Below are 50800 nucleotides of genomic sequence, written 5' to 3' on the forward strand. Positions count from 1 at the left end.
TCTAAGAACAATGTTTAATAACGATTCTACTGATAAGAAGACAGAAGGAAGACAAGAATGAAGACAAATAACTAGTCAACTAGTCAACTTCAAAACAAGTCAACCGAACGAAACATTAGGTGGTTATTGCGTCGGGGTTCCACCTCTTCCCATTCCGAACAGAGAAGTTAAGCCCGTCTGCGCCGATGGTACTGCAATGCAATGCGGGAGAGTAGGTCGCCGCCTTCTTTTACTTTAGAGAGCTTTGAAGAGAAATCTTCGAAGCTCTCTTTTTTTGTTCCTTTTTTGTTGCCCCACTCTCAACAACATACCTCTTCCCAGCCCTTTTCCTCACTCCTCTCCGAACAATCGCTCATCGTCCGTAGGAAAGTAATGCTGATAGAGCGTAATTACCGAGATACGTAGGATGCGCATCAAGGGTGTTTAACACCTTTGCCCAAGAGTGTTTAACACCCTTATTCAAGAGTGTTTAACACCCTTATTCAAGAGTGTTTAACACCCTTATCCAAGAGTGTTTAACACCCTTACCCAAGAGTGCTTAACACCCTTATCCGAGTCGTAGGACTTATGGGGTACGGGTGTACGACCCGTGGGGCACGGAAGTATAACCCGTGCCTCACGAAAGTACATTTCGTCAATGTTAACAACTCGTGCCTTACCCTGATAATTTTACGCCAATAAGACTTTATGAAAGCACCAAGAAGAAGCACTTCCAAGACAGGCTAAAAATTGTTCGCGAATAATTTTTGAGTGTCTTGTGTTATTTGTTTAATAGCGAACTCAAGATTACTGGATGTGATAGATGCGTAGTGGGGGAGGATAAGATGATTTTAGTTGTATTAGACAAGAGTATCTGATGATTGGTGTTGATGGTTAGCACTAGTTGAGTTAAGGATCGATACAAGTGGTGCTGTCGAAGCTATGTGTAATAGAAGTTTATCTTTAAATAAAGTTTATCAGTCGTTTAAATTTCTTTGTTGGTCTTTTTTGTTAGCTGGTTTGTACTGTAAGCCTTTTATTATTGCCGTATTATTTGTATATTTGTATGTTTTTTTAATGATAGTATTTCTAATTCTCATATTTTATTTACATGTCTTTGCAATTTTTATGTGGTAATAATGAAGAAGATGGATGCTTGTATTTTTTAATGCTAAATGGAAAATAAGATAGTTAATGTCTATGTTTAAAAACTTAAAACTCTGTGTCTTTATATTTTTCTTACCTATAGTGTGCTACGCACAGGTTTTTAGTGAGAAAATAGATTTATCTAATATTTCGAATTTTAAAGGTGTATATAAGCAAGGAGATATTATCTTGGAGGTTTCTAATTCAAATGGGATGCCTTATAGTCCAGTATTTTTAGGAGATAAAGATGATAGATTCTTTAGGTTTCAATCTACTGACGAGTTGCACATCTCAGGGAATAATATCCGACTGAAAGAGGTAGTTTTTACTTGTCAGAAAAAGCATTTTGATTTAAAGATTATAAAGCCTTTTAATAAAGTACTCAAGAATAAAGATAATGTGGAAAACAAGAATATTAAATACTCATTTTATCGTTTAGATGAATCTTCACTCTGCTCAAAGCTTATTTTAGCTTCTGTTACTACTCGAGATGTTTATATTAAATCTATCAAGATAGTCTATGAGTATTTGCCTTTAACGATAAGTATTTCTGAAGCTAAACGTGCCACCCTTTATTATAGTGATAAGTCTCTAGTTGTTCCTGCTGGTATTGTTGCTTGGACTTACAAGATAGTTAATAATAGCTTAGAGAAAAGTCATCGGTATAATAGAAATGACATCATTCCCAATGGGACGGCTGTTGTTTTGGAAGCAAATAAGGGTACTTATGAGTTTGTAGTGACAGCTAAGACTGGAGTAAAAGATAAAGATAATGTATTAAAAGGAAGCGACCAAGAAGAGGAAACAAAGGGTGGTCAAATCTACTATGCATTCCGCGGTGGTATTAATGGTGTTGGCTTTTATTGGATGAATGAAGATGGACATTCTTTCAAGAATGGAGCATATAAAGCTTATATTGCCTATAATCCACCAGCAACTTCTGCGTCTGCAAAGCCATTCTTTGCTTTTAATACAGCAACAAACATTCATTCCTTGTCAATCAGTGATAGACGAGGTGAGGATGAATCGATTTATAATCTTGCGGGTCAACGTGTATCTAAAGATTATAAAGGTATCATTATAATGAATGGAAAAAAATATTTAAAGAAATAACAATAACCTAAATATACCGACATGAAAAGCTATGTCCAACCAATCATTAGAGTAAATGAATGTTTATTAGAAAAGGTATTTCTTAGTGGATCACCTCAAAGAGGTATCCTAGGAAAAGCAAATACGACAGGAGGGACAACTCCTCAATTATCAAAGCGGTCTTACTTTGAAGAAGTAGAGGAGTCGAATCTTTGTAGAAAAGAGGATGAATAAAGTTCATTATAAGGTTGTTCTTCCTTACTTTTTATAAGGAAAGAATTTAAAAGTAAGCTCCTTCGGAATCTTTACCCATTTGTTGTCAACAACGATTTTCATCACACTTCCCTCTAAGCGTGTAAGCGTGTAATTCCCGTCTGTATTACGTTTCAATTCAGCTTTTAAGTCTTCGCTTCCGTAATCGTTGATGATGGTAAGTATCGCTTTCTTGCCTTTGAAGGTTGCATCAGAAATAATCCATTTACGGGTATCACGTTTAGCACCGAAGTAACCGGGAACTTTTCCGAATATCTCCTGGCGCGGTACAATGATGTTGTTATCGTAGAAGTTGATATCTAACCAAACCTGATATTCATTGTTTACTAAATGAGCTTTGAAGATACTATCTTTCCCCTCTTTCTTTTGACACTCAATCTTCTTCGTTTCACCTATTACGTTTTGAGCATTCATGTTAAGCCCTAGGGACAACAAAGCTAATATCGCAATTGCAATTCTATGTTCCATTATTCTAAATGTTTGATATATGCAAAGTTAATTAAAATAGCGATTAATTTATCAATAGAGGACAAAAATGTAAGAGCTAAAGTTGTGTTTTATATGTTTTTGTATTACCTTTGTATGCGATATATATCAAATTTTTAAAAGGAAAGATGTTGTTTCCGGATTATATTTTCGAAACTAGTTGGGAGGTATGTAACAAGGTCGGAGGTATCTATACTGTACTTTCCACTCGCGCAAAGACATTACAGGACAGGATAAAGGATCATGTGATATTCCTTGGTCCAGATTGTTGGTATGATTCTCAATCTCCTTATTTTAAGCAAGATGATAGCCTTTTTGCCGATTGGCAGCAAAAGGCATTGGCTGATGGTTTAAAGGTTAAGGTTGGTCGTTGGGATATTCCTGGTGAGCCAATCGCTATGCTTGTTGATTTTCAGTCATGCTTTGAGCATAAGGAAGAATTGTATGGTAAGCTATGGGAGTATTATCGTGTTGATAGTCTTCATGCATACGGAGATTATGACGATTCTGCAATGTTTGCTTACGCTACGGCTCTTGTTGTAGAGAGTTTCTATAAGTTCTATCTTAGTGAGAAAGATAAGGTGATCTTCCATGCTAACGAGTGGCAAACGGGTTTTGCTGCGCTCGTTCTTCAACATCGTATGCCCCAGATTGCTTCCATCTTTACGACTCATGCCACTTGTATTGGTCGTAGTATTGCAGGCAATAATAAGCCGCTATATGAATATTTGTGGGCTTATAATGGCGATCAGATGGCTTCGGAGCTGAATGTGGAAAGTAAGCATTCTATTGAAAAGCAGACTGCCCATTATGTTGATTGCTTTACCACGGTGAGCGATATAACAGCTACGGAATGTAAGGAATTGCTTGAGAAGCCTGTAGATGCAGTTCTTCCCAACGGCTTTGAGAATGATTTTGTTCCTAAGGGTGCGACCTTCACAAAGAAGCGTAAGGCGGCTCGTAAGCGTTTATTAGATGTAGCAAATGCTCTTACTGGTTCTGATTTTAGCGATGATACATTGATCGTTTCAACCAGTGGGCGTTATGAATTCCGTAATAAGGGAATTGATGTGTTCATTGAAGCGATGAATAGATTGCGCTTTGATGAGAATCTAAAGAAAGAGGTTGTAGCCTTTATAGAAGTGCCTGGATGGGTGAATAGTCCGCGTCAAGACCTTATTGAGCGTCTGAAGAGTGGAGAGAGCTTTGATACTCCCCTTGATATGCCACTCTTGACGCACTGGCTCAACGAACAGGAGCATGATAATGTGATGAATATGGCACAGTCGCTTGGTATTTGTAATGCAAAGGCTGACAAGGTGAAACTCATCTTTGTGCCTTGTTATCTAACAGGTGATGATGGTGTCCTTAATATGAGCTATTACGACCTTGTGTTAGGGAATGATCTCTGTGTCTATCCTTCTTATTATGAGCCTTGGGGCTACACTCCATTGGAAGCGGTTGCTTTTAAGGTACCTTGTATTACAACTGACCTTGCAGGCTTTGGCTTGTGGGCAAATACAGAGAAGGGCGCATATAGCGAAATAGAAGATGGAGTGAAAGTGTTGCACCGCACCGATTATAATTATTCGGAAGTGGCCGATGGTATTAAGGATACAGTTGTTCGCTACTCGAACTTTAATAATTCAATCGTAAATAAATGTCGCCGTAATGCGGAGAAACTCTCACATAAAGCCTTATGGAGTGAGTTCATTCGCTATTATGAGCAGGCATACGACATAGCTCTACGTAAAGCAACAGAACGTAATAAGCGATGATTGCTTTGATAACGATAAACGATAAATAGTCAAAAACTAAATGAATTTATGAAAATTAAGTCAGATTATTCCAACGAGCCTCAGTGGAAAGAGGTGACTGTGAAATCAACCTTGCCAAAAGAATTGGCATGTCTTGATGAGATTGCTCACAACATGTGGTGGGCATGGAATTACGAAGCACGTAACATGTTCAAGGCACTTGACGAGACTCTTTATGAGGAAGTGGGACATAACCCTGTTCAGCTCCTTGAGCGTCTTAGCTACGACCGCAAGGAAGCTATCGTAAAGGACAAGAAACTGATGAAGCAGGTAAGTGATGTTTATAAGAAGTTCCGTACTTATATGGACGTTAAGCCAAATAAGAAGCGTGCTTCTGTTGCTTACTTCTGTATGGAGTTTGGTCTTAATCAGGCATTGAAGATTTATTCTGGTGGTCTTGGTATGTTGGCTGGTGACTATCTAAAGGAGGCATCTGACTCAAATGTAGACCTCTGTGCAGTTGGTTTCCTTTATCGTTTTGGTTATTTCACGCAGAGTCTATCTATGGACGGACAGCAGATTGCTAAATACAACGCACAGAATTTCAACTCGCTTCCTATTGAGCGTGAGCTTGATGAGAACGGTAATCAGGTTGTTGTTGACGTACCTTATCGTAACTATCAGGTACACGCACTTGTATGGCGTGTGAATGTTGGTCGTATTAAGCTTTACTTGCTCGATACAGACAACGATATGAATTCAGAGTTCGATCGTCCTATCACTCACTCTCTCTATGGTGGTGACTGGGAGAACCGTTTGAAGCAGGAGATTCTGCTTGGTATCGGTGGTATCCTTACTTTGAAGAAACTCGGAATCAAGAAAGATATCTATCACTGCAATGAAGGTCACGCAGCACTCTGCAACCTCCAGCGTCTTTGCGACTATATCGATGGTGGTTTGACATTCAATCAGGCAATGGAACTTGTACGTGCGTCTTCACTTTATACCGTTCACACTCCTGTGCCAGCAGGTCACGACTACTTCGACGAGGAGCTATTCGGCAAGTATATGGGTGATTATCCTGCAAAGCTTGGTATCTCTTGGGATGAGTTCATCGGTATGGGTCGCACCAATCCGGATGATCACGGCGAGCGTTTCTGTATGAGTACCTTTGCTTGTAACACTTGTCAGGAAATCAATGGTGTGTCAAAACTTCACGGTTGGGTAAGCCAGAAGATGTTTGCACCATTGTGGAAGGGTTACTTCCCAGAGGAGAACGCTGTAGGTTATGTTACCAATGGTGTACACCTCCCAACATGGACTGCTACAGAGTGGCGTAAGGTTTATGACAAGTACTTCGATAAGAGCTTCATGAGCGATCAGAGTAACGAGTCAATCTGGCACGCAATCTATAATGTTCCAGATGCAGAGATCTGGGAGACACGTATGGCATTAAAGCAGAAGCTCATCAAATACATCCGTGATAAGTTCACTAAGCAGTGGCTCCGCAATCAGGGTGACCCAGCTAAGGTGGTTTCAATCCTTGAGCGCATCAACCCTAATGCATTGATGATTGGTTTCTGCCGTCGCTTCGCTACTTACAAGCGTGCACACCTGCTCTTTACTGACCTTGAGCGTTTGGAGAAGATCGTTAATAACCCAGAGCGTCCGGTTCTGTTCTTCTTCTCAGGTAAGGCTCACCCAGCTGATGGCGCAGGTCAGGGATTGATCAAGCGTATCTTTGAAATCTCTCGTATGCCACAGTTCCTCGGCAAGATTATCTTCCTTGAGGACTACGATATGCAGTTGGCTCGTCGTCTCGTATCTGGCGTTGATATCTGGATGAACACACCAACTCGTCCACTCGAGGCAAGTGGTACATCTGGTGAGAAGGCAGAGATGAACGGTGTTGTTAACCTCTCAGTACTCGATGGCTGGTGGGTTGAAGGCTACCGTGAGGGTGCAGGATGGGCATTGCCGGAGAAGCGCACCTATCAGAACCAAGCTTATCAAGATCAGCTTGATGCAGCTACAATCTATAGTTTGCTTGAGAATGAGATTGCACCGCTCTATTTCAACAAAGATAAGAAGAAGGGTTATTCAGAGGATTGGGTAAAGGTTGTAAAGAACTCTATTGCAACTATCGCTCCTCACTACACAATGAAGCGTCAGTTGGATGACTACTACGATAAGTTCTACGAGCATCAGGCTAAGCGTTCACACGAATTGCAGAAGAACGATTATCATCTCGCTAAGGAGATTGCTCTTTGGAAAGAGTCGGTTGCCGAGCGTTGGGATAGCATCTATGTCGTTTCAAAGAATGAGGAGGCATTGCAAGATATAGCAACAGGTCATAAGATAAAGGTAACTTACACCCTTGACGAACAAGGTTTGCAAGATGCTATCGGCTTGGAGCTTGTATTCTTGAAGCATGCACCAGTTGACGATGTAAATATCCATAAGGTAATCCCATTCAAGCTCGTGAAGACAGAGGGTAACCATTATACCTTTGAAGCATCTTTCGATGCAACCGAGGCAGGTGCTTACAAATATGCAGTCCGCATGTTCCCTAAGAACAGTCTCTTGCCTCACCGTCAGGACTTCGCTTATGTGAAGTGGATTGGCTAAGACAAATAAAGCATATACATAATAAGAAAGCCATTCTCAATCGAGTGTTGAGAATGGCTTTTTATTGATACTGGATAGCCTGCGAAAGAGAGAAAGATATTCTCTTCCATGTTATGCACAATTAATTTGGCTCAAGCTATATTTCCTGTTTCTTCGTGGCTCGTCTTATTGAGTTGAATGAGTCCCCATATACAGCCAAGTGCAGCAATAGCCGAAACAGCTATTAGAAAATAGATTAACTCCATAACTTCTACTTTTTGTTTGCTAATAAAAACATAATGAATCCGAAGAGTGCTGTGAGAATAACAGCTATGAGTCCGACGATTAAAAGATACGCCTTCTCTATCTGCATTCCCATGAAACCCGAAAGGATGATACCACCAAAGATTAGCTTTGATAAGTCGAGGCTATATCTACTTGCTTCTAAGTAGAGCTTTGACAGCGTCTCTTTTCTGAAATATCTTCTATTCTTCTTCATGCTGCAAATATAGCAATTATATTTATAAAAACATCCCTTTGCTCCTTTTCTTTTGCACTGACGCTATGCCTTTCTGAATAACTTGCAACGGCGAGAACCAATGTTAACGATCTTCCCTCCAGACTCTAGTTTGGTAAGGAGCCTATAAGATGTAGATTTCGAGAGATCTAAGCTCCGTCGGAATTGCTCTGATGTAAAGACATGCCCATTAGTGAGTAAATTCTCTACAGCGGCATCAATCTCATCACTTTTTGGTACAGCCGTCATACCATATTCATCGGTTATATTCCTTATCTCAATCCCACCAAGATCACGTAGAAATTCAGCGTCAGGGCGGAACTTAATTTTTCGTATCGCAGCATTGCGCAATCGTGGTCTGTTTGTTCGAGAGTCTCTATAGATATCACCTTTCAACGCAAGTGAGAAGTAGCCAATTCCTGGTAGATGAACGCGATTCCCCATCTTCAGTTCGGCTATTATCTCCGACTTCAAGGCAATAATCGTCGCAAGAATATCGCCTGTTGTGAGCGATGTAGCCTGCTCAATGCTCTTACTCATTCGCCTTAAACCAGCCGTTTGCCTCTCCACGGTAATAACCTTCAACTCGGCATTCTTAGGTAATCCGCCTGTCGCTCTCATTAGTTTGTAATCAATTGCCATAATATTTCCTTTCTTTTTATATACGGTTAGCGCGGAATAAATCTAGTGTTCCAGATTTCTTTCTAACGTGTTCCTTGATTATTCTATCCGCGAGTTTTATCTTTTTAGTCAGCATTCCGCTTTAGTTTCATCACGATGAAACGAGTGTCTCATCATGATGAAACGAGTGTCTCATCGTGATGAAACCTGTGTCTCTTCATGATGAAACAAACTTTAGACCCGTACAAAGATAATACAAATCCTGCTTCTTTGCAAGTCGGAACCATACTTAAAAAGATATTAGCCCTATGAGATTCTTTCTTTTTCACATATTTCAAAGTATTCTTATTGAGCTTACATTGATTCATCGTAAATGCCTTTAAGCGAGAAACTGGACATGCTTTACAACCAATACAGACACAGAAAACGGGCAAAAGGGAGGTGAGATCACTCTCGTCCTTTTGCCCGTTAGCTTATAAACGATACTTATTTCAGAGCGATTACTTCGCTGGTGTCATCACCACTTCGGCGTGGTTACCAGCTGCAACGAGGCTCTTCAAGTAAGCTGCAATCTTAGCTGGTGTGAGCGACTCGACTGCTGCCTTATAGCCAGAGTGGAGGTCTACGCCAGTTGAGATATACTCGTCAATAACGTCCATCCAGTAGCTGTTGTTCTTCGCTGATAGCTCTGCTTGCTTCAACATGAAGTCCTTTACTTTCTGAACCTTATCTGCGTCCATCTTCATCGTGTTATCCTTCATGCCCTCAGCTAAGAGCTTCAAGGCAAGGTCGGACTTGTTAGGATCCATTGGGCAATATGCCTGGATGAGAGCAACGGCTTTATCGCCACGACGCTGCAATTCGCCACCTGCTCCAACAGAGTAAGCCGCACTAGCATCCTCACGAATGTTCTTTAGATAGACCATAGACAATACTTGCGCAGCAGCATCGGTCAACACTTTATTCTCAACGTTGTAAGCAGCAGGTGCGTGCCACAACTCGAAGGCAATAGCCTTTGGTGTTTCCGACTTACGAGTGAACTTATTAACGACATTGCCCTTCACAAATCCTGGTATATCTCGCCAGTTCTCCGCCTTGCCCTTAGGCAGACATGCGATATACTTCTCGATCAATGGGCGTAAAGAAGCCTCATCGAAGTTACCAACGAAGTAGTAGACAAACTGCCCAGGATTAGCAAAACGCTCCTTCCAAATCTGAAGAATACGGTCGTAGCTAATGCCCTTCAGCGTATTCAATGACAATGGTGCGAAACGTGCCTCATGACCATAAATGGTTGTTGTAACCGAGTCAGAATATACGCTCTCGGGAGAGAGATCCTTATTCTTCAGTGCTAGTTCCAACTGCGACATCATCGCCTTATAAGACGCCTCGTCCTTAGCAACCTTCGTGAAGTTGAGGTAAAGTAACTGAAGCATGGTCTCAACATCCTTAGGGACACATGAGCCGGAGAGTGTTTGATAATAGTTGCCTAAACCACAAGCAACAGATGCCTGCTTACCAGCGAGTGCCTTCTGCAACTCCTGGTTAGAGAAGTTACCGAGTCCGCTGTAAGCTATGACATTATTAAATAGCTGCAAGTTGCTGTAGTCAGGCTTACCATAGAGTCCCTTACCGCCCTTTGCGACAGCCTGGAACTGTATCTCGTTATCCTTAAAGTTCGTCTTCTTCAAGATGACACGTGCGCCATTGCTCAATGTCAGCTCCTTGTATCCGAGTGTCTTGTTCTCCTTCTCACTGACAATCTTACCAGCCTTTGGCAATGCCTTCTCATCGAGTAAAGGCTCTTGTTTCACATTGTCAACATAAGCCTTGATCTGCTCACCACGCACGTTAGCGATAGTTTGCGCCATCTGCGCCTTCGTTGGGTAAACCTTGTTAGCCTTCTCTTGTGCGAAGATCTGAATTACTAAGTTGCTATCCTTATCCGTAATGAGATCCTTTGCAAACTCATTAATGACATTGACGTTCAAAGCAGGCATTTCGACGAGTTGTTTCATAATCTGATACTCGTCTTCCTTGCTTGGGATAGGTTCGTTTGATAGGTAATGGTCGCGCAACTCATCGCCATACTGATCGTTCTTTATCTTATTGCGATTGACATAAGCCGACTCTAATTGAGACAAGAACTCGTCCTTTGCACGCATAAATTCAGTCGCTGTGAAGCCGTGCTGGTGTACACGCTGTGCCTCTCTATACAATGCGGCAAGCGTCTCAAGATCCTTACCATCCTTTGCATTAGCCTCCATGCTAAAGGCGTCTTTCGTTCTTGAAAGCATGTAGGTACCATCGCCTGCATACGCTCCAGTAAATGGACAATCTGGCTTCTGGGCTAGTTCTGCCAAACGCTGGTTCAGCATCATACTGATAATACGCTTAGCATAAGAATCGATGAAATAGCTCTGATCGGTCTTTGCCTCGTCTGGGAAAGCGTCATGCTTCATATAAAGAGCCACGTCACTGAATGGCAATTCCTTGTCTTTACCAAAGATGTAAAGGGCTTGGGCATTATCAGGAACAGGCTCTGCAATAACCTGAGCGGCATTAGCAGGAACGACTACTCCATTCCAGAGTTGCTTGATCTGATTCTCGATGTGGTCTACATCAACATCGCCCACAACGATGATACACTGGTTATCTGGGCGATACCACTTCTTGTAATAATCGCGCAGTGCTTGATAAGGGAACTTATCTACAATCTCCATCAAACCGATTGGCAGACGCTTACCATACTTAGAGTTAGGATAGAACTCTGGTAACACCTTGTCAAGGATACGCATTTGGGCAGACTGACCTAATTGCCACTCTTGATGGATAACGCCACGCTCCTTGTCAATCTCCTTATCGGCTAATGTCAATCCATTAGACCAGTCTTTGAGGATGAGTAAACAAGAGTCGAGAGCAGTCTGGCGTGTTGTTGGCACATCGCAAACACGATAGACTGTCTGGTCAATGCTCGTGTAAGCGTTTAAGTTACTGCCAAACTCTACGCCCAAAGAACGGGTGAACTCCAGCAGAGTAGAGTCAGGGAAATGCTCAGAACCATTAAACGCCATGTGCTCCAGGAAGTGAGCCAAACCACGCTGATTCTCGTTCTCTTGAATAGAACCAACACGCTGTGCAATGTAGAAATTGGCTACATGCTCAGGCCAATCATTGTGGAGGATGTAGTAAGTCAAGCCATTGCTAAGCTTACCTTGCCTTACATTCTTATTCACAGGAATAGGTCCCATCTGCTGTGCAGAGACCATACCAGTGATGAAAAGTAAGGCGATTAAGAATAAATGTTTGAGTTTCATCTTAAACGTTGTTTAATTATTTAATATCAGATATTACCTCGCAAAGGTACATAAAATATTGTATCTCTATTGCCTTTTATCGTTTTTTATAGTTAACGTAAGCGATAAGAGGATTCAAAAGTGTTAAAATTAAAATCGTATGCTATTTGTCTTATATTCGTTGGCTTACGTATTCTGTGGGGCAGAGAATCCTTCAGCCACATAGAATAATTATGTGAATTAAATTATTCAAAACAAATAATTTGACTTGCATAATTAGTGCTTAATGCTTATCTTTGTGCTATCTTAAGACAGAGAAAATATGACAATAGACATTAATCCTTTCATTGTTAGTGGTCAAATCCCAGCTCAATACTTTTGCGATCGGCAGAAAGAAGCAAAGCTATTACACGACTATTTGTGCAATCAACAGAACGTTATATTATCAGCAGAACGCCGAATGGGAAAAACGAAGTTAGTAGACTTTGTATTTGACAAAGCTGACATTGATAACGAGTACACCACTATTTTTGTAGATATACTTGAGACAGGTACCCTTAATGAGTTTGTTTACACTTTCGGCAATACCATCTTTCGTCGCATAGCTTCACGTAGTGAGAAGATGATGCGACTATTCTCAATGACATTAAAATCGCTCAGTGCAAGTTTTGGTTACGACCCTATACAAGGAACCCCTACCTTTGATATCAAACTAGGGGACATAGTTCAGCCTGATTACACGCTATCGGAGATATTCGAGTTCATTAATAAATCTGATCGAAGATGCCTTATTGTTATTGATGAGTTTCAGCAAATAACCCATTATCCAGAAAAGAACTTCGAAGCAACCCTACGTACACATATACAAAAGACAAGCAATGCCAATTTCGTATTCGCAGGGAGTCAACGGCGTATAATGGACGAAATGTTCGGTTCTAAAGGACGCCCATTTTATAATAGTGCTAGGCTTATTGAGTTGAATGCAATCCCTTTAGACATATATACAGAGTTTGCACAAAAGAACTTTCATGAGGCAGAGAAAGACGTAACAACGGCTGCTATTAAAGTTGTATATAATATGATGAAGGGTGTGACACTCTATAATCAACAAATTATGAATGATGCCTTTGCCTGTACACCCAAGCATGGTATCTGCGATGAAGAAATGACAAACTTGTTAATAAACAGACTCCTTAAACAAAATGATTACCGGTTTAGAGAGATTCTACAAATGCTTAGTGAGCAACAAAAGGCAACTCTCTTTGCTATACACGAGGATTCTCCTGCCTCAAAGATAACATCTGCTAATTTCACAAAAAAGCATCGGCTCAAATCTCCAAGTTCCACACAAGCGGCTCTCAATAAGCTTCTTGACATAGATTTGGTTACACGACAAGATGGTTGTTATAGTCTCTCTGACCCTCTGATGAATCTTTGGTTAACCCGCAGAGACAGACTTTGATGTTCATTCGGACAAAGGATCTGCTTGGTGCTCTTCATCGTATTTGATATTGCGAGGATGGTGCTCAAGTATCTCCTGACGTAAGGTTGTGGTGTCAATGTGCGTGTATATCTCCGTCGTACCGATGCTCTCATGTCCTAACATGGCTTGAATAGCACGCAAATCAGCTCCACCTTCAAGCAAAGAGGTGGCGAAGGAGTGGCGAAGGGTGTGCGGAGAGATTGTCTTCTTTATGCCCGCTTCTACAGCATAACGCTTTATCATGATAAGAATCATGGTGCGGGTAAGATGATGCCCACGCCTATTCAGGAATACATAATCCTCTTCGCCCGGTTTTATATCCATCTTGTTACGGTCATCAAACCAATAACTCAATTCCTCTAAGGCTCTAGGAGAGATGGGGACAAGGCGTTCCTTTGACCCTTTTCCTAATACTCTGATATATTGCTCTTCGATGTATAGATTAGACAAAGTAAGGTGAGTAAGTTCGGAAACACGTAAGCCACACGAGAAGAGTACCTCAATAATAGCACGGTTACGATGCCCTTCCCACTTAGAAAGGTCGATGGCTTGTTCGAGGAGATCGACTTCTGCAGTGGAGAGAACTTCGGGTAAGTGGTTAGGTTGTTTCGGAGATTCTAATAGCTCGGTAGGATCTACCTCCAAGTAACCATCCAATACAAGGAAACGATAGAACTGGCGCACACCGCTAAGGATACGCGCTAAAGAACGAGGTCCGATACCGAGGTCGGATATTGAGGCTGCAAAGAACTCTAAGTCTTCAAGTTTTACCTTCAACACATCTATCTTCTCTACCGCAAGATAGCGTAAGAGCTTATCCAAATCACGCATATAAGCATCCAAAGTGTTGGCAGAATGCCCCTTTTCTAACTTCAGATAACGGCGATAACGACTGACAATATCATTTGAATTCTTGTCTGTTTCCATTTAAATTCTTATTTTTGCATACAGCTTATCGTATGCAAAGATAATGTAGAAAAACGATATTTAAGTAGGAAAGAGAGATGAAAGTAATTATTATCAATGGACCGAATCTGAACTTACTCGGCGTTCGTGAACCTGGAATTTATGGCAAGGAGTCAATGGAGACATATTTCCAACAGCTCCGTAAGGATTATCCGAATGTCGAAATTGAGTATTATCAAAGCAATATAGAAGGCGAACTAATCAATAAGTTACAGGAAGTAGGGTTCGCTTATGATGGTATTATCCTCAATGCCGGAGCCTATACGCACACAAGCATAGCTTTATTGGATTGCATTCGCTCAATACAAACTCCCGTCATCGAAGTACATATCAGCAACGTCAATGACCGTGAGGAGTTCCGTCGTCATTCAATGATAGCCCCAGCTTGTAAAGGTTCTATTCAAGGGTTCGGCATGAATAGCTATCGACTGGCTATAGAAGCATTATTCTTTTAAAACCTGATTATAAAAGAATCTTTATTAACATAACAATATTTTACATCATGAGGTATCTTTTTTTTGAAGTATTAGTTTTATTCGTTTTTGGTTCAAGCATTTCTGTGCATGCACAAAGACCTATTATTAGGCGTAACACCCAAGCCTTTGTCAATGCTATAAAAAAAATAGAAAGTAAAAGTAGCGATGCTTTATTTTATAGAAATGCAATCCAAGATGCTTTTTACACATTCATAACAAGGAAAGATTTAACTGATAAGGCAAAGAAACAAGCTGAAAATATAAAAGATTATAGCATTAAATATATTGATAGCTATGCTCATGGCGGAGATTATAGCCAAGTATTAGACATTGCAATGGAAGAATACTCTTCTGTGTTATCTTCTTTTAAAAAAATAGCAGATGAGGATCTAAAACAGCAAGCGGAATATGAAGTAGAAAAGAAAAGGATATATCAAAATACTCATCCTTTTGATAATAAGAATTATAGTTCGTATACGCATATTATAACTGCTCCTACATATCGTTGTAACAATATCCCAGACCTCAAAATAACAAAAATAGCATACTCTTCAGATAGTACACGAATAGAACTACTTTTAACACATCCTTTAGAAGAAGGTTGGGCAGGTATTGAAAGAACCACTTATCTTTATGATTCAATTCATAAAAAGAAGTATTATTTATTAAAGGCTGAGAATATCTCTATAATGCCCAATATTACACAATTACATCATCGGGGAGAGCAATTAAAATTTGCACTAATATTCCCAGGTATCCCACGTAATGTTACTTATGTTGATTTAATAGAAGGAAAGGATAGCCCATGGAAGTTTTATAAAATAAAACTCAGATAGTATCTTTTCTATCATGGAAAAAAAACATATTCCCTTATCAGTAAAGGAAACATATTCCTTGACTCAAACAGGAGAAGCGTCGGATCTTTGTGAAGTCTATCTCTCGGCGCATATTGACCCCGAAAGTGATTACCTCTATCGGCTTTATCGTGCGACAAACATCCACACTATTCATGGTCGAATGGCTAGTGGACATCTGCAAGGACGCTTATTGAAGATGCTTGTACAAATGATTCGCCCTAAAAACATCCTTGAGGTGGGAACCTTCAGTGGCTACTCTGCTATCTGTATGGCGGAAGGATTGGAAGAAGGTGGCAAAGTGTATACGTTCGAGATAAACGACGAGATGGAGGACTTCACACGTCCATGGATAGAACAATCACCCGTTGCTAACAAGATTGACTTTCGTATCGGAGATGCTGCAAAAGAAGCTCCTAAACTCGGGATAACGTTTGATATGGCATTTGTTGATGGTGATAAGCGTACATACGCAGAGGTGTATGAGAAACTACTACCTATTATCCGCCCTGGTGGATACATCCTTGCCGATAACACGCTATGGGACTGGCACGTCATTGATCCAGCTTATGACCACGACCACCAAACCATTGGTATTCGACAATTCAATGATCTTATCGCCAAAGATGAGCGTGTAGAGAAGGTTATTCTGCCCTTACGAGACGGACTAACACTGATTAGGAAGAAATAAGTTTGTTGATTCTTCAAACTTTCAGTATCTTTGCATGACGTAGAAATCATTATCAACAAGAATATGCAAGAAACAAGACAAAACCGTATATCACGCCTCCTTCAAAAGGAATTGGCAAGTATATTCCAGACACAGACACGCATGATGCATGGTGTATTGGTGAGTGTTACACGCGTGAAAGTAAGTCCAGACCTTAGTATCTGTACTGCTTACCTCAGTATCTTCCCATCTGAAAAGGGAGACGAACTACTAAAGAACATCAATGCTAATGAGAAGACAATCCGTTACGAATTAGGTCAGCGCGTACATAATCAACTGCGCATTATACCAGAGTTACGCTTCTTCATCGATGACTCACTCGACTATATAGAGCGCATTGACGAATTACTTAAGAAGTAAGAATCCCGCAATCACTAGCATATAACATTCTGTACACAACATTCGAAGACATGAATTTTCCCTTTTACATAGCCCGCCGTTACCTCTTCTCAAAGAAGAGTACACATGCAATAAACGTCATCAGTCTTATCTCCGTACTCGGTGTGGCTGTGGCAACAATGGCTTTAGTGGTTGTGTTAAGTGGGTTCAATGGATTCTCCGACTTAGTAGCTTCGTTCTTTACTAACTTTGATCCGCAACTGAAGATAGAAGCAACGAAAGGGAAAGTAATGCCTGCCGATGATCCATTACTTGTAAAGGTTAAACACCTCCCAGGCGTTGAGGTAGCTACCGAATGTGTACAGGATCAAGCACTGGCTGTCTATCACGACAAACAGGCTATGGTAACAGTGAAAGGTGTGGAAGACAACTTTGATTCGCTCACACATATAAGTAATATCCTCTATGGCGACGGCGATTTCACACTGCATGTAGCCAATCTACAATATGGTGTAATTGGTATAAGACTGGCACAAGACCTTGGTACAGGGGTGACATGGCAGGATTATTTGCAGATATATGCGCCTCAAAGGGAGGGACAATATGATGCTTCTAACCCGACAGATGCCTTTGTGAAGGACTCACTAGTGTCTCCGGGAGCATTATTCCAAGTAAAGCAAAGCAAGTATGATCAAGGTTATGTCATTACATCAATAGACTTTGCTCGCCGCATATTTAACCGTCAAGGAGAGATTACATCACTAGAGTTACGCATGAAACCGGGCGTGGATATTGACAATGCGAAGGAAGAGATACAAGCAATGTTAGGCGATAAATATAAGGTACTCGACCGCTATGAGCAGCAAGCTGACACGTTTAATATCATGCGTATAGAGAAGCTCTTTGCTTATGTCTTCCTCACGTTTATCCTTATGGTTGCCTGCTTTAATATTATAGGTTCGCTCTCCATGCTCATTATTGACAAGAAGAATGACGTTATCACCCTGCGCAACCTCGGTGCTACTGATGGGCAGATACGCCGCATCTTTCTCTTTGAAGGACGTATGATATCGGCAGCAGGAGCTGTGATTGGTATCGTACTCGGTCTCATCCTATGCTGGTTGCAACAAACTTATGGGCTTGTTCAGCTTGGCGACCAGGCTGGCAACTTCGTTGTCAACGCCTATCCTATCAGCGTACATCCCGAAGACATTCTCCTTATCTTCCTCACGGTTATCCTTGTTGGCTGGCTTTCTGTATGGTATCCCGTGCGTTATATGAGCCGTAAACTGACGAAAGAATGAGATAGAAAAAACGATCTAATACCAGCACACAAGCCCTGCACTTCTAGCATAAAACACGAATAGTGAATCATCACACTTACGAATAACTAAACATCTAAACAATATGACTGAGAACCTAAATGACAAGATCATTATCTACCAAAGTGAAGATGGTAAGACCCAACTTGATGTGAAGTTGGAAGGAGAGACCGTGTGGCTTAGTACGAGACAGATGGCTGAACTCTTCGACAAAGAGGAGTCTAACATTCGTAGACATGTAAATAACGTATTCAAAGAAGCCGAATTAAAGAGAGAATAACGTGCATTTTTTGCACGTTAATGGCGTTAAGAAACCTGTCCCTTATTACACTCTTGACGTTATCATCTCCGTTGGCTATCGTGTACATAGTCAACGAGGCGTGCGCTTTCGCCAATGGGCTAACAGCGTTCTCAAGCAATATCTTGTAAAAGGTTATGCCATTAATGAGAACATTCGCAAGCAGCAGATTGCCGAATTAAGGTAGCTGGTGCAGGTCGTTGGTAGAACCATTCAGCAACAGCCAGCGAAGTCTACTGACGAAAGCAATGCCCTCTTTGACGTGGTTGTAGATTACACCTATGCGCTCGATACTCTCGATGATTACGATTATCAACGACTACATATTGCACGAATAACTAAGGAAGAACCCTTCCATGCCACATACGAGAATGCAATGCACGAAATCGACCTCCTCCGTCAGAAGTTCGGCGGTTCGGTACTTTTCGGCAACGAGAAAGACGAATCATTCAAGAGTTCCATTGGACAAATCTATCAGACATTTGGCGGCGCAGAACTCTATCCGAGCGTAGAAGAAAAGGCTGCCATGTTGCTCTATCTTGTCACCAAGAACCATTCATTCAGCGATGGTAACAAGCGTATAGCCGCCACTCTCTTCCTCTGGTTCATGAATAAAAACGGCATCCTCTATCGTCCCGATGGCACCAAACGCATAGCTGATAACACGCTCGTTGCCCTTACGCTGATGATTGCAGAGAGCAAGACGGAAGAGAAAGACATAATGGTAAAAGTGGTGGTAAACCTTATCAATCAAGCGAACTGATAAATCCATAAACATAATTATAAACTAAAACAAAAGAGTATGAAAAAGATTCTATTATCCTTAACGCTACTCATGCTATCCGTAGCTATGTATGCACAAAATGAAGTAACCAAGTTCTTAGGTATCCCTATTGATGGGACTAAGGCTGATATGATTCAAAAGATCAAAGCAAAGGGATTTAGTTACAACGCCCAAGAAGATTGCCTTGAAGGAATATTTAATGGAGAAAATGTATATATCTCTATACTGACAAACAAAAGCAAAGTGTGGAGGATTGCCGTAACTGATAAAACTGGTCGTGATGAAGGACAGATAAAAATAAGATTCAACAAGTTATGTCAACAATTTGATGATAATCCTAAGTACTATTCATTAAAAGGAACACAAAAGCTATCTGATAATGACGATATCTCATACGGAATGATTGCACACCATAAACAATTTGAGGCTGTCTACTACCAACTACCACATGAAGGAGCACTGAATAGAACAGTCTGGTTTACCATAGGAGGAGTATATGGTAAATATCATATATCCATATTCTATGAAAATAACAAGAACGAGGCTCATGGCGAAGACTTATAACCTTAACAGAACTTCATTTATCAAGTTAAGCAGATAAGTAACGACAAAACTACCAACATACGACTCCCGAACCTTTCTCATAGGTTTGGGAGTCTTTTTTATTATGTTCCGACTTGCAAGGATGCAGGATTTGTATTATCTTTGTATGGGAGTAACGTCTGTCTCATCATGAAGAGACACAGGTTTCATCACGATGAGACACTCGTTTCATCATGAAGAGACACTCGTTTCATCACGATGAGAATGATATGAGGTAGTGCTAAACGAATTGCAGATACTATAGAAAGGAACATTATAACATGTTATAACTATTAGCAGGACAGGTGTTGTATCGTTCGATCGTGTCCCTAAACGGAACTATGTAAGGGTGCTATTTATTAGAATTAACGAACTTAACCAATCGAATTAATTATATTGTAAAGAAAAGAAGATAATGAGTAATGTGATAAGTTTACGGTTAGGTATTACCAGTATTGGCGACCTGCTGATACGCAAAAGGATATCCACAGTATTTGATAAGCATGCACATGAGGATGTGAATTTGACAATTCCTAACTACCAACGTCCCTATAAGTGGACGGCAAAGAATGCGATTCAATTATTGGACGACATCATAGAAGCAAAGCAAGAGAGCAAGGAGGTTTATCGTGTCGGGACGCTTATTCTGCATCATGACTTTAGTAAGCAGTGCTATAATATAGTTGACGGACAGCAGCGAGTCATTACCTTTACTTTGCTATTAAAGGCTCTTGGTGTGAAGAATATCACTTTCTTACAAGAGAAACTAACCGATAATCCTTATACAAGGGAGAATATCGCAAGTAATTACAGAGCTTTTGAACGTCGTTTATATGCTATGGCTGAATTGCGTACAAAGGCTAAAGGTACGGAAGAGGAACTATATGATGATCGTGTAATAAAGGAGCTTAGAGAGTTTATAGAAATGCGTTGCGAACTAATAGTAGTTGTCACAAATGATATCTCAGAAGCCTTCCAATTCTTCGATTCACAGAATGCTCGTGGTAAGAAACTATACCCACATGACCTACTGAAAGCCTATCATTTGCGTGAAATGGATAATGTGAGTGAGACGGAGACAGAGGCTATTGTGAGACGATGGGAGGATGTTAGTCAGAGTACATTAGCAAGTCTTTTTGGTGATTATCTCTATCGGTTGCGTGAGTGGGTATGTGATAATCGACCTGTGGAGTTAGATGAACACAACATCGATAAGTTCAAAGGTATTAGCAAGAAGGACAACTTGCCGTATGCTCAATATTATAAAGGTGCATACGCTTATGCCGACATGTTCAATCGCTCAGCGGTGCCTTTTGTATCGGGAATGGCCGATATGCGCCCCTTTCAGATAGTTGCTCCTATTATTGCAGGGAAGCCTTTCTTTGATTATACAAACCATTATTTCAATATCTTGAAGGACATTCAAAATAATGATAAGTATGTTGGCTACTTCATTAATGGCAATCAGATTGTAGAGACATTAGACCTAAGAAAATATAAGAACGGTGTTGGTAATAGAATAACACGTCTGCTCTTTGATCTTGCAGCATTGCTCTATGTTGATTGTTTCTGCCCTGATCTTCCATCAAGAACGGATCTTGATCTCTTCGAACAGTTCATCGTCATGGACTTTATATGGGCATATTCTTTACGTGCACAGTATTATAATTTAGGGTGGTTATCAGCACAGAATTATGTCATGGGAACGAGTTATTGCATTAATGCTTTCAATCTTTATAAGAAGATATCAGAGTCTTCTTCACCTTCAGCATTGCTTAGTGAACTGGCAGATTGTATACATCCATTAACTGAAGACAGGGTTAAAGCCAGTAAAGAAGGGATAGAAGAACAAGACCAGAAAGCTGTTTATCAAAACTTCCTACATTACTTTATTGAGAACAAATACTACATTAAATAGATTATGAACACACATCAGAACTTTCCCTTAGAAGAGCTTTCTATACAAGACTTATTTAATCAAGAGGGAAACACGAAATACGAGATTCCAATCTATCAACGTAATTATGCGTGGGAGAACGAAGAGATAACTGCATTGGTCAATGACGTGTGGGATGCTTATTGTCAGTCGAAAGGAACTTATTTTATTGGAACACTTGTCACTTACGACAGAGGTGATAATCGGTATGAGGTAATCGATGGTCAGCAGCGTTTAACGACACTTTATCTGATCTTAAAGAGCCTTGATTGCGAAGTAAAAAGTAAGTTAACTTATCGTTCAAGGAAGCGTTCTAACGATACAATTAATAAACTTCCTATACAAGAGAAAGATAATCCAGACTTAGGTATTCTACGTGGTTTTAAGGTGATAGAGAATGCTATCAATGAGATTGTTGGTACAGAGAATAAGGAGAACTTTACTAAGTATTTGCTCGCACAAGTGCATATCATCCATTATAGAGTGCCACGAGATGTGAACCTAAATCACTATTTCGAGGTAATGAATTCACGTGGAGAACAACTGGAGAAACATGAGATTGTCAAGTCGAAACTCATAGCACTCTTGGATGAAGATGAGCGTAATGTCTTTGCTGAGATATGGCAGGCGTGTAGCGAAATGAATGTCTATGTGCAATCGAGATATATGCAAGCAGCGAATGTCTTTGTGGATTCTCTCCGCATCTTCTCACCGAGTATTAAGTCTTTTAAAGACTTACCAGTTGTTGGTGGAAGTGAGGATTCTTATAGCTTGGATGACTTTATCAAGGGTATAAAAGCAACCGAGAGACGACAAAAGAAGGTGAAGAGTACAGGGATGTTTCAGCCTATCATTGACTTTCCCAATTTCCTCCTTATCGTGTTGAAGATAACGTTGATGAATCGAACAAACTTCGACTTGGATAAGTTCATATTGGATGATAAGGAACTAATTAATGCCTTTGATGAGGCTAAACCAGACCGAGCTTTTGCGAAGGTGTTTGCTTTTAATCTCTTAAAAGCACGTTATTTCTTGGATAATTACGTGGTTCATCACTCTTACGAAGACGATACGCAAGAGAGTAATCCATGGCAGTTGGAGGTGTACCAATGCGAGAGTAGCTCGTATAACACTAAGAATCTCTCATCTGATGGACACTTACAAGCAAGATTAGTACAGCTTCTTTCCATGTTTGAAGTATCATTTACTCCACGCCAGCGAAAGAACTATCTATTCTATTGTTTGTACCATCTTTTCAATGATACAGACCTCAATCGTTATGTTGATTTCCTATCGGCTTTAGCGGATAAGTACTTCTTTGATGTCTATGCAAACTCTGGGAATCTGAACAATATCAATACTCCTATGCCTGGTGCATTCGATGGTACGGTGTTGAAAGGTGGGCAGTTTGACCTTAACATAAGATGTACGTCCCTTGATTTTGATGGTATTTACGGTAATGGCAAAGAGGCTTCAAAGGGCATACCATTGTTTGTTTTCAATTATATGGATTATCTCTTATGGAGTATGTATGCCAATAAACTATCTGGTAAGAAACTGAAGGAAAGTGATAGGGAAAGGCGAGAGTTCTTTAAGAAACTGGGCTGTTCTGACTTTGGACTAACCGTGTTCGAACAGTTCTATTTTTCACGAACACGACGTTCGTTAGAGCACTTCTTTCCACAAGCTAACGTGAATGAGCAGATCACGGAGTATGAGATTAATTGCTTCGGAAACTATGCGATGATAGGAAGCGATATAAACTCTTCTGGTTCGAATAGGTCTCCTAAGTCGAAGTTAGATTATTACTTGGATGCTTCTGGTAAGATCTCTCAAGTGAGTGTGGCATCTTTGAAACTCATGATAATGATGCAGAAGTGTAAAGATAATGCTCATGAAGGGATATGCCCATCGGGGCAAGAATGGGTTTATAAGGATATGTTAGAGCATCAGAAGCGTATGGTTGAGATCTTAAAAGACCAGTTAGGATAAGGAAAAGGTGCCCCACCTCATTCTCTTTCCGATTGGAGAGAGGAGTGAACGGCGCTATCTGTATACAAAGAGGGCGTTTCTTCGATGTGAAGAAACGCCCTCTTCATAGCAAGGAAACGCCCTCTTCAAATGAAAAAGGTGCTTTCGTCAGATGGATGAGGTCTCTCAAAGTAGGGACAGACGCCCTCGTCTGTCCGAAAAACAACCAGATGCGGGCAGGCAGACGAGGACGTCTGTCCCTGCTTTTATAGTCTGGAAGCATTAGGATTTGGCGTTAGTAAGGGAGGGGAGGGGCTTTTCTACCACTATAATAATGTATAAATATTAAGCCCTTATTTTGTTATCCGCCCAATTTGCAGTAACTTTGTGCCCCTAATGTAATGATAGGTAATTAACAAGATAATAATATATAAGGTAAAGATATGGCATATTTATTTTCTTCAGAGTCGGTATCTGAGGGACATCCAGATAAGGTTGCTGACCAGATAAGTGACGCTTTGCTTGATCAATTCTTGGCTTATGACGAGCACGCTCGTTGTGCTATTGAGACATTCAATACCACTGGTCAGGTTGTTATCATGGGTGAGGTGCGTTCAAAAGAATATGTTGATTTGCAGGCAATCGCCCGTAAGACAATCAATAATATTGGTTACACAAAGGCTGAATACCAGTTTGATGGTAACAGTTGTGGTATTCTCTCCGCCATTCATGAGCAGAGTGACGATATCAATCGTGGTGTAGATAATGGTGACGATGACAATCAGGGGGCTGGAGATCAGGGTATGATGTTCGGTTACGCATGCAATGAAACCGATAATTACATGCCTGTTACGCTTGATTTGGCACACCTAATTATGCGCACTTTAGCCGATATTCGTAAGGAAGGGAAGCACATGCTCTACCTTAGACCAGACTCTAAAAGCCAAGTAACGGTGGAGTATAACGATGATAACATTCCTCAACGTATTGATACGATAGTTGTTTCTACACAGCACGACGACTTCATTCAACCTACTGATGACAGTAAGGAAGCGCAGTTGAAGGCTGATAAAGCGATGGTAGAGCAGATTCGTAAGGATGTATTGGAGGTTCTTATGCCGCGTGTAAAGGCTCAAATCAAGTCTGAAAAGGTGTTGGCTCTGTTCAATGATGGTATCAAGTATTTGGTAAACCCTACTGGTAAGTTCGTTATCGGTGGTCCTCATGGAGACACCGGATTGACTGGTCGTAAGATTATCGTTGATACTTACGGTGGCAAGGGAGCCCATGGTGGAGGTGCATTCTCGGGTAAGGACTCTAGTAAAGTGGATCGTTCTGCCGCTTATGCAGCCCGTTATATTGCAAAGAACATGGTTGCTGCAGGTGTTAGCGATGAGATGCTCGTACAGTTGGCATACGCTATTGGCGTTGCAGAACCTGTTAGTGTGTACGTAAATACTTATGGTCGTTCACACGTAAAGGCTTCGGATGCCGAGATAGCAGAGCAGATTAAGCACCTATTCGATCTTCGTCCAAAGGCTATCGAACGCCTATTAAAGCTCCGCCAACCGATGTTCTTGGAGACAGCAGCTTATGGACACATGGGCAGAAAGAACGAGATTGTAACGAAGACATTCACCAGTCGCTACCATGAAAGTAAGTCGATTGAGGTGGAACTCTTCACTTGGGAGAAGCTAGATCGTATAGAAGAAATCAAGAAAACGTTCGGACTTTAAAGTGACAGATGCCGACAACTGATTCTATAACTCGTCCTTCTTTGCTGTTGAAGTCGACTTTGGAAGCAACGAAGAAAGCGAAGACTGATACTGTGGCTAAGGTGAGTCAAGAGGCTGACTCGCTGGGTTTATTGTGCCCAAAGAAGCAGAAAACGTTTCAGCTGACGGATATTCATTTTGCAGAAGAGGGTTACTTTAAAGGTAATAAATACTTCAAACTGGGACGAGGGAATGCGCATGCTGATGGTGTGCAAGGCGTTCCTTCGCCCTATGCTGTTAGCAATGACAATACGGTGACAGCCCTACTTCTTGGTTGTTTTGTGATGGCGATGATTGCATTCGCAGTCTCTCGCAACTTCATTGAAAAGCAGATTAAGAGTTTCTTCCATGTTGCGAGGAGAAAAGAAGTGGTCACGGAGACTGCATACGAGGTTCGGTTTCAGATTTTCTTGATAGTTCAGACGTCGCTACTCCTTAGTATTCTCTATTATTTCTTTGCGCATGGGAGCGGTCGTGGAGGGCTCGAGTCAGAGTCTCAATTAAGCGTGATAGGATGCTTCTTTGGCATCTTTATGGGTTATTTCCTTATAAAGAATCTGCTTTACAAACTCGTTAACTGGGTGTTCTTCGATAGTAAAAGTAATGGACAGTGGGGGCGTACTTGGCTCTTTCTCTCATCCCTTGAGGGCGTGTTGTTGTTCCCTTTAGTGTTGTTGCAGATATATTTCTCCTTGTCGTTACAAGCAGCATTCGTTTATGCACTAATTGTTGTTTTATTCGTTAAAATGCTTACTCTTTATAAGGGTTATGCCATCTTTTTCAAGAGAAGAGCTGTCAGTCTGCAAATAATTTTGTACTTTTGTGCGCTAGAACTAATGCCGATGATGGTATTATGGGGTATATTGGTAATTACAGATAACTATTTGATTATAAACTTTTAGGACACGATGATAAATAAGATCTTGGTCTCACAACCAAAGCCATCAAGCGATAAGTCACCTTATTACGACATAGCTTCTGATTTGGGAGTGGAGTTAGTTTTCAGACCTTTCTTTAAGGTAGAAGGACTCACAGCGAAGGAGTTCCGTCAGCAGAAGATTAATCTGTTAGATTATACCGCAGTAGTCTTTACATCAAGACATGCCGTAGATAACTTCTTTAATCTAGCCAAGGAAATGCGTATCACCATACCAGAAGATATGAAGTACTTCTGTGTTATCGAGACAATCGCACTCTATATCCAGAAGTATGTACAGTATCGTAAGCGTAAGGTGTTCTTCGGAACCACTGGAAAGATTGATAGTTTGATTCCGACAATGCTGAAGCATAAGGGCGAGAAGTACCTCGTTCCGCAAAGTTCTGTACACAATGACTCTATCTCGGCATTGTTAGATGCAAATAAACTAAAGCATAAGGAGTGTGTAATGTATCGTACGGTCAGCAACGGACTGACGGACGAAGAGGTGAAGAACTTCGATTATGACATGCTCATCTTCTTTAGTCCTACAGGTGTAAAGGCACTTAAAGAGAATATACCCGACTTCAAGCAAGGAGACGTTAAAGTTGCTGCTTTCGGTCCGGCAACGGCTAAAGAGGTGGAAGCACAGGGCTTGAAGTTAGATTTGCAGGCTCCTTCTACGCAGCACACCTCTATGACTGGTGCGTTGAGAGACTACTTGGAGAAGCAAAAGAAGAGTAAGTAATATACGGCTCTTTCCTCATGTCTTAAATGGGAAAGGTGCCGATATACGTAACAGAGTAGTATGGCAAAGCAAGGAGAAGGACTGAAGAAAGAGGAGCGGTTGTGCAGTAGAAAGCTCATCAATACGCTCTTTGGTACAGGTGGTAGCCATGCTATGACATCTTTCCCATTGAAGGCTGTGTATAGACTGATTGATCGAACGGATGCGACGAATGGTGAATTGCAGATGGAGAAAGCTTCTTCTCGAGCAGATGTGCAGATATTGGTCAGTGTTCCCAAGAAGCATTTTAAACGTGCCGTGAAGCGTAATCGAGTGAAGCGGCAGGTGCGTGAGGCTTATCGGAAGCATAAGCAGTTGCTCTTCCCACGTATGGCGGAGATGGCTGATAAGCGATTACTCATAGCTTTTATTTGGCTCTCTAATGAATTGACAAGCTCTGTTACTGTTGAAGAAAAGGTGGAGAACTTACTTCATCGAATAGGAGAACGTATCTAATGAAAGGACAAGAAGACGAGCAGTTACAGCAAACAAGGCAGAGCAAGAACTCTATAATGAAGTTTTTGCACCTCCTTTCGCATGGCTTGTCATGGTTGTTAATACTCCCGATATTGTTCTATCGCCAGTTTATCTCACCTTTCACGCCCCCGTCCTGTCGCTTTACCCCCACCTGTTCAGAGTATGCCAGACAAGCAATAATGAAGCATGGACCCTTCAAAGGACTTGCTCTTGCAATATGGCGAATACTAAGGTGCAACCCTTGGGGCGGCAGCGGATATGATCCAGTGCCGTAAGAAAGAGTGCAGCCAAGATATAATAATAAGGTTGTCGATACGTAATTATTAATAGAATATCAATATAGGATAAGGACTTTGAAGCGTTGGCTTATATCCAAGAACGCAATAACTCCTATCATTCTCATAAATAAAGAACATAGATGAAGAACTTTGTTGAAGAACTCCGTTGGCGTGGTATGCTGGCTCAAATAATGCCAGGTACAGAGGAATTACTCCAGAAAGAGATGGTCTCAGCATACTTAGGTACAGACCCAACTGCAGACTCATTGCATATTGGACACCTGTGTGGTATCATGATGCTACGCCATTTGCAGCGTTGTGGACACAAGCCTTATCTACTCGTAGGAGGTGCTACGGGCATGATTGGTGATCCGTCAGGTAAAAGCCAGGAGCGTAATCTCCTCGATGCTGAAACTCTATATCATAACCAAGAGGCTATCAAGAAGCAGGTTAGTAAGTTCCTAGACTTTGATGGCAACGAAGCCAATAAGGCAGAGATGGTGAATAACTATGATTGGATGAAGGACTTCACCTTCTTGGACTTTGCTCGTGTAGTGGGTAAGCATATCACTGTCAACTATATGATGGCTAAAGACAGTGTTCAGAAGCGTCTCAATGGTGAGGCTCGTGATGGACTAAGCTTTACGGAGTTTACTTATCAGCTCTTGCAGGGGTACGACTTCTTATATCAATATGAGAAATTCGGTGTTAAGTTGCAGCTTGGTGGTAATGACCAATGGGGCAATATGACCACTGGTACCGAGCTTATTCGTCGTACTCTTGGTAGCGAGGCTGAGGCTTATTGCCTTACTTGTCCACTAATTACTAAGGCTGACGGAAAGAAGTTTGGTAAAACAGAGAGTGGTAACATCTGGCTCGATCGTAACCGCACAACGCCATACGCATTCTATCAGTTCTGGTTGAATGTGAGCGATGATGATGCTGAGAAGTACATTAAGATCTTCACATCATTAGAGAAAGATGTCATTGAGGGGCTTATTGAAGAGCACCGCCAAGACCCAGGTCGTCGCACATTGCAGCGTCGCTTAGCTGAAGAAGTTACCCGTATGGTTCACTCGCAAGAGGATCTTGATATGGCGATCGCCGCTTCTAATATCTTATTCGGTAAGAGTACGAAGGAGAATCTATTGCAGTTAGATGAGCAGACCTTCGCTGATGTCTTTAAGGATGTACCACACTATGAGGTGTCAAAGGACGTTCTGGGGCAGCCAGCAGTTGATGTCTTCAACCAGGAAGGTATGCAGATCTTCCCTAGTAAGAGTGAGATGCGCAAGCTCGTGAAGGGCGGTGGTGTATCCTTGAATAAGGAGAAGCTCGCGGCTTTCGATCAGCCAGTAACAGCCGAAGACCTCATTGATGGGAAGTATCTTCTCGTCCAGAAAGGTAAGAAGAACTACTCTTTGATTATTGTAAAGTAGTTCATTCGACTTATTCTCAATACGACTATGGAAAGCCTTACCACATCTCTTGTGATGTTGCAAGGCTTTCCCTTTATAAAAGGAAAGGGTTCACAGCGTTGCTGAAAACGCATACCCTTACGGATAAAGATTATCTATTTTGAGTTTTAATAATGACAAAATGAAGAGACTCATCTTTTTCTTACAGCTGATAACACTCTTTGTGTTGGCTTCTTGTACTGATGACCCTCTACCAGATGGTAGCGGTACTAATGAGGTAGAGAATACCATCATCGTTTATATGCCATGGTCTGGCAGCCCTGGAAGTCTGTATAACTTCTTCCAAGGCAACCTGCAGGACATGAAGCAAGCCATAGTGAACGAGGGCGGATTAGGCAATAAACGATTGGTTGTGTTTATATCCGAAGCCCCAGAGAAGGGCGCATTGATCAATGTAAAGTATCAAAGTGGTCAGTGTGTCGATGATACATTGGCGAAGTTTGATAACACGCAGCCCAACCAGCAACTGAATACATCTCGCTGGATAAGTAGTCTTCTCACCCGTGTGAAAGCATACGCACCAGCACGCAATTACTCAATGATAGTGGGCTGTCATGGTATGGGTTGGCTTCCGTCCTATGCCGGAACACGCAGCAGCTTCTCGAACACCTTGCACAGAAGACGGCGTGATGTAGAATCTGTTCCGTTGACCCGCTGGTTTGGTGGTGATACCTATAAGACCGACCTTTCCATCTTGGATCGAGGCATTTCACAATCAGGTATCGGCAAAATGCAGTACATCCTATTTGATGATTGTTATATGTCAACGATTGAGGTAGCCTACGAGTTGCGACATAGTGCACATTATCTTATTGGTTGCCCAACGGAGATTATGGCGCATGGCATGCCTTATGAGCAGCTATGGAATGAGCTTTCTAAGTCTAATCCAAACTATCAGAACGTTGTAGACGAGTTCTATAACTTCTATAGCACCTACACTGATCCATACGGAACAATCAGTGTCATTGATTGTTCTCAAGCGGATGGGATGGTGAATATCATGCGACAAATCAACCAGTCAAGTAATCTTGTCTTGGTACCACCCACTAGTATTCAGCAGATGGATGGATACAATCCCTCTATCTTCTTCGATATGGGAGATTATGTTGAGAAGAGGACAGTTAACGAGCCTATCCTTCTATCTCAATTTCGCAATCAGCTCAATCTGCTTGTCCCTTACAAACGACATACACCATCCTATTTCTCGGCTGTTACCAGTTCTAGTGGTACAGTTTATCCCATCAACACCTACTCTGGTATCACCATTTCCGACCCTTCTGTAAACACGAAAGTGACGAGTGCTTTCGCCGCTTCACCCTATTATCGGGCAACGCATTAATGCAAGGCATACTCATTAAACGCTCCTTCTCCGTTCGGAGGGGGAGCTATTCTTATTTAAATCCTTTTGAATCCTGTTCGCGCTCTTTGTCTAATACGTTTCCGCATTCTTTCTTCCTTGTTTCCTTTCTCATGCGTCTTATGTCTTTTTATGCACCTATTCAAATTGGATTCAAACCATGACACTTATTGTTTCAGGTTTTGAGATATAGAGTCTCAGGCTCTGAAACACACAGTCCCAGGCTCTGAAACACACAGTCTCAGGCTCTGAAACACACAGTCCCAGGCTCTGAAACACACAGTCTCAGGCTCTGAAACACACAGTCCCAGGCTCTGAAACACACAGTCTCAGGCTCTGAAACACACAGTCCCAGGCTCTGAAACACACAGTCTCAAGCTCTGAAACACACAGTCTCAAGCTCTGAAACACACAGTCTCAGGCTCTGAAACATACAGTCTCAGGCTCTGAAACACACAGTCTCAGGCTCTGAAACACACAGTCTCAAGGCTTGAATTAGTTAGTTTACTCCCATAAAGAGGAATGTCTTGATGGATATTACACGTATGTAATAGCGAAAAAAAGAGCCGTATTGTCAACCAGACAATACGGCTCTTACTATATAAATGATCAGAGAGTTATAGCTTCACACTGAGACCGACATACCATGTTGCACCATAGACTGGAGCGTACATGAAGGCGGCATCATCCGTGTGTTTCTCGTCTTGGATATAGCTAAAGATGTTCTTAGCACCTGCATAGACGGTACACATTCCGAAGCGTTTTGATGCGCGACAGTTGAATAGCATGAACGTAGATGTCTTCTTGATCTTAGAGTTCTGACCTGCATCTTCAGAGTTATAGTCGATGTACATACTGCCTTGTAACGAACTTGTGAGAGAGAAAGTCCATGTGCCAGGAGTGTAGTCGATATCGAAGTCGCCTGTCATACCAGGGAAGCGAGAGATGTAACGACTCTCTTTTGCGTATTTCAATCGCTGTGGGAACTCCTTTACTGACTCGTCATTTGGGTCAGACCATTCAGCACGCTCGTGCTTAAACTTACCTTGATTGAATGTCCAGTTGACGCCTGCTGTGAGGTTACGAGCGATACTTGCCTTAGCACCAAGCTCTATTCCTTGTACATAAGCGTCGTCTACATTCTCCCACTGATAGGAGTATCCAAACTTCTTAACCTCATCGTCGGCAGGAGAGAATTGTATCTTATCCTTTAGGTTGGTGCGGAACAGGTTTATACTGAACTGATACCGCTTGCTATAATAGTCTGCCGAAAGGTTATAACTGATGGCGCGTTCGCCCTTCAAGTTAGACGATTTCCATACACGTGGCGAACCACTGCATAGGTGGAGATCCTCCGAGAAGCCGTAAGGAGCGCGGAATCCAGTTCCAATATTTGCACGGAGGATGAGCGATGGGGTGACTTCATACTTCACGGCAAGGCGTGGGTTGATGGTAGTCTTGCTGAACTTCGTTGATGGGAAAGCGCTATCTGATACCTTCACACTGGTAGCATACTCTTCACCAGAGCTGTGAGAGTCGAGGCGAATACCAGGAACAACGGTCAACTTAGGTGTTACGTTCCATTCATCCTGTATAAAGAAACCAACCTCGTTAGCGTGCTTCTTACCGATAGAGGTGTATGGTACGCCATAATAAGGACTTGCTTTTTCGTCCTCAGCAGAGATAACATAGAGTCCAGTCTCCCGTAGACGAGTGAAGTAAGCCTGCACGCCTGCGAGTAAGGTGTGGTTCTTGAGAATAGAAGTAAAGGTGAGCGAAGGTGTCACAGTGTGCTCCTTAGCAATGTAAGGGCGCATCATCTCTACTGGAGGAGTAGCTCCATCTTCATCTGGATGTGCTGGATCTTTGTGCGAATCCATGTAGTCGTGGAGGAAAGTGTCATTCGTTGCATGACGCTTGTGATAGACGTATGCAGCCGCAAGGTTTAACTCTGAGTGCGCACCAATGGGCAGATTGTAAGTCATGTCGGCAGAGAGACGATTCGTGCGGATGTCCTCAGTCTGGTCAGTATAGGGGTTTAAGTATTGATTATTGGTCATAACTCCACCGAATCGATGCTCGTCTATAGCCTTACCACGCAATATGAGTTTATCATTCTTTGTGAATGGCTGATAGAAGTAGAGGTTGAAACCAAGGTTATTCATCGTTTCGTTTACGCGATCAGAAACTCCATCCTTATGCTTCACCTCCTTACGAGTAAGTCCGTCTTGCGTTTCGTCGATAGCATCCATCTCCGCTCTCTGTGCAAAGACGCTGATACCAATGTTGTTGTAACGCATAGAACCAGAGCCTTTATAACCCTTGTAGCCATAATTGCCGAACTGCACGTCACCATTAACAGTTGGTTCGAACGTTGGCTCCTTAGAGATGATGTTGATGGCACCAGCTACTGCACTACTTCCATAGAGGGCAGAGCCTGCACCCTTCACAACCTCAAGTCGGTCAATATCATTCGTTCCCATCTGCTGAAGTCCATACACTCCAGCAAGTCCAGAGTACACTGGTTCGCCGTCAATCAGCACTTGCGTGTGCTCTGCACCCAGTCCCTGCATGCGTACTTCAGAGAAGTTACAGAACTGACACTGCTGTTCTACGCGTATTCCCGGTACACCTTCCAGAGCTTCATAGAGGTTTTGAGCGTTCTTCTTCGTGAGAGCCTGCGATGTAAGCACCTCTGTTCTGATAGGCACATCCTTGATAAAATGACTCGTGCGAGTACCTGTTACCACCACTTGACTAAGTTCCAATGGATCTTTCTCAAGCTCGAAATAAACTCCAACACCCTTATTTGCCATCATTTCCACCTCTTTTTCCTGTGGTTGATAACCATCCAGTGTGGCGATGATAGTTTGTTTTCCGAGCGGTAGGTTACTTAGCTTGAAGTGCCCTGTACCATCACATTGGGTCTTAAGGTTTGTACCTTTCACTTTAATTGTTGCATGTGGAAGGTGTTGTCCACCCTCTTTTGCTTTTACGTCACCGAATAACATTGCATCGGTTCCTTGTGCCATAGATGCGAGCGAGCACATCAAAGCAACCAAAAACATCAAGATTTTATTCATTATTGTATTTAGTTTGTAAACTAAGCACAAATTTAGTTGCTTTTAGTTAATGTCACAATACCTACTTATAGGTATTATGCTTTGTTGCTGATAACCATTACCTCTTTAATAGTTGTTATATTGCTTCCCATTCATGCAATTGCTGCGTTACAATAGTAATAGGTGTTAGTAACAGAAGAGGTCATAACTTTAGTTTTTCTTGTCAATATAGGAACAAGTCTTGCAGGAACGGATATTTTCTCTTTACTTTGTAGTCAGAATATAATTAGTGGACCATTGAAAGCAATACTCACAATAACGGGTTCGGATAGTACGGGAGGCTCTGGTGTACAAGCAGACATCAGAACAATAGCCGCATTGGGTGGTTATGCCGTGTCTGCTGTCACGTCAATTACGGTGCAGAATACCGTGGGCATTCAGGCTTTCTATGATCTTCCTGCTGACATCGTAAAGGGGCAGATTGAAGCAATCATCAACGATATGCAGCCCGATACGGTAAAGATTGGAATGATAAGAACGACCGAGACGCTTGCTGTTATTGTAGAAGCTCTATCGAAATATAGACCTCATCACATTATTTATGACCCCATTGTGACGGCAAGCAATGGTGACCGACTGATGACAGATGACGTTATTATGCAGATTCGCCATCGCTTATTGCCCCTTTGTTCTATGGTTATTCTGCGTGAAAGTGATGCCGAACGAATTTTTAATTGTACCTCATTACAGGATTCTGAAACGACAGCTTCGCTAAGTGCTAATAAGCAAGGTGTACGCTCATTAGTGCTGGATGAAGTGTTACAGCATGGTCTTTCAAATAGTTTCTCATCAGCTCTTGCGGTTTATCTAAGCCAAGATGAAACGATGGAAGATGCTATAAAGCATGCAAAGGAATACATCCGAACACTCGTTGCACGCAAGAGCGACCTAAGTGGACGCAGTAGTCAGCTGTACAACGAGTTCTTAGAAGCAGTACAGAAGCACTATCGAACGAACCGTGATGTAGCCTTTTATGCAGACTGCCTGAACGTTTCGCCACGTTATCTCTCACAAGTGGCTCATCGCATATCAGGCAAGTCGCCGAAGAGTATCATCGATCACACGCTGGCAGAGGCATTGTCCTGTCAGTTGCGTACAACGCAATCAACTATCCAAGAAATAGCCTATGACTTTGGCTTTAGTTCGCAAGCTCAGTTCTCAAAGTTCTTTAAGAAGCAGATGGGACAGGCTCCGACAGAATGGAGAAAACATTAATATCAAATCAATATGACTAATAGACAAGAATTAAATCGTAATCTCGCTCAGATGTTAAAGGGCGGTGTTATCATGGATGTAACTACACCTGAACAGGCGCGAATAGCCGAAGCTGCGGGTGCTTGTGCAGTAATGGCTTTAGAGCGAATACCCGCTGACATTCGTGCAGCAGGTGGTGTTTCACGTATGAGTGACCCTAAGATGATCAAGGGTATTCAGCAAGCAGTTACTATTCCTGTGATGGCTAAGTGCCGCATTGGACACATTGCTGAAGCTCAGATCCTGCAAGCAATTGAGATTGATTATATCGATGAGAGTGAGGTGTTGTCACCTGCTGATAACATCTATCATATCGATAAGAACCAGTTTGATGTACCGTTTGTCTGCGGTGCTCGTAACCTAGGAGAAGCATTGCGCCGAATCGCTGAAGGCGCTACAATGATTCGAACGAAAGGGGAGCCTGGAACGGGTGATGTGGTGCAAGCTGTGAGTCACATGAGACTGATGCAGAGCCAAATTCGTGAACTGGTAAGCAAGCGTGAGGATGAGTTGTATGAGGCTGCTAAGCAGTTGCAGGTGCCTTATGACTTGGTGGAATACGTGCATGAGCATGGCAAACTACCAGTGGTTAACTTCGCTGCTGGTGGTGTGGCAACACCTGCTGATGCCGCTTTGATGATGCAACTGGGTGCTGAAGGTGTATTCGTGGGATCGGGTATCTTTAAGAGTGGAGACCCTGCTAAGCGTGCCGCAGCCATAGTGAAAGCCGTTACAAACTATAATGATCCGAAGGCTTTGGCAGCGTTGTCTGAAGACTTAGGTGAGGCTATGGTGGGTATCAACGAGCATGAGATAGAGGTGCTCATGGCTGAACGTGGACAATGAGAATAGCTGTTCTCGCTCTGCAAGGGGCGTTCCTTGAACATGAGATGATACTCCGCAAGTTAGGAGTAGACTGCTTTGAAGTGCGTCAAAAGCAGGATTGGTTACAGGAGAAAGATGCTTTGATTATCCCAGGAGGCGAGAGTACGACGCAAGGAAAGCTCTTGGACGAGTTAGGATTATTGTCGCCTATTCGTGAGGAGATCGAGCATGGGCTACCAGTCTTTGGCACTTGTGCGGGCTTGATACTCCTTTCTCGTGACGTGGAAGGGAATAGTACATCTGCTCCTGCCCCTCCCCGGTTGGGCACAATGCAGATAGCAACGGCACGAAATGCCTATGGCAGACAATTAGGTAGCTTCCATGTGGAGGCGACGTTTGAAGGGATTGAAGGTAAGATACCGATGACCTTTATTCGTGCCCCTTATATTAAAGAAGTTACGGAGGCTGTGGAAGTATTAGCAAAGGTGGATAATCGAATCGTAGCCGCACGACAAGAAAATCAGCTGGTGACAGCTTTCCACCCTGAATTAGATACTGACACTCGCGTGCATGAGTACTTCTTGAATATCGTTAGGAATAGATAAGTTGGAAGCCTCCCCCTATCCCTTCGAAAGGCGAGGTGTGCCTAACGAAGCCAGTTAGGATGAGTTTATTCTTATCGAAATGGAGGTACAAAGTAAGACAGACGAGTGTATCTGTTCTTACTTGTGGTATCTGGTTCTAATGGAGGAAGATAATGAGAGAATATAAAGAGGGCGTTTCTTCAATATGAAGAAACGCCCTCTTCGCATCAAGGAAACGCCCTCTTTGATGTGAAGAGAGGCTCTCTTTGCTTTTACCCATTATTTCCCTTAATTGGACGAGGTTCTATAATGTAGGGACAGACACCCTCGTCTGTCCGCCCACATACCCTAATTAATTAATAAGGATTCATCTGTTTTGCGGACAGACGAGGGCGTCTGTCCCTACTTGTGACACTCTATCCCACAGAACTAACAACTTGTTTACTTGTCAACTCATCCCCTCGTTAACTTTACCAGATCCCAATTTTGAATCTTGGATTATGAATTTTGAATTATCAGAGACGCTCTCTTGTTTAGTTTCCGTTAGGCACTTCTCCCTTTTGTGGAGGCTGGTTGTGGTATTAAAATTGGCGTTTTGGAATAGAGATGAGACTTAAGAGCATAAAAAAAGGACTACCGCTGTAGTCCAACCTTTGTTAACCTTAAATCTAATACTATGAAAAACACGATGCAAAGATAGGTAGTATTCTTTATATTTGCAAGTTTTTTGATGTCTTTTTTGTACTTTTCTTGATTTATTGACTTATATCAAGTAAAATTTATTATATATCTTCGATTTGACACAAAAGCCCTCTTTTATACACCGCAAACATGTTAGATTGATAGTAGTCATTGGTTAACAGCAAGATAGAAAAAATCCTTTAAAAGAATTTTTAACCTCTAAAACTTTGTCATCTCACATTTAAGAGCTATCTTTGCAATCAAATAGAAAGATTAGAGCATTTAAGGATATGGGATTCCAGCATGGGTAAGTTATGTTGGAATTCTGTGTTTTTTATGTTCGTTGAAAAACGTATTAATTATTAAAAAGAGATATTATGGCTTATATGTCACAGGAAGGTTACGATAAACTCGTAGCTGATTTGCAGTATTTAGAGTCTGTTGAACGCCCAAAGGCATCGGCTGCTATTGCTGAAGCTGCTGATAAGGGTGACTTGAGTGAGAACTCTGAATACGATGCAGCAAAGGAGGCTCAGCGCCACTTGGAGGCTCGTATTGCAGAGATGAAGATGACAGTTGCGCAGGCAAAGATCGTTGATGTGTCACGTTTGAGCACTGAGGCTGTGCAGATCATGTCCACAGTTGAGATGACAAACGTTAAGACTAAGGCTAAGATGAAATACACTATTGTGAGTGAAACGGAAGCTAATTTGAAGCAAAATAAGATATCTATCAAGACTCCAATTGCACAGGGATTGCTGAATAAGAAGGTGGGGGATGAGGTTGAGATAACGATTCCTCGCGGTACTATCAAGTTGCGTATTGATAAGATTTCGATAGAGGCTTAATCTTTAAGGAGGGTTCGTATGACGATATTTAGTAAGATTGCAGCAGGCGAGATTCCTAGTTATAAATGTGCAGAGAACGACCAGTTCTATGCTTTCTTAGATATTGATCCTGTAACAAAGGGGCATACCTTGGTGATTCCGCGTAAGGAGATTGACTACATCTTCGATATGAGTGACGAGGATTTGGCAGCCTTTGAAGTATTCGCAAAGAAGGTGGCTCGTGCTATTAAGTCGGTCTTTCCTTGTAAGAAGGTGGCACAGGTTGTGTTGGGACTAGAGGTGAATCACGCTCATATTCACCTATTGCCAATGAATAATGAGGCTGATGTTGACTTTAAGCACCATGTTAAGGTTGAGGCTGATGAGCAGCAGGAGATTGCCGCAAAGATATTTAAAGCATTCCAGGAATTAGATTAATTCGAGCTTACGGATTAAATAGATAAAACAAACGAGGGCATATATAATAAGGTATATGTCCTCGTTTTTCCTTGTTATAAAGGGCTGTTTACAGATAAGAGATGGGCAAGTTGGGGGATAGGGTGGGGCTATATATAGTCTTTCCCTTTCATCATCTGAACTTCATTGACATATTTTCTTACGAGTGCGGAGGAGTCTTCTTTCTTGCAGATGAACAGTACGTTATCTTTTTCGGCTACTATGTAACCATCAAGCCCATTGATGACAGCGAGCCTATCTTTCGGTAGTTTGATAACATTGTTGGCGGAGTTTTCCAAGATGACATCCGAGTCTATGATGACATTATCACCTTCCCCCTTACTCATTGCTTCGTAGATTCCATGCCAGGTGCCTATGTCAGCCCACCCGAAATGACACTTTTTTACATAGACATTATTCGACTTCTCAAGTACACCATAGTCTAATGAAATGTTCGGATAGAGTGAGAAGTTCTCTTGCATGAAGGCGTCTTCTTCTTCGATACTCATTATCTTTCTCGTTTGCTCCTCATTATGTAGAATCGATGGAAGAAAGTTGGAGATACATTGCCAAAGATGGTTCAGATTGGATAGAAACAAGCCCGTATTCCAATACCACTCCTTAGTCGTCATGAATAGTTGGGCAAACTCTCTGTCGGGTTTCTCAGTGAAGGCTTGCACCTTATATATATCGTTCTGTCCTGTATACACGCCTTTCTGAATATAGCCGTAACCAGGTTCTGGGCGTGTTGGGCTTACTCCCATGGTGAGGAGAGCATTATTCTCCTCTACGAATAATAAGCCTTCGGTGATATCTCGGAGGAATGCTTCTTCGTTGATAATACTCTGATCGGAAGGAGATACAATGAGGTTTGCACGTGGATCAAACATCGATATGCGATGTACAGCCCATGCTACACTTGGTGCCGTATTGCGGTGGATTGGTTCGGCCATGATGTGGTCGAGCGGTACTTCTGGGAGTTGCTTACGTACAATGTCAAGGTAGTCGCGACTGGTATTGACGTATATGTTCTCTTTAGGGAGAATCTGAGAGAATCGGTCAAAGGTCTGTTGAAGCTGTGTGCGACCCACTCCGAAGAAATCAATAAATTGCTTAGGATAATTGTCCCGACTGCTTGGCCATAGGCGACGACCCTTTCCTCCAGCTAGTATCACACAATAGTTAGTTTGTGTCGTAGTCATAATCTGTTTAAGCTAACCTGTTTATGTCTTTTCTCCAAAGATACCTTTTATATCTTATTCTACCAAGTCTTTCAATGTTAAATACCCTAAACTCTAATTTATAACACCCTTGTCTTGAAATAATTACTTAAAAATTTGCCACATTCAGAAAATCTATCTACCTTTGCACTCGTTGTTCTTAAACAACAAGCCAAGCCCAGATGGCGGAATAGGTAGACGCGCTGGTCTCAAACACCAGTGGAGCAATCCATCCCGGTTCGAGCCCGGGTCTGGGTACGATATAAGAAAGGGAAGTAACTGAATATCAGTAAGATATGGTTACTTCCTTTCTTTTTGCAGGAACATTGCAGGAACATTTCCAAAAATATTGCTTTTATATTAATGTTGAGGCTATATATTTCCTTTTATTATGAAGCAATAAAAAAGATTCCCTATTATTATAGGAAACCTTTGTTTCTTATTTAATCTTCCAGTCCATTTTCCTTTAGAAGTTGATGATATTGTTTTTTATCAAGTACTTCTTCGGGTTTTTGAAAATCCTCACTAATAAATGGATATTTAGTTTCTGTAGCTTGCTGCTTGAATATCTCTTTAGCATCAGTTTCTCCTATGGAAGTATTTTCTACTTTAGATATGACCACCATTGCAGCCTTCAATCTCATAGCTTCATTTTCTGAATTTAGCACATCTTTGACTGCTTTGATAGCATCCTGATAGAGTGCAGCCAAACCATTCTGAAGATTCTGTGTGACTTCTATCTTCTGAATATTGAAGAAACATTGAAATGTAACTTTTTGCTGCCATTGATAAATCGTAGTTCTGTTTATATTTAAAGATTCAGCTACTAATGTAACACTATCACCATTTGCAAGCATAATGGCTGCTTTCTCTTGAATAGGTGTTAAGCCACTTCTAAAGGTATTTTCCTTTGAAGGTGTTGAATCTGCTGTTTTTTGTTTATTATTGTTCATTTCTTTATTTTTTATTAGTAATATCTGAACATTATCAGCATAAGAATACTTATGCTTTTTAACTACAATAAAAGGGGTAGGCTATTTTTCGACTTCCAGCGCATTCTGAATTTTGTCTGATAAGTCGTACATACTTTCAGGGGATTCCCTAATGTTAGATAGTAACTTTCTTATCTGTGCTTTTCTGAAGTCTTTATCTGATTTAGTCAGTACGTCTTCAGGAATAGCATTGATTTTTGCATAAAGAATCTTTTTCAATTCCTCTTTAGTTCTTCCTTCATTAATAGATTCCTCTACCATCGTAAGCAAAAGAATATCGGCTGTGGTAAGGTCTTTTTTGTCTTGTGGTGTAATTATACCTTTCATAGGAATAAGTCTTTTATATTGTAAATATAGGTCTTCTTTGAAGGTGCTATCCCAGTCAGGGTTCACCAGTTGATAGAGCTGAAGCCCTTTCCCTTTGTTGAGTGATTCGGGTTTGATGTAGTGTGCTTCCCATTTTAGGTATTCTCCAGCATCTTCCCAGCCTGCTTGCCTGATGATGTCTTTGCGGTGGTTACCTTGTTTCATCTCTATATTGCGTCCAGCATCATACATCTTTAGTTTTACATTTTTATCACTCCACCATCTAAAGTTTCCTTTGTCTTTTGGTTTTTCATTCAAATCCAGTTTTTCTTTTGGTTCTGAATAATGGTGTTTTATATACTCTTTAGGCTTCATTTGTACTTGTATGATAACACCGTACTCAAAGGCATTGATGGTTGCTTTCCATAAATCAATATGAAGTAGTCCTTTTATATGGTTTATAGCCTCGACAAATTGCCTTCTGTCAAAGCTGAAGTTATTACCTTGCCAGTAATAGGAAATACTGCCTTCCAGCCTCATCAACTGCAAAGAGTGATTAATCCATACAGCTAATCTTTCACATCCTTGAAGTGTATATTTCATCCACCCTGATTTGTAGGCAGCATCTTCTTGCAAGTGTGCGAGAAATATATTATCTTTGCCATCAAATGATGTGGTAGTACTGATATAGTCTATCATCACTAATCATTTATATCCACCGAAGGGGGTACACTGGGGAAGTGTATCCCCTTCTTTCAGATTCATTCAACATTATAGATTAACTTACTTGCATATCTCATAGCTGCATCTCTTGCATCAGGGGTTCTTCCCATACCAGCAAAGAAAAATATCCTGATGTTTTCCCAGTCCGTATCATCTGAATAGAACACTAACAAATCACCAGTATCACTTTTATCCGTAATTCGTCCAGTTGCATCACTTATTCCAGCTGTTCCGTATCCGATAAATTGTGGGTAGTCTTCATCCAGCCATATTTGAGTGCGTACTTGGAAGGGTTTATTTAATTTTAATGGGGATTCTTCTTTTCGGGTAAATTGAGAAAGGTACTGCCCGATTACTGGGTGTAGTAAATTCCTGCCCTTCTTTGCTACCTTTGCAACTTCTTTCTCTTTTGTGATAGAAGCCCGATTAGGAAGGATTCTGCTGCCAGTCTGCCAGTAATAACTTGATGATGTGCCTGCTTTCCTTTGATAGGTTGCTTCCTGATATGAAGCCTTTATCATTTCATTACTAATCATATCCACCTCCTTACTTTTCTGTTGAAATGTAGTGTTCCCGCATAAAAGCATCTAAATCAGCTTTTTTTACCAGTATTTTTCGCCCTATTTGTGCAAACGGAATGACTCTTCTATCTCTGTAGGTTTGCCAAGTCTTTGGGGATACTCCCAGCATTTTACGAGCCTCAACTGATTCTATCCATTCACTGCCAGCTTCTTCCTTGTTTCTTTTAATCAGTAATTCCTTCATATCTTGGATGTCTGACTTCATACCTTCCCACACTGATTGAGGAAGTACTACCATTGCCATTGTTGAGGCTGCTTGTTGTGTTGATACATTCATTTGCATTATTTTATTTAGACTTCCCGAATAGAAACATATCTATCTTTGGTCTATTTTTCTGATGCAAAGGTATTGGAAAGTAATAAGGATTCTTCCTTTTTTTTTGGAACTCAATAGGTGAAAAAATAAGCATATTCATTTCTAAATTTTGAAATAAATATGCTTGATAGTGTGGGTGTCTATACTCTAAAATAGAAAGAGGGTAATATTGTAGATTATAATGCTTTTGCTCTTACTTTTAGATACATCTGTTTAACGTAGGATACCAAAGGGTAGAAATATTGCCCTGCTTCCTTTTTGTTTACTTTATCTTCCCAGCCCTTTATGACATCTTCATCTATAAATTTCATTACACACAAACATTCACCGATGATGCGGTACATATTGTTGTTAGGTTTGTATTTGTGATGTTGCATAAATGCTTTGATGGCATGTAATAGCTGTGTGTTTTTTTTTGGTCTTCCTTTGCGAGTTCCTTCTTTTATTTGTTCTTCTAAATTTGATATAACCGATAATATCTGTTGTTTGGTAATCTCTCTTTCTACACATAGGTCTTCAATGAAGCAATAAATCATATCACAATCGGTATAGCTTGCATCCCATCTACCAGCCTTTTCTTCGGGTGATAAATCTTCGAATTCAAGTGCTTCCCAATAATCATTTTTGAAGTTTTCTACAAATTTAGAATGTTCATTTTCCAGTATATCTTTCCCTTCTTCATAGGTTAGTTCTGTACAGTCTAAATCAAGTTCCTTATATATTTTTAATGTGGCTTCTTTCAGTATATCTTGTAATTCGGAATTCAACTCTTTCTCGTAGTTCTGTCCTTTTAACGAAACCTTGTCATTTGTGAAAAATATCAATAGTGCATTTGCAACTCCTAATTCTTTCTTTCTTTCTTCCAACCAGCTTTTATTCAATTCTGCAGAAGTTGATACTTTATTAGTTTTAATCCAACACAAATATTCATAGATGTCTTTTGCGTTTTCTTCAAATGGTGTTTTCGTTAGTATACGATAAATTTTATCTTTTTCGGATTCCTCGACTATTGTCTTTTTTTCATTATAGTAATTTTCTTTCCATACACGATAGTCAAAATTGAACTTTTCTTCTATTACTTTTATATCATCACCGAATAATTTTACATCCTCACCGAATAGTTTAAGCTTCTTCTCTTCCATATTATTTTTTATTTTAGGTTCTATCGGCATAAGTATTCTTATGCTTTTTAACTACAATAAAAGGGGTAGGCTATTTTGTCAGCCTCTCCAGTACAGCTTTTAATACTTCAGGGTTTACTCCTTGTAACTGCTGCAATAGCTTGTCAGCCTCATCTTCTTTGACAAAAACCTTATTAAGTGCAGCATCATCCCTTTGCGTATCGAATTCACCCATATATTTTTGAGTAGTTGATATATTAGTATGTGCCAGTAGTGCCTTTACCTCCAAATTATCCAGTCCCTTCTCCTTTGCCATCTTTGCAAATGAATGTCGGCTGATATGGAATGAAACCTTCTTTTCAATGTTAGCCATCTTTCCGATTTTAGCAAGTTCTTTATTTATTAAGGCTGTTTTTGCACTAATAGTGTTGAACATATCCATTTTCATATCTGATGGCATTGTGTCTTTTTCCTCTTGGCTTATATATTTTGCCCATATTGGCTTCATATCAAGTAATGGGAATATGTATTCATTTGGTTTTGCATCTTCTTTGTAGTAGTGTTTTAATATTTCCAGTGCTTCAGGGACTAATTTCAAGTTTCTATCCTTGTGATTCTTACCCATTTGATATTGTAGCCTGCCTTCTGATGTAATATTGCACCATCGAAGTTGTATAAAGTCACCTACCCTTATACCTGCACAATAGAATGAAAAAAAGAAGTAGTTACGACAATTCCAAATCAAGCTACCTTTTTCTAAATCAAGTGCCATTATTGCATCCAGTTCTGATGCATCCAGTTTATCCTTGATAGTCTTTACTCCCTTATACTTGAATTTTAGGAAGGGATTATCTTCAGGCTTCATCTTGCTATCTATCTCTATTGCCCGATTGACAATGGTCTTAAAAATATTCAGTACAACTTGGATAGTATTAGGATGCAATAGCTTTTCAGGCTCTCTTTCGTTGTGTAGTTTGTGAAGGAAGTTGTCAAACTTGGAAAGGAAAGCTGGGGTAACTTCTGAAAACAGCAAGTCTTTTTTCTTTTGCCTTGTCAGGAATGTTTCTAACTTGTTACAGAAACCAGTATATTTTTTCCAGTTCCTTACACCTCCAGCATCATAAATTTCTTGTGTGCGGTCTTTAGCATATTGCAGGAATGATTCACTTACTTCACCAGTTTTCACCTTCTCTATGATGTTTTCTGATGATGCTACACCTTCCTTTCTTAACTCCTTGTATGTTCCATCATATTTTGCAAGTATGTCCTTCAGTATATCATTACTTGCTTCAGCATTATGATGGCTACTTCTGAAGTGCTTGTAGTTTTTTGCTTTCTGATTCCAGTCTGCTTTTTTCACTTCCAAGCCAGTATTCACTCTTTTCTTCTTCCTATCCCTTGTTATTCTTAACACAATAGGATAGAAACCAAATCTATTTGGTCGGGGTGCAAGTTCAAAACCAAATGTAGTATTACCTTTTGACATATCACTAAAAAATTATATCCACTACAAAGATAGTTATTTTATTATTTGCAGGAACATTTTGCAGGAACATTGCAGGAACATTTTGGATATTTTAATACTCTCTATTACATTTGTGTGTGTTTTGAAAACTTGTAAAGTGTTGATTTTTAGTGAAGTTGAAAAGTAAATGTAAATATTTGTTTATAATAAATATAGTTCGGGTCTGGGTACTACAAATCCCTTGTAAATCACTGATTTACAAGGGATTTTACTTTTTCAATATGTACTAAAAGTGTACTATATAGCAATATAATGAGAAAGGTGTACTTTTAGAGTATATCTCAACTTTGTTTTATGTCTAATTAACAATAATTTTCTGTCAGAATACTATTCTCTTTCTAATCTATATTATTTAGTGTTATTATAACTATCTACGATTTCTATAATATTATTGGGTAAGTTCTTACTCCAATCAATTAAGTTTTTCTTTTTATCAGTAGCAAAAATTTCATCCATTTTATTATTAAGAGTGTATATACGTTCGTATTCCTCTTTAGATCTTGTAATTTCATCCATTATTAAGAATGCAAGATGGTTATACTTAGTATAGTTTCTCTTTGCTGCTTTTTGTGCAGTTAAAGTTTCTTCTTTTAAATAATATTCACCAGAATTATCTTCGTCACAGCTGCTGCACCAATTATTATCATATGAAATTAATTCATCTATAGAAGGCAATAAATAATTCAAATAGGGATCATCTGTTTTTAAATTAGAAATTTTATGAATAAAATAATGATCATCACGTCCTGGGCGTCTTTGTAATCTTTCAACCCGATAGACTGTATAGTCTGATATAATGTTATCAATATTAAGGCTTTCTATATATTCTACTGATTTTTGAATAAATAAAGCTACATCCGTGTAATCTTTCCACCTATTATCTGTTTTATAACGTAGTTCGTGAAATATTTCATAAGCTAAATGCTCGTTTCCACTCAGAACGCCCTCATAAATATATACAATGTCATTTTGTATTATTGGCAATATAATGACACAAAGTCTTCCTTCCTCAAAATCAGCATAGGGTATTCCATTTACAATATGATTCCAAGCATTGTCATCATGGTAGGTTTGGTTTTCTCGGTATACCCCTCTATGATCTTTAAAACTATCCAATGCCGTCAACGCAATCACATTAGTTACAGTATTTATTCTTTTATGTTCGTAAGATAAAAATGTAACCATTGTTCCTTTGTCAAGGACAAATTGGTCATTTTTCTCAAAGACAAAAATTTTATCCCTAAAAGTAGCATGACCATTGACAACGTTAATTTGTGATAAACCAAATATTAGTCCTATCTTTTCTCCAACCTTGCAAGAAGCGATTTGTCCTATATGCATTTTTTTAAAGCATGTATCAACTTTTACAAATCTCATAAACTTTTATGAAAAAACACTAATAAGCTATATTGTTAATAATAATCAATGCAAATTTAATAAATATACTTTAATATACCTCATTAAGTATTGAAAATCTCATTTCTTAAAATTTTCCACTACATTATGTATTTAACAGTTTTGTAGCATATAATCAATCTGTTTTATATTTAATAACGACAACTCTTCCCTTTTATTCTGTTTGTTCCCTTTTCTTGGGTTTTTCTCCAATGAATGCCCTATCTTTGTAAATAGTACCCACCATAGAAAATTGCAAAATGGAAAATGACAATCTAAAGATACAGCTTGACAGTATTCAACGAATATTAAGCTATTGCATTACTCAGACCTACAATGTGCTCATTGGAAATATTCTGAGGAAGAAGAGTTGTATTAGCAATGTAGAACTTAAAGAGATATTGCAAAAAGAATATATCCGAATAACCGACAAACTTTCTTCTATTTATCTGAATTATCCTGCCCTTGCATGTGTCGAGGAGTATTACAACGATGATGACTTTTTGTGGGAAAGCACTTTCTTTGAATCACTGACCAAAGAACAAAAACAGAAATATACCTCCTTCTCCATTTCTTCATTTGAATATGCCAAGTACATTGAGGAACACACCGTATATAATGATGTTCTACCGATGTTCTCGTACCTTGTTGATGCAATCCTGTATGAACGGTATGCAAAATATCTCATGGCAGAAATAGAACGAATTGAATTGACAGAGGTACAAACCGATCGGTCTCGCTCTTCAGTCTTGATAAACGATGAACCATGTGAGCAGAAAAGGAAACCTGTCATCGTTGGTAAAGGAACAAATCCATTTCAATCTGATTTTACAGATGAGCAAATTGAGATTCTTACCGCTTGCATCAACGAAATTCAATTATTTACAACTTGCATATCTCCTAAGATATTCAAAGACTTCTTTGCTTGTAAGCTAAAAGGTGTTCTAAAATCAAATAACAACCGCCAGCTGGCATATCTCATGCAAAGTCTTAATCTTCGAGGGTTCATTACTGATGAATGGCAATCTGCGATTGCTCGTAATGAACTTGTCTTGGGGAAAACAAAAGATACGCCACTGACACGCACCGACCTTTCCACCGCAACAGACCAAATCAATATGAAGCAACCGAAAGGATGGGAAACCATTGATAACTACATCAAACAACTGAAAAAAGGTTGAGCATAGGTTGATACCTCAAACATTGCTCAACGTCATTTACTTTTATCGTTTCTAATTTTGCCCTCGTTAACAAATAATTAACGAAGGTGCACCTTCATATTGTTTAATTCAAAATGTTTTCAATATGAACAAGACATTAGAAACTCGAGTTGAAGAACTCGAACAAATGGTATTCATGAATAAGAACGTGCTGAGTTTTGAAGAAGCCAGCAGGTTCTTAAACCTCTCAAAGAGTTATCTCTACAAACTCACATCGGGAAATCTGATACCTCATTACAAGCCACAAGGTAAAATGCTTTATTTTGAGAAGGCAGAACTTGAAGCGTGGCTACGGCAGAATCCTATTAAGACCACTGCACAGATAAATCAAGAGGTTCAAAGGTATATCATGGGTAACAAACCCTTAATGCAGAAATAGCTCATGGCACAGGAAGAATTTATCCGTGTTGGCACGACCTTATACAAGATCGTGAATCAGCCACGCATCAATGGCGGTTTCGTCAAGAAGCGTATCGTATGGAACAACGAAACGCTACGGCAGGACTATGGCAAGGACTTTATTGCCACTGTCCCGAAGTACGATGGTTTCTGCACTGTCCCTAACCATGTGAACTATCAACCTGTGGTTGACAAGTTCCTAAATCTCTACGAACCGATAGGACACCAGCCAAAGAAAGGAGAGTTCCCGTACGTTGATTCCCTGATAAGGCACATCTTCGGGGAACAATACGAGCTGGGGATGGACTACTTGCAGTTGCTCTATCTCCAACCCGTGCAGAAACTCCCCATCCTCCTGATGGTGTCAGAAGAACGCAATACAGGCAAGAGTACGTTCCTAAACTTTCTCAAAGCCGTTTTCCAGAACAACGTAACCTTCAACACCAACGAGGATTTTCGTAGTCAGTTCAATGCGGATTGGGCAGGGAAACTGCTTATTGTGGTGGACGAGGTATTGCTCAATCGCAGGGAAGACAGTGAACGACTGAAAAATCTCAGCACAACACTTTCCTACAAGGTGGAAGCAAAAGGCAAAGACAGAGACGAAATCTCCTTCTTTGCCAAGTTCGTGCTGTGTTCCAATAACGAGTTACTCCCAGTCATCATAGACGTGGGAGAAACCCGATATTGGGTAAGGAAGATAGAGCGTCTCAAAAGCGATGATACCGACTTTCTGCAAAAGCTGAAAGCCGAGATTCCCGCCTTTCTCTATTTCCTGCAGCAACGAACACTGTCCACCCACAAGGAAAGTCGTATGTGGTTTGCGCCCAAGCTGACCTTTACGCCAGCATTGCAGCGCATTATCCGCAGTAATAGAAACAAGTTGGAACTTGAAATGTCAGAGCTGTGTCTTGACATCATGGAAATGAATAATGTCGAAGAGGTATCTTTCTGCATCAATGATATGATGCCACTTTTGAGTAATACGCAATGCAAGTACGACAAAGGGCAGATAAGGAGGATTGTGCAGGACATCTGGAAGCTCACACCTGTATCCAATACGCTGACTTATACAACGTATCAGTTAAGCTACAATGCCCCCTTGTATTACTCGCCCATCCGAAGAACGGGCAGGTTTTATACGATAACCAAAGAACAATTATTAAATTTCTAAACGAGTTTATATCTCTTATTCTGATGAAATGATGAATAATCAATATAAAACACTTATTACAAGCTGTTTATATTCTCATCATTTGCTCATCATGGATATTTTGCTGATGAAAAAAGAAAAGGATATTTTTTCTTTTCGCCAACATTATCTATTTGACGAGTAATTTGATGAAAACATGATGAGAGGTTAACTGTCTGATAAACATACAGATAAACCCTCATTCATCAATTCATTAAAATTATCAACCCTTCAAAACCGTACAATTATGAATATCAACGATATCAAGCAAATCAAGTTGCATGACTTTCTTGCTGCAATAGGCTGTAAGCCTGTAAAACAATATGGTGTTAACCTGATGTACCTTTCTCCACTAAGAGCAGAGAAGCACGCATCATTCAAGGTAAATACAGAAATCAATCAATGGTATGACTTCTGTATTGGCAAAGGTGGAAACATCATAGACTTGGCGGAACTGCTCTACAAATCCTCTGATGTATCATATCTCATCCATCAGATAGAGCGTAACGCACCAAGCAACGTGCCAGCCAGTCTGCCCACAGCCCAATCTACTCTACAGAAGAACTCTTTTGAGCAACTTCAAGTGCAACCTCTCATTCATCCAGCCCTTATCAAATATCTTGAAGAAAGGTGTATTGATATTGAAACGGCAAGAACCGTGTGTAAGGAACTACACTTTGATACAAGGGGCAAGCATTACTTTGGTATTGGCTTTCCCAATATCGCAGGTGGCTACGAAATACGCAATCCGTTCTTCAAAGGCTGCATTGCACCAAAAGACATCAGCCACTTCTACGCAGAAGAGCCGAAGAATGTATGTTTTGTTTTCGAGGGCTTCATGGACTTTCTTTCATTTATGACGCTCCGAAGAAAGGAGAATGACGGACTAAGACGGCAAGATTATTTGGTACTCAACTCTGTGTCAAATATCCAAAAGGCATTAGAACGCTTGTCGCAATATGACAGTATCCTATGTTTTTTGGACAATGACGAAGCTGGAAGAAATGCCTATCAGCAATTATCAAATGAATTGGGAAAATCTGTTACGGATGCATCAACTTTATACAATGGCTACAAGGACTTAAATGAGTATCTGTGTGCCGAAACCAAGCATTCAGAGAAAGCAGAAGTCAAGAAAGCCAAAGGGATTAAGCTATGATTACAGGAATAGTTTGGCATAATCTGTTTTTCGGGGAGCAAGTTTATGTTTTGGGTATACCAAAACCACTTGCTCCACCTCCTGACACTCGGTGCAGAGGATTATCCCGCCGGTCTCCATCAAATCAATAAACGAAACAAGTATGATAAAAACAGAATATAAAAAAGGTGGTCGCCCAACCAAGGGCGTAGCCGAAAAGAAGAAATACCGTATCACGGTGAAACTGAATACGCAGGATTACTATACGCTCAAAGGCAAAGCCAAAAGCGCAGGAGTAACCATGAGTGAGTTTGTAAGAAAAGTTCTTGATAAAGGAAAT

The 50800-nt window shown here is 40.6% G+C and carries 43 protein-coding genes, 1 tRNA gene, 1 rRNA gene and 1 pseudogene; 32 read left to right on the forward strand and 14 right to left on the reverse strand.

What is annotated here, in order from left to right; all coding sequences use genetic code 11:
* Positions 1 to 115 precede the first annotated feature (115 nt).
* Both rrf and D464_RS0111135 read left to right on the forward strand, forming a co-directional pair.
* Positions 116 to 228 (forward strand): 5S ribosomal RNA (gene rrf, locus D464_RS0111130).
* 951 nt (positions 229 to 1179) lie between these two features.
* Positions 1180 to 2238, forward strand: coding sequence for a hypothetical protein (locus D464_RS0111135; protein ID WP_154649606.1), 1059 nt, complete (start codon positions 1180 to 1182; stop codon positions 2236 to 2238).
* 237 nt (positions 2239 to 2475) lie between these two features.
* Here D464_RS0111135 and D464_RS0111145 read toward each other — a convergent pair whose 3' ends face one another.
* Entirely contained in the window at positions 2476 to 2958 is a 483-nt protein-coding gene (locus D464_RS0111145) for a hypothetical protein (RefSeq protein WP_018911445.1), read from the reverse strand.
* A 146-nt stretch (positions 2959 to 3104) separates the two neighbouring features.
* Between D464_RS0111145 and D464_RS0111150 the strand changes: the two genes are divergently transcribed.
* Both D464_RS0111150 and glgP read left to right on the forward strand, forming a co-directional pair.
* Positions 3105 to 4754, forward strand: a complete 1650-nt coding sequence (locus D464_RS0111150) for a glycogen/starch synthase (RefSeq protein WP_018911446.1) — start codon at positions 3105 to 3107, stop codon at positions 4752 to 4754.
* 48 nt (positions 4755 to 4802) lie between these two features.
* Positions 4803 to 7361: an alpha-glucan family phosphorylase gene (gene glgP, locus D464_RS0111155; RefSeq protein WP_018911447.1), complete on the forward strand. Its 2559-nt coding sequence runs from the start codon at positions 4803 to 4805 to the stop codon at positions 7359 to 7361.
* A gap of 250 nt (positions 7362 to 7611) precedes the next feature.
* On the opposite strand, the gene D464_RS0111165 is transcribed toward glgP, so the two are convergent.
* From D464_RS0111165 to D464_RS0111175, 3 genes are all read right to left on the reverse strand, one after another.
* Positions 7612 to 7839: a DUF6722 family protein gene (locus tag D464_RS0111165; RefSeq protein ID WP_018911448.1), complete on the reverse strand. Its 228-nt coding sequence runs from the start codon at positions 7837 to 7839 to the stop codon at positions 7612 to 7614.
* 63 nt (positions 7840 to 7902) lie between these two features.
* Entirely contained in the window at positions 7903 to 8499 is a 597-nt protein-coding gene (locus D464_RS0111170; RefSeq protein ID WP_018911449.1) for an HU family DNA-binding protein, read from the reverse strand.
* A 479-nt stretch (positions 8500 to 8978) separates the two neighbouring features.
* A complete protein-coding gene (locus D464_RS0111175) occupies positions 8979 to 11795 on the reverse strand; it encodes a M16 family metallopeptidase (RefSeq protein WP_026284694.1) in 2817 nt (938 codons plus the stop codon).
* A gap of 301 nt (positions 11796 to 12096) precedes the next feature.
* On the opposite strand from D464_RS0111175, the gene D464_RS0111180 reads away from it, so the two are divergent.
* On the forward strand, positions 12097 to 13236 hold the full coding sequence (locus D464_RS0111180; protein WP_018911451.1) for an AAA family ATPase: 1140 nt from the start codon (positions 12097 to 12099) through the stop codon (positions 13234 to 13236).
* A 3-nt stretch (positions 13237 to 13239) separates the two neighbouring features.
* On the opposite strand, the gene D464_RS0111185 is transcribed toward D464_RS0111180, so the two are convergent.
* Entirely contained in the window at positions 13240 to 14184 is a 945-nt protein-coding gene (locus tag D464_RS0111185; RefSeq protein WP_018911452.1) for a site-specific tyrosine recombinase, read from the reverse strand.
* Between the two features lie 77 nt (positions 14185 to 14261).
* On the opposite strand from D464_RS0111185, the gene aroQ reads away from it, so the two are divergent.
* From aroQ to D464_RS0111265, 16 genes and pseudogenes are all read left to right on the forward strand, one after another.
* Positions 14262 to 14678 carry a type II 3-dehydroquinate dehydratase gene (gene aroQ / locus D464_RS0111190; protein ID WP_018911453.1) on the forward strand — a complete coding sequence of 139 codons (417 nt, stop codon included), beginning with the start codon at positions 14262 to 14264 and terminating at the stop codon, positions 14676 to 14678.
* Positions 14679 to 14725: 47 nt separating this feature from the next.
* Positions 14726 to 15535 carry a hypothetical protein gene (locus D464_RS0111195; RefSeq protein WP_018911454.1) on the forward strand — a complete coding sequence of 270 codons (810 nt, stop codon included), beginning with the start codon at positions 14726 to 14728 and terminating at the stop codon, positions 15533 to 15535.
* A gap of 13 nt (positions 15536 to 15548) precedes the next feature.
* Positions 15549 to 16244: an O-methyltransferase gene (locus tag D464_RS0111200; protein WP_018911455.1), complete on the forward strand. Its 696-nt coding sequence runs from the start codon at positions 15549 to 15551 to the stop codon at positions 16242 to 16244.
* A gap of 63 nt (positions 16245 to 16307) precedes the next feature.
* Positions 16308 to 16643 carry a 30S ribosome-binding factor RbfA gene (gene rbfA / locus D464_RS0111205; protein ID WP_004384497.1) on the forward strand — a complete coding sequence of 112 codons (336 nt, stop codon included), beginning with the start codon at positions 16308 to 16310 and terminating at the stop codon, positions 16641 to 16643.
* 50 nt (positions 16644 to 16693) lie between these two features.
* Positions 16694 to 17926 (forward strand): FtsX-like permease family protein, encoded by a 1233-nt coding sequence (locus D464_RS0111210; protein WP_018911456.1) that lies wholly within the window; start codon positions 16694 to 16696, stop codon positions 17924 to 17926.
* 103 nt (positions 17927 to 18029) lie between these two features.
* Positions 18030 to 19005 (forward strand): annotated as a pseudogene (rhuM, locus tag D464_RS12745) (RhuM family protein).
* Positions 19006 to 19044: 39 nt separating this feature from the next.
* On the forward strand, positions 19045 to 19590 hold the full coding sequence (locus D464_RS0111220) for a hypothetical protein (protein ID WP_024985906.1): 546 nt from the start codon (positions 19045 to 19047) through the stop codon (positions 19588 to 19590).
* 433 nt (positions 19591 to 20023) lie between these two features.
* The gene (locus D464_RS0111225; RefSeq protein WP_018911458.1) at positions 20024 to 21526 is read left to right on the forward strand and encodes a DUF262 domain-containing protein; all 1503 of its coding nucleotides are present in this window, start codon (positions 20024 to 20026) and stop codon (positions 21524 to 21526) included.
* 3 nt (positions 21527 to 21529) lie between these two features.
* Complete coding sequence (locus D464_RS0111230) at positions 21530 to 23536, forward strand: GmrSD restriction endonuclease domain-containing protein (RefSeq protein ID WP_018911459.1); 2007 nt, start codon at positions 21530 to 21532, stop codon at positions 23534 to 23536.
* Positions 23537 to 23958: 422 nt separating this feature from the next.
* Positions 23959 to 25251 (forward strand): methionine adenosyltransferase, encoded by a 1293-nt coding sequence (gene metK / locus D464_RS0111235; protein ID WP_018911460.1) that lies wholly within the window; start codon positions 23959 to 23961, stop codon positions 25249 to 25251.
* Positions 25252 to 25259: 8 nt separating this feature from the next.
* Positions 25260 to 26192: a DUF4271 domain-containing protein gene (locus D464_RS0111240; protein WP_018911461.1), complete on the forward strand. Its 933-nt coding sequence runs from the start codon at positions 25260 to 25262 to the stop codon at positions 26190 to 26192.
* 6 nt (positions 26193 to 26198) lie between these two features.
* On the forward strand, positions 26199 to 26954 hold the full coding sequence (locus tag D464_RS0111245) for a uroporphyrinogen-III synthase (RefSeq protein ID WP_018911462.1): 756 nt from the start codon (positions 26199 to 26201) through the stop codon (positions 26952 to 26954).
* A gap of 60 nt (positions 26955 to 27014) precedes the next feature.
* Positions 27015 to 27449: a ribonuclease P protein component gene (gene rnpA / locus D464_RS0111250; RefSeq protein WP_018911463.1), complete on the forward strand. Its 435-nt coding sequence runs from the start codon at positions 27015 to 27017 to the stop codon at positions 27447 to 27449.
* A 56-nt stretch (positions 27450 to 27505) separates the two neighbouring features.
* The gene (gene yidD / locus D464_RS13490; RefSeq protein ID WP_202898872.1) at positions 27506 to 27745 is read left to right on the forward strand and encodes a membrane protein insertion efficiency factor YidD; all 240 of its coding nucleotides are present in this window, start codon (positions 27506 to 27508) and stop codon (positions 27743 to 27745) included.
* A gap of 143 nt (positions 27746 to 27888) precedes the next feature.
* Positions 27889 to 29187 (forward strand): tyrosine--tRNA ligase, encoded by a 1299-nt coding sequence (tyrS, locus tag D464_RS0111260; protein WP_018911465.1) that lies wholly within the window; start codon positions 27889 to 27891, stop codon positions 29185 to 29187.
* 160 nt (positions 29188 to 29347) lie between these two features.
* The gene (locus D464_RS0111265; RefSeq protein WP_018911466.1) at positions 29348 to 30565 is read left to right on the forward strand and encodes a clostripain-related cysteine peptidase; all 1218 of its coding nucleotides are present in this window, start codon (positions 29348 to 29350) and stop codon (positions 30563 to 30565) included.
* Positions 30566 to 31200: 635 nt separating this feature from the next.
* Here D464_RS0111265 and D464_RS0111275 read toward each other — a convergent pair.
* Positions 31201 to 33666 (reverse strand): TonB-dependent receptor, encoded by a 2466-nt coding sequence (locus D464_RS0111275; protein WP_018911467.1) that lies wholly within the window; start codon positions 33664 to 33666, stop codon positions 31201 to 31203.
* A 276-nt stretch (positions 33667 to 33942) separates the two neighbouring features.
* Here D464_RS0111275 and D464_RS0111280 point away from each other — a divergent pair, with 276 nt between their 5' ends.
* From D464_RS0111280 to D464_RS0111300, 5 genes are all read left to right on the forward strand, one after another.
* Positions 33943 to 34920 (forward strand): hydroxymethylpyrimidine/phosphomethylpyrimidine kinase, encoded by a 978-nt coding sequence (locus D464_RS0111280; protein WP_018911468.1) that lies wholly within the window; start codon positions 33943 to 33945, stop codon positions 34918 to 34920.
* 12 nt (positions 34921 to 34932) lie between these two features.
* A complete protein-coding gene (gene pdxS, locus D464_RS0111285; RefSeq protein ID WP_004384516.1) occupies positions 34933 to 35805 on the forward strand; it encodes a pyridoxal 5'-phosphate synthase lyase subunit PdxS in 873 nt (290 codons plus the stop codon).
* A complete protein-coding gene (gene pdxT, locus D464_RS0111290) occupies positions 35802 to 36389 on the forward strand; it encodes a pyridoxal 5'-phosphate synthase glutaminase subunit PdxT (RefSeq protein WP_018911469.1) in 588 nt (195 codons plus the stop codon). The genes pdxS and pdxT overlap by 4 nt, the downstream gene beginning before the upstream one ends.
* Positions 36390 to 37426: 1037 nt before the next feature.
* Complete coding sequence (greA, locus tag D464_RS0111295; protein WP_004384519.1) at positions 37427 to 37897, forward strand: transcription elongation factor GreA; 471 nt, start codon at positions 37427 to 37429, stop codon at positions 37895 to 37897.
* Positions 37898 to 37915: 18 nt separating this feature from the next.
* Positions 37916 to 38314, forward strand: a complete 399-nt coding sequence (locus D464_RS0111300) for an HIT family protein (protein WP_018911470.1) — start codon at positions 37916 to 37918, stop codon at positions 38312 to 38314.
* Positions 38315 to 38442: 128 nt separating this feature from the next.
* On the opposite strand, the gene D464_RS0111305 is transcribed toward D464_RS0111300, so the two are convergent.
* Entirely contained in the window at positions 38443 to 39534 is a 1092-nt protein-coding gene (locus tag D464_RS0111305) for a mannose-1-phosphate guanylyltransferase (protein ID WP_018911471.1), read from the reverse strand.
* Positions 39535 to 39728: 194 nt separating this feature from the next.
* Here D464_RS0111305 and D464_RS0111310 point away from each other — a divergent pair.
* Positions 39729 to 39810 (forward strand) — tRNA-Leu (locus D464_RS0111310).
* 185 nt (positions 39811 to 39995) lie between these two features.
* Here the strand turns inward: D464_RS0111310 and D464_RS0111315 are convergent.
* The 7 genes from D464_RS0111315 to D464_RS0111345 form a co-directional block, all read right to left on the reverse strand.
* Complete coding sequence (locus D464_RS0111315; protein ID WP_018911472.1) at positions 39996 to 40505, reverse strand: phBC6A51 family helix-turn-helix protein; 510 nt, start codon at positions 40503 to 40505, stop codon at positions 39996 to 39998.
* Positions 40506 to 40586: 81 nt separating this feature from the next.
* Positions 40587 to 41549 (reverse strand): hypothetical protein, encoded by a 963-nt coding sequence (locus D464_RS0111320; RefSeq protein ID WP_018911473.1) that lies wholly within the window; start codon positions 41547 to 41549, stop codon positions 40587 to 40589.
* 62 nt (positions 41550 to 41611) lie between these two features.
* Entirely contained in the window at positions 41612 to 42109 is a 498-nt protein-coding gene (locus D464_RS0111325) for a hypothetical protein (RefSeq protein WP_018911474.1), read from the reverse strand.
* Between the two features lie 10 nt (positions 42110 to 42119).
* The gene (locus tag D464_RS0111330; protein ID WP_232527427.1) at positions 42120 to 42431 is read right to left on the reverse strand and encodes a helix-turn-helix domain-containing protein; all 312 of its coding nucleotides are present in this window, start codon (positions 42429 to 42431) and stop codon (positions 42120 to 42122) included.
* A 215-nt stretch (positions 42432 to 42646) separates the two neighbouring features.
* Entirely contained in the window at positions 42647 to 43612 is a 966-nt protein-coding gene (locus D464_RS0111335; RefSeq protein ID WP_154649607.1) for a hypothetical protein, read from the reverse strand.
* A gap of 70 nt (positions 43613 to 43682) precedes the next feature.
* The gene (locus D464_RS0111340) at positions 43683 to 45077 is read right to left on the reverse strand and encodes a site-specific integrase (protein WP_018911477.1); all 1395 of its coding nucleotides are present in this window, start codon (positions 45075 to 45077) and stop codon (positions 43683 to 43685) included.
* A gap of 387 nt (positions 45078 to 45464) precedes the next feature.
* Entirely contained in the window at positions 45465 to 46493 is a 1029-nt protein-coding gene (locus D464_RS0111345) for a hypothetical protein (protein ID WP_018911478.1), read from the reverse strand.
* Positions 46494 to 46771: 278 nt separating this feature from the next.
* On the opposite strand from D464_RS0111345, the gene D464_RS0111350 reads away from it, so the two are divergent.
* The 5 genes from D464_RS0111350 to D464_RS0111370 form a co-directional block, all read left to right on the forward strand.
* On the forward strand, positions 46772 to 47692 hold the full coding sequence (locus D464_RS0111350) for a hypothetical protein (protein WP_018911479.1): 921 nt from the start codon (positions 46772 to 46774) through the stop codon (positions 47690 to 47692).
* A gap of 124 nt (positions 47693 to 47816) precedes the next feature.
* Entirely contained in the window at positions 47817 to 48110 is a 294-nt protein-coding gene (locus tag D464_RS0111355) for a helix-turn-helix domain-containing protein (RefSeq protein ID WP_018911480.1), read from the forward strand.
* Between the two features lie 3 nt (positions 48111 to 48113).
* Positions 48114 to 49304 (forward strand): primase-helicase family protein, encoded by a 1191-nt coding sequence (locus tag D464_RS0111360; protein ID WP_018911481.1) that lies wholly within the window; start codon positions 48114 to 48116, stop codon positions 49302 to 49304.
* Between the two features lie 265 nt (positions 49305 to 49569).
* Entirely contained in the window at positions 49570 to 50481 is a 912-nt protein-coding gene (locus tag D464_RS0111365) for a toprim domain-containing protein (protein ID WP_018911482.1), read from the forward strand.
* A gap of 142 nt (positions 50482 to 50623) precedes the next feature.
* The coding region (locus D464_RS0111370) for a plasmid mobilization protein (protein WP_026284696.1) at positions 50624 to 50800 on the forward strand (177 nt) is incomplete at its 3' end.

It is taken from the genome of Prevotella veroralis DSM 19559 = JCM 6290 (assembly GCF_000377625.1).
Taxonomy (GTDB): domain Bacteria; phylum Bacteroidota; class Bacteroidia; order Bacteroidales; family Bacteroidaceae; genus Prevotella; species Prevotella veroralis.

What these genes read in the sequence shown, in the direction of transcription:
- D464_RS0111135 (WP_154649606.1), top strand. Translation starts at nt 1,180, where the DNA reads ATGTTTAAAAACTTAAAACTCTGTGTCTTTATATTTTTCTTACCTATA.
- D464_RS0111145 (WP_018911445.1), bottom strand. Translation starts at nt 2,958, where the DNA reads ATGGAACATAGAATTGCAATTGCGATATTAGCTTTGTTGTCCCTAGGG.
- D464_RS0111150 (WP_018911446.1), top strand. Translation starts at nt 3,105, where the DNA reads ATGTTGTTTCCGGATTATATTTTCGAAACTAGTTGGGAGGTATGTAAC.
- glgP (WP_018911447.1), top strand. Translation starts at nt 4,803, where the DNA reads ATGAAAATTAAGTCAGATTATTCCAACGAGCCTCAGTGGAAAGAGGTG.
- D464_RS0111165 (WP_018911448.1), bottom strand. Translation starts at nt 7,839, where the DNA reads ATGAAGAAGAATAGAAGATATTTCAGAAAAGAGACGCTGTCAAAGCTC.
- D464_RS0111170 (WP_018911449.1), bottom strand. Translation starts at nt 8,499, where the DNA reads ATGGCAATTGATTACAAACTAATGAGAGCGACAGGCGGATTACCTAAG.
- D464_RS0111175 (WP_026284694.1), bottom strand. Translation starts at nt 11,795, where the DNA reads ATGAAACTCAAACATTTATTCTTAATCGCCTTACTTTTCATCACTGGT.
- D464_RS0111180 (WP_018911451.1), top strand. Translation starts at nt 12,097, where the DNA reads ATGACAATAGACATTAATCCTTTCATTGTTAGTGGTCAAATCCCAGCT.
- D464_RS0111185 (WP_018911452.1), bottom strand. Translation starts at nt 14,184, where the DNA reads ATGGAAACAGACAAGAATTCAAATGATATTGTCAGTCGTTATCGCCGT.
- aroQ (WP_018911453.1), top strand. Translation starts at nt 14,262, where the DNA reads ATGAAAGTAATTATTATCAATGGACCGAATCTGAACTTACTCGGCGTT.
- D464_RS0111195 (WP_018911454.1), top strand. Translation starts at nt 14,726, where the DNA reads ATGAGGTATCTTTTTTTTGAAGTATTAGTTTTATTCGTTTTTGGTTCA.
- D464_RS0111200 (WP_018911455.1), top strand. Translation starts at nt 15,549, where the DNA reads ATGGAAAAAAAACATATTCCCTTATCAGTAAAGGAAACATATTCCTTG.
- rbfA (WP_004384497.1), top strand. Translation starts at nt 16,308, where the DNA reads ATGCAAGAAACAAGACAAAACCGTATATCACGCCTCCTTCAAAAGGAA.
- D464_RS0111210 (WP_018911456.1), top strand. Translation starts at nt 16,694, where the DNA reads ATGAATTTTCCCTTTTACATAGCCCGCCGTTACCTCTTCTCAAAGAAG.
- D464_RS0111220 (WP_024985906.1), top strand. Translation starts at nt 19,045, where the DNA reads ATGAAAAAGATTCTATTATCCTTAACGCTACTCATGCTATCCGTAGCT.
- D464_RS0111225 (WP_018911458.1), top strand. Translation starts at nt 20,024, where the DNA reads ATGAGTAATGTGATAAGTTTACGGTTAGGTATTACCAGTATTGGCGAC.
- D464_RS0111230 (WP_018911459.1), top strand. Translation starts at nt 21,530, where the DNA reads ATGAACACACATCAGAACTTTCCCTTAGAAGAGCTTTCTATACAAGAC.
- metK (WP_018911460.1), top strand. Translation starts at nt 23,959, where the DNA reads ATGGCATATTTATTTTCTTCAGAGTCGGTATCTGAGGGACATCCAGAT.
- D464_RS0111240 (WP_018911461.1), top strand. Translation starts at nt 25,260, where the DNA reads ATGCCGACAACTGATTCTATAACTCGTCCTTCTTTGCTGTTGAAGTCG.
- D464_RS0111245 (WP_018911462.1), top strand. Translation starts at nt 26,199, where the DNA reads ATGATAAATAAGATCTTGGTCTCACAACCAAAGCCATCAAGCGATAAG.
- rnpA (WP_018911463.1), top strand. Translation starts at nt 27,015, where the DNA reads ATGGCAAAGCAAGGAGAAGGACTGAAGAAAGAGGAGCGGTTGTGCAGT.
- yidD (WP_202898872.1), top strand. Translation starts at nt 27,506, where the DNA reads ATGAAGTTTTTGCACCTCCTTTCGCATGGCTTGTCATGGTTGTTAATA.
- tyrS (WP_018911465.1), top strand. Translation starts at nt 27,889, where the DNA reads ATGAAGAACTTTGTTGAAGAACTCCGTTGGCGTGGTATGCTGGCTCAA.
- D464_RS0111265 (WP_018911466.1), top strand. Translation starts at nt 29,348, where the DNA reads ATGAAGAGACTCATCTTTTTCTTACAGCTGATAACACTCTTTGTGTTG.
- D464_RS0111275 (WP_018911467.1), bottom strand. Translation starts at nt 33,666, where the DNA reads ATGAATAAAATCTTGATGTTTTTGGTTGCTTTGATGTGCTCGCTCGCA.
- pdxS (WP_004384516.1), top strand. Translation starts at nt 34,933, where the DNA reads ATGACTAATAGACAAGAATTAAATCGTAATCTCGCTCAGATGTTAAAG.
- pdxT (WP_018911469.1), top strand. Translation starts at nt 35,802, where the DNA reads ATGAGAATAGCTGTTCTCGCTCTGCAAGGGGCGTTCCTTGAACATGAG.
- greA (WP_004384519.1), top strand. Translation starts at nt 37,427, where the DNA reads ATGGCTTATATGTCACAGGAAGGTTACGATAAACTCGTAGCTGATTTG.
- D464_RS0111300 (WP_018911470.1), top strand. Translation starts at nt 37,916, where the DNA reads ATGACGATATTTAGTAAGATTGCAGCAGGCGAGATTCCTAGTTATAAA.
- D464_RS0111305 (WP_018911471.1), bottom strand. Translation starts at nt 39,534, where the DNA reads ATGACTACGACACAAACTAACTATTGTGTGATACTAGCTGGAGGAAAG.
- D464_RS0111315 (WP_018911472.1), bottom strand. Translation starts at nt 40,505, where the DNA reads ATGAACAATAATAAACAAAAAACAGCAGATTCAACACCTTCAAAGGAA.
- D464_RS0111320 (WP_018911473.1), bottom strand. Translation starts at nt 41,549, where the DNA reads ATGATAGACTATATCAGTACTACCACATCATTTGATGGCAAAGATAAT.
- D464_RS0111325 (WP_018911474.1), bottom strand. Translation starts at nt 42,109, where the DNA reads ATGATTAGTAATGAAATGATAAAGGCTTCATATCAGGAAGCAACCTAT.
- D464_RS0111330 (WP_232527427.1), bottom strand. Translation starts at nt 42,431, where the DNA reads ATGAATGTATCAACACAACAAGCAGCCTCAACAATGGCAATGGTAGTA.
- D464_RS0111335 (WP_154649607.1), bottom strand. Translation starts at nt 43,612, where the DNA reads ATGGAAGAGAAGAAGCTTAAACTATTCGGTGAGGATGTAAAATTATTC.
- D464_RS0111340 (WP_018911477.1), bottom strand. Translation starts at nt 45,077, where the DNA reads ATGTCAAAAGGTAATACTACATTTGGTTTTGAACTTGCACCCCGACCA.
- D464_RS0111345 (WP_018911478.1), bottom strand. Translation starts at nt 46,493, where the DNA reads ATGAGATTTGTAAAAGTTGATACATGCTTTAAAAAAATGCATATAGGA.
- D464_RS0111350 (WP_018911479.1), top strand. Translation starts at nt 46,772, where the DNA reads ATGGAAAATGACAATCTAAAGATACAGCTTGACAGTATTCAACGAATA.
- D464_RS0111355 (WP_018911480.1), top strand. Translation starts at nt 47,817, where the DNA reads ATGAACAAGACATTAGAAACTCGAGTTGAAGAACTCGAACAAATGGTA.
- D464_RS0111360 (WP_018911481.1), top strand. Translation starts at nt 48,114, where the DNA reads ATGGCACAGGAAGAATTTATCCGTGTTGGCACGACCTTATACAAGATC.
- D464_RS0111365 (WP_018911482.1), top strand. Translation starts at nt 49,570, where the DNA reads ATGAATATCAACGATATCAAGCAAATCAAGTTGCATGACTTTCTTGCT.